The organism is Gordonia sp. CPCC 206044, assembly GCF_048537895.1.
Taxonomy (GTDB): domain Bacteria; phylum Actinomycetota; class Actinomycetes; order Mycobacteriales; family Mycobacteriaceae; genus Gordonia.
In genome coordinates, this window is record NZ_JBCLVL010000011.1 from 1 (window position 1) to 57,671 (window position 57,671).

General features: G+C 66.0%; 52 protein-coding genes. 29 read left to right on the forward strand and 23 right to left on the reverse strand.

Annotated features, from left to right (window positions below):
- Positions 1 to 228: 228 nt before the first annotated feature.
- On the reverse strand, positions 229 to 723 hold the full coding sequence (locus AAFP35_RS17510; RefSeq protein ID WP_419222915.1) for a MarR family winged helix-turn-helix transcriptional regulator: 495 nt from the start codon (positions 721 to 723) through the stop codon (positions 229 to 231).
- Positions 724 to 788: 65 nt separating this feature from the next.
- Between AAFP35_RS17510 and AAFP35_RS17515 the strand changes: the two genes are divergently transcribed.
- Positions 789 to 2,093 (forward strand): MFS transporter, encoded by a 1,305-nt coding sequence (locus AAFP35_RS17515; protein ID WP_419222916.1) that lies wholly within the window; start codon positions 789 to 791, stop codon positions 2,091 to 2,093.
- Positions 2,094 to 2,221: 128 nt separating this feature from the next.
- Here AAFP35_RS17515 and AAFP35_RS17520 read toward each other — a convergent pair whose 3' ends face one another.
- The 5 genes from AAFP35_RS17520 to AAFP35_RS17540 all read right to left on the reverse strand — a co-directional run bounded on the left by AAFP35_RS17520 (position 2,222) and on the right by AAFP35_RS17540 (position 7,799).
- Positions 2,222 to 3,109: a phytanoyl-CoA dioxygenase family protein gene (locus AAFP35_RS17520; RefSeq protein ID WP_419222917.1), complete on the reverse strand. Its 888-nt coding sequence runs from the start codon at positions 3,107 to 3,109 to the stop codon at positions 2,222 to 2,224.
- Positions 3,110 to 3,630: 521 nt separating this feature from the next.
- Positions 3,631 to 4,620, reverse strand: coding sequence for a glycine betaine ABC transporter substrate-binding protein (locus tag AAFP35_RS17525; RefSeq protein ID WP_419222918.1), 990 nt, complete (start codon positions 4,618 to 4,620; stop codon positions 3,631 to 3,633).
- A 52-nt stretch (positions 4,621 to 4,672) separates the two neighbouring features.
- On the reverse strand, positions 4,673 to 5,548 hold the full coding sequence (locus AAFP35_RS17530) for an ABC transporter permease (protein ID WP_419222919.1): 876 nt from the start codon (positions 5,546 to 5,548) through the stop codon (positions 4,673 to 4,675).
- Positions 5,545 to 6,858 carry a quaternary amine ABC transporter ATP-binding protein gene (locus AAFP35_RS17535; protein WP_419222920.1) on the reverse strand — a complete coding sequence of 438 codons (1,314 nt, stop codon included), beginning with the start codon at positions 6,856 to 6,858 and terminating at the stop codon, positions 5,545 to 5,547. The genes AAFP35_RS17530 and AAFP35_RS17535 overlap by 4 nt, the downstream gene beginning before the upstream one ends.
- 362 nt (positions 6,859 to 7,220) lie before the next feature.
- Positions 7,221 to 7,799, reverse strand: a complete 579-nt coding sequence (locus AAFP35_RS17540) for a TetR/AcrR family transcriptional regulator (protein WP_419222921.1) — start codon at positions 7,797 to 7,799, stop codon at positions 7,221 to 7,223.
- Between the two features lie 272 nt (positions 7,800 to 8,071).
- On the opposite strand from AAFP35_RS17540, the gene AAFP35_RS17545 reads away from it, so the two are divergent.
- Positions 8,072 to 9,535 carry an MFS transporter gene (locus AAFP35_RS17545; RefSeq protein WP_419222922.1) on the forward strand — a complete coding sequence of 488 codons (1,464 nt, stop codon included), beginning with the start codon at positions 8,072 to 8,074 and terminating at the stop codon, positions 9,533 to 9,535.
- A gap of 24 nt (positions 9,536 to 9,559) precedes the next feature.
- Here the strand turns inward: AAFP35_RS17545 and AAFP35_RS17550 are convergent, their stop codons facing one another.
- On the reverse strand, positions 9,560 to 13,012 hold the full coding sequence (locus AAFP35_RS17550) for a protein kinase domain-containing protein (RefSeq protein WP_419223085.1): 3,453 nt from the start codon (positions 13,010 to 13,012) through the stop codon (positions 9,560 to 9,562).
- Positions 13,013 to 13,208: 196 nt separating this feature from the next.
- Between AAFP35_RS17550 and AAFP35_RS17555 the strand changes: the two genes are divergently transcribed.
- Entirely contained in the window at positions 13,209 to 14,039 is an 831-nt protein-coding gene (locus tag AAFP35_RS17555; protein ID WP_419222923.1) for an SDR family NAD(P)-dependent oxidoreductase, read from the forward strand.
- Positions 14,040 to 14,120: 81 nt separating this feature from the next.
- Here the strand turns inward: AAFP35_RS17555 and AAFP35_RS17560 are convergent, their stop codons facing one another.
- Entirely contained in the window at positions 14,121 to 15,521 is a 1,401-nt protein-coding gene (locus AAFP35_RS17560) for an amidohydrolase family protein (protein ID WP_419222924.1), read from the reverse strand.
- A gap of 46 nt (positions 15,522 to 15,567) precedes the next feature.
- Between AAFP35_RS17560 and AAFP35_RS17565 the strand changes: the two genes are divergently transcribed.
- Both AAFP35_RS17565 and AAFP35_RS17570 read left to right on the forward strand, forming a co-directional pair.
- A complete protein-coding gene (locus AAFP35_RS17565; RefSeq protein WP_419222925.1) occupies positions 15,568 to 16,632 on the forward strand; it encodes an enoyl-CoA hydratase/isomerase family protein in 1,065 nt (354 codons plus the stop codon).
- A gap of 229 nt (positions 16,633 to 16,861) precedes the next feature.
- Entirely contained in the window at positions 16,862 to 17,938 is a 1,077-nt protein-coding gene (locus AAFP35_RS17570; protein ID WP_419222926.1) for an NADH:flavin oxidoreductase, read from the forward strand.
- A gap of 12 nt (positions 17,939 to 17,950) precedes the next feature.
- Here AAFP35_RS17570 and AAFP35_RS17575 read toward each other — a convergent pair whose 3' ends face one another.
- The gene (locus tag AAFP35_RS17575) at positions 17,951 to 19,309 is read right to left on the reverse strand and encodes a hydroxysqualene dehydroxylase (RefSeq protein ID WP_419222927.1); all 1,359 of its coding nucleotides are present in this window, start codon (positions 19,307 to 19,309) and stop codon (positions 17,951 to 17,953) included.
- Between the two features lie 114 nt (positions 19,310 to 19,423).
- On the opposite strand from AAFP35_RS17575, the gene AAFP35_RS17580 reads away from it, so the two are divergent.
- Positions 19,424 to 19,777 (forward strand): rhodanese-like domain-containing protein, encoded by a 354-nt coding sequence (locus AAFP35_RS17580; protein ID WP_419222928.1) that lies wholly within the window; start codon positions 19,424 to 19,426, stop codon positions 19,775 to 19,777.
- On the opposite strand, the gene AAFP35_RS17585 is transcribed toward AAFP35_RS17580, so the two are convergent.
- The 4 genes from AAFP35_RS17585 to AAFP35_RS17600 all read right to left on the reverse strand — a co-directional run bounded on the left by AAFP35_RS17585 (position 19,762) and on the right by AAFP35_RS17600 (position 23,667).
- Positions 19,762 to 20,208, reverse strand: a complete 447-nt coding sequence (locus tag AAFP35_RS17585; RefSeq protein ID WP_419222929.1) for a MarR family winged helix-turn-helix transcriptional regulator — start codon at positions 20,206 to 20,208, stop codon at positions 19,762 to 19,764. The two genes, AAFP35_RS17580 and AAFP35_RS17585, sit on opposite strands and share 16 nt — an antisense overlap.
- 61 nt (positions 20,209 to 20,269) lie before the next feature.
- Positions 20,270 to 21,556, reverse strand: coding sequence for a benzoate/H(+) symporter BenE family transporter (locus AAFP35_RS17590; protein ID WP_419222930.1), 1,287 nt, complete (start codon positions 21,554 to 21,556; stop codon positions 20,270 to 20,272).
- A gap of 216 nt (positions 21,557 to 21,772) precedes the next feature.
- The gene (locus AAFP35_RS17595; protein WP_419222931.1) at positions 21,773 to 22,726 is read right to left on the reverse strand and encodes a Gfo/Idh/MocA family protein; all 954 of its coding nucleotides are present in this window, start codon (positions 22,724 to 22,726) and stop codon (positions 21,773 to 21,775) included.
- Between the two features lie 5 nt (positions 22,727 to 22,731).
- A complete protein-coding gene (locus AAFP35_RS17600; RefSeq protein ID WP_419222932.1) occupies positions 22,732 to 23,667 on the reverse strand; it encodes an EamA family transporter in 936 nt (311 codons plus the stop codon).
- A 94-nt stretch (positions 23,668 to 23,761) separates the two neighbouring features.
- Between AAFP35_RS17600 and AAFP35_RS17605 the strand changes: the two genes are divergently transcribed.
- Positions 23,762 to 24,694, forward strand: coding sequence for a LysR family transcriptional regulator (locus AAFP35_RS17605; RefSeq protein ID WP_419222933.1), 933 nt, complete (start codon positions 23,762 to 23,764; stop codon positions 24,692 to 24,694).
- 33 nt (positions 24,695 to 24,727) lie between these two features.
- Here the strand turns inward: AAFP35_RS17605 and AAFP35_RS17610 are convergent, their stop codons facing one another.
- The 3 genes from AAFP35_RS17610 to AAFP35_RS17620 all read right to left on the reverse strand — a co-directional run bounded on the left by AAFP35_RS17610 (position 24,728) and on the right by AAFP35_RS17620 (position 27,909).
- A complete protein-coding gene (locus AAFP35_RS17610; RefSeq protein ID WP_419222934.1) occupies positions 24,728 to 25,597 on the reverse strand; it encodes a universal stress protein in 870 nt (289 codons plus the stop codon).
- A 138-nt stretch (positions 25,598 to 25,735) separates the two neighbouring features.
- The gene (locus AAFP35_RS17615; RefSeq protein WP_419222935.1) at positions 25,736 to 26,605 is read right to left on the reverse strand and encodes a hypothetical protein; all 870 of its coding nucleotides are present in this window, start codon (positions 26,603 to 26,605) and stop codon (positions 25,736 to 25,738) included.
- Positions 26,606 to 27,315: 710 nt separating this feature from the next.
- Positions 27,316 to 27,909 carry a TetR/AcrR family transcriptional regulator gene (locus tag AAFP35_RS17620; protein ID WP_419222936.1) on the reverse strand — a complete coding sequence of 198 codons (594 nt, stop codon included), beginning with the start codon at positions 27,907 to 27,909 and terminating at the stop codon, positions 27,316 to 27,318.
- Between the two features lie 206 nt (positions 27,910 to 28,115).
- Here AAFP35_RS17620 and AAFP35_RS17625 point away from each other — a divergent pair, with 206 nt between their 5' ends.
- Positions 28,116 to 29,318: an MFS transporter gene (locus tag AAFP35_RS17625; protein ID WP_419222937.1), complete on the forward strand. Its 1,203-nt coding sequence runs from the start codon at positions 28,116 to 28,118 to the stop codon at positions 29,316 to 29,318.
- A gap of 93 nt (positions 29,319 to 29,411) precedes the next feature.
- Here AAFP35_RS17625 and AAFP35_RS17630 read toward each other — a convergent pair whose 3' ends face one another.
- Entirely contained in the window at positions 29,412 to 30,266 is an 855-nt protein-coding gene (locus AAFP35_RS17630) for an aldo/keto reductase (RefSeq protein WP_419222938.1), read from the reverse strand.
- Positions 30,267 to 30,385: 119 nt separating this feature from the next.
- The gene (locus AAFP35_RS17635; RefSeq protein ID WP_419222939.1) at positions 30,386 to 31,291 is read right to left on the reverse strand and encodes a helix-turn-helix transcriptional regulator; all 906 of its coding nucleotides are present in this window, start codon (positions 31,289 to 31,291) and stop codon (positions 30,386 to 30,388) included.
- 130 nt (positions 31,292 to 31,421) lie between these two features.
- Between AAFP35_RS17635 and AAFP35_RS17640 the strand changes: the two genes are divergently transcribed.
- From AAFP35_RS17640 to AAFP35_RS17650, 3 genes are read left to right on the forward strand one after another with little or no spacing between them, the layout of a single operon-like run.
- Complete coding sequence (locus AAFP35_RS17640) at positions 31,422 to 32,441, forward strand: zinc-dependent alcohol dehydrogenase family protein (RefSeq protein WP_419222940.1); 1,020 nt, start codon at positions 31,422 to 31,424, stop codon at positions 32,439 to 32,441.
- A gap of 39 nt (positions 32,442 to 32,480) precedes the next feature.
- Positions 32,481 to 32,894 (forward strand): cupin domain-containing protein, encoded by a 414-nt coding sequence (locus AAFP35_RS17645; RefSeq protein WP_419222941.1) that lies wholly within the window; start codon positions 32,481 to 32,483, stop codon positions 32,892 to 32,894.
- A 54-nt stretch (positions 32,895 to 32,948) separates the two neighbouring features.
- Positions 32,949 to 33,821, forward strand: coding sequence for an alpha/beta fold hydrolase (locus tag AAFP35_RS17650; RefSeq protein WP_419222942.1), 873 nt, complete (start codon positions 32,949 to 32,951; stop codon positions 33,819 to 33,821).
- Positions 33,822 to 33,856: 35 nt separating this feature from the next.
- Here the strand turns inward: AAFP35_RS17650 and AAFP35_RS17655 are convergent, their stop codons facing one another.
- Both AAFP35_RS17655 and AAFP35_RS17660 read right to left on the reverse strand, forming a co-directional pair.
- Positions 33,857 to 34,303: a globin domain-containing protein gene (locus AAFP35_RS17655; protein ID WP_419222943.1), complete on the reverse strand. Its 447-nt coding sequence runs from the start codon at positions 34,301 to 34,303 to the stop codon at positions 33,857 to 33,859.
- Between the two features lie 99 nt (positions 34,304 to 34,402).
- A complete protein-coding gene (locus tag AAFP35_RS17660) occupies positions 34,403 to 35,029 on the reverse strand; it encodes a TetR/AcrR family transcriptional regulator (protein WP_419222944.1) in 627 nt (208 codons plus the stop codon).
- Between the two features lie 280 nt (positions 35,030 to 35,309).
- On the opposite strand from AAFP35_RS17660, the gene AAFP35_RS17665 reads away from it, so the two are divergent.
- From AAFP35_RS17665 to AAFP35_RS17710, 10 genes are all read left to right on the forward strand, one after another.
- Complete coding sequence (locus tag AAFP35_RS17665) at positions 35,310 to 36,788, forward strand: aldehyde dehydrogenase family protein (RefSeq protein WP_419222945.1); 1,479 nt, start codon at positions 35,310 to 35,312, stop codon at positions 36,786 to 36,788.
- Positions 36,789 to 37,458: 670 nt separating this feature from the next.
- Positions 37,459 to 38,382: an HpcH/HpaI aldolase/citrate lyase family protein gene (locus AAFP35_RS17670; RefSeq protein ID WP_419222946.1), complete on the forward strand. Its 924-nt coding sequence runs from the start codon at positions 37,459 to 37,461 to the stop codon at positions 38,380 to 38,382.
- Positions 38,379 to 39,128 carry an SDR family NAD(P)-dependent oxidoreductase gene (locus AAFP35_RS17675; RefSeq protein ID WP_419222947.1) on the forward strand — a complete coding sequence of 250 codons (750 nt, stop codon included), beginning with the start codon at positions 38,379 to 38,381 and terminating at the stop codon, positions 39,126 to 39,128. The genes AAFP35_RS17670 and AAFP35_RS17675 overlap by 4 nt, the downstream gene beginning before the upstream one ends.
- Positions 39,129 to 39,161: 33 nt before the next feature.
- On the forward strand, positions 39,162 to 40,124 hold the full coding sequence (locus AAFP35_RS17680; RefSeq protein WP_419222948.1) for a TIGR03621 family F420-dependent LLM class oxidoreductase: 963 nt from the start codon (positions 39,162 to 39,164) through the stop codon (positions 40,122 to 40,124).
- A 22-nt stretch (positions 40,125 to 40,146) separates the two neighbouring features.
- Positions 40,147 to 41,043 (forward strand): enoyl-CoA hydratase/isomerase family protein, encoded by an 897-nt coding sequence (locus AAFP35_RS17685; protein ID WP_419222949.1) that lies wholly within the window; start codon positions 40,147 to 40,149, stop codon positions 41,041 to 41,043.
- Positions 41,044 to 41,045: 2 nt separating this feature from the next.
- Complete coding sequence (locus AAFP35_RS17690) at positions 41,046 to 42,236, forward strand: CaiB/BaiF CoA transferase family protein (RefSeq protein ID WP_419222950.1); 1,191 nt, start codon at positions 41,046 to 41,048, stop codon at positions 42,234 to 42,236.
- A gap of 41 nt (positions 42,237 to 42,277) precedes the next feature.
- Positions 42,278 to 43,573, forward strand: a complete 1,296-nt coding sequence (locus AAFP35_RS17695) for an aromatic ring-hydroxylating oxygenase subunit alpha (protein WP_419222951.1) — start codon at positions 42,278 to 42,280, stop codon at positions 43,571 to 43,573.
- A 4-nt stretch (positions 43,574 to 43,577) separates the two neighbouring features.
- On the forward strand, positions 43,578 to 43,916 hold the full coding sequence (locus tag AAFP35_RS17700; protein WP_419222952.1) for a hypothetical protein: 339 nt from the start codon (positions 43,578 to 43,580) through the stop codon (positions 43,914 to 43,916).
- 3 nt (positions 43,917 to 43,919) lie between these two features.
- Positions 43,920 to 44,756: a TauD/TfdA dioxygenase family protein gene (locus tag AAFP35_RS17705; RefSeq protein ID WP_419222953.1), complete on the forward strand. Its 837-nt coding sequence runs from the start codon at positions 43,920 to 43,922 to the stop codon at positions 44,754 to 44,756.
- The gene (locus AAFP35_RS17710; protein WP_419222954.1) at positions 44,753 to 45,505 is read left to right on the forward strand and encodes an SDR family NAD(P)-dependent oxidoreductase; all 753 of its coding nucleotides are present in this window, start codon (positions 44,753 to 44,755) and stop codon (positions 45,503 to 45,505) included. The genes AAFP35_RS17705 and AAFP35_RS17710 overlap by 4 nt, the downstream gene beginning before the upstream one ends.
- Here the strand turns inward: AAFP35_RS17710 and AAFP35_RS17715 are convergent.
- Positions 45,474 to 46,319: a helix-turn-helix transcriptional regulator gene (locus tag AAFP35_RS17715; RefSeq protein ID WP_419222955.1), complete on the reverse strand. Its 846-nt coding sequence runs from the start codon at positions 46,317 to 46,319 to the stop codon at positions 45,474 to 45,476. The two genes, AAFP35_RS17710 and AAFP35_RS17715, sit on opposite strands and share 32 nt — an antisense overlap.
- Before the next feature lie 121 nt (positions 46,320 to 46,440).
- Between AAFP35_RS17715 and AAFP35_RS17720 the strand changes: the two genes are divergently transcribed.
- The gene (locus tag AAFP35_RS17720) at positions 46,441 to 47,379 is read left to right on the forward strand and encodes an SDR family oxidoreductase (protein WP_419222956.1); all 939 of its coding nucleotides are present in this window, start codon (positions 46,441 to 46,443) and stop codon (positions 47,377 to 47,379) included.
- An 85-nt stretch (positions 47,380 to 47,464) separates the two neighbouring features.
- On the opposite strand, the gene AAFP35_RS17725 is transcribed toward AAFP35_RS17720, so the two are convergent.
- Positions 47,465 to 48,106 (reverse strand): isochorismatase family protein, encoded by a 642-nt coding sequence (locus AAFP35_RS17725; RefSeq protein WP_419222957.1) that lies wholly within the window; start codon positions 48,104 to 48,106, stop codon positions 47,465 to 47,467.
- Positions 48,107 to 48,247: 141 nt separating this feature from the next.
- Here AAFP35_RS17725 and AAFP35_RS17730 point away from each other — a divergent pair, with 141 nt between their 5' ends.
- On the forward strand, positions 48,248 to 49,327 hold the full coding sequence (locus AAFP35_RS17730; protein ID WP_419222958.1) for a GlxA family transcriptional regulator: 1,080 nt from the start codon (positions 48,248 to 48,250) through the stop codon (positions 49,325 to 49,327).
- Between the two features lie 129 nt (positions 49,328 to 49,456).
- Here the strand turns inward: AAFP35_RS17730 and AAFP35_RS17735 are convergent, their stop codons facing one another.
- A complete protein-coding gene (locus AAFP35_RS17735) occupies positions 49,457 to 50,287 on the reverse strand; it encodes an SDR family NAD(P)-dependent oxidoreductase (RefSeq protein WP_419222959.1) in 831 nt (276 codons plus the stop codon).
- Positions 50,288 to 50,424: 137 nt separating this feature from the next.
- Here AAFP35_RS17735 and AAFP35_RS17740 point away from each other — a divergent pair, with 137 nt between their 5' ends.
- The 6 genes from AAFP35_RS17740 (at position 50,425) to AAFP35_RS17765 (ending at position 57,544) form a co-directional block, all read left to right on the forward strand.
- A complete protein-coding gene (locus AAFP35_RS17740) occupies positions 50,425 to 51,453 on the forward strand; it encodes a LacI family DNA-binding transcriptional regulator (RefSeq protein WP_419222960.1) in 1,029 nt (342 codons plus the stop codon).
- Between the two features lie 133 nt (positions 51,454 to 51,586).
- Complete coding sequence (gene rutA, locus AAFP35_RS17745) at positions 51,587 to 52,672, forward strand: pyrimidine utilization protein A (RefSeq protein ID WP_419222961.1); 1,086 nt, start codon at positions 51,587 to 51,589, stop codon at positions 52,670 to 52,672.
- 103 nt (positions 52,673 to 52,775) lie between these two features.
- Positions 52,776 to 53,753 carry a carbon-nitrogen hydrolase family protein gene (locus AAFP35_RS17750; protein WP_419222962.1) on the forward strand — a complete coding sequence of 326 codons (978 nt, stop codon included), beginning with the start codon at positions 52,776 to 52,778 and terminating at the stop codon, positions 53,751 to 53,753.
- Positions 53,750 to 55,405, forward strand: a complete 1,656-nt coding sequence (locus tag AAFP35_RS17755; RefSeq protein ID WP_419222963.1) for an amidase — start codon at positions 53,750 to 53,752, stop codon at positions 55,403 to 55,405. Before AAFP35_RS17750 ends, AAFP35_RS17755 begins: the two co-directional genes overlap by 4 nt.
- Positions 55,398 to 56,867 carry an MFS transporter gene (locus AAFP35_RS17760; RefSeq protein ID WP_419222964.1) on the forward strand — a complete coding sequence of 490 codons (1,470 nt, stop codon included), beginning with the start codon at positions 55,398 to 55,400 and terminating at the stop codon, positions 56,865 to 56,867. The genes AAFP35_RS17755 and AAFP35_RS17760 overlap by 8 nt, the downstream gene beginning before the upstream one ends.
- On the forward strand, positions 56,864 to 57,544 hold the full coding sequence (locus tag AAFP35_RS17765; RefSeq protein WP_419222965.1) for an isochorismatase family protein: 681 nt from the start codon (positions 56,864 to 56,866) through the stop codon (positions 57,542 to 57,544). The genes AAFP35_RS17760 and AAFP35_RS17765 overlap by 4 nt, the downstream gene beginning before the upstream one ends.
- Positions 57,545 to 57,671 lie beyond the last annotated feature (127 nt).

The following is a 57,671-nucleotide window of genomic DNA, read 5'->3' on the forward strand; positions in this document are numbered from 1 at the left end:
GACGCCCAGTTCACCATCGTGGCCAACATGTACGAACCCGCCGCCACCCAGGTCAAGGTCGTTTCCGGCCAACGCAACACCGCCGACCTCGGACTCGGATTCGGCAAGAACACTGCCGTGTCCTGATCCGCTGATCAATTGAGAACGGCCCATCCGGATATCCCGGATGGGCCGTTGTCGTTCCGGATGACGGCGACCGGCGGCGTCGACGCCTCGGGCCGCGCGTTCTCAGTCGCGAATACCGCGGACGATGTCCTCCAACGTGCGTAGCGCCGGCACCGCCGCGATGACGGCCTCGCGCTCCTCTGCCGGCAGACGGTCGATGTGACCGCTGATCCGCTCGGTGCCCCCGCGCCGGCGGCCGATGCTGTACTCGAGCCCCTTGGCGGTGAGCTCGATCAGCGAGGCACGGCCGTCGGCAGGATCGTCGCGCCGCTGCACCATTCCGGATTTTTCCAGGGACGCAATCAGATTGGTCATCGACGGTTGCGTCACCCCTTGGGCGAGCGCGAGTGCCGTGATTCGCTGCGCACCCTCTCGACGCAGCGTGGACAGGGTCGACGCCGCAGTCATGCTGATGTCGCGCGGTTGCTGCAGCAAGAACAGTGAGAGCAGCGAATAGAGCGCGTCGGCCGCTTCATCCACCTCGTCCACGACGTCGGCCGACGACACGGCATCCATTTCATCGTGATCGACGACGGCAGGGCCAGAGGAATCGCTCATGGCGCCCAGTGTAAGAGTCGTCCCGATGATTGCATAGTTTATCTATATAGAGTAACTATCTACCCATGTCCTCGACATCCATGACCACGGCTTTCCGGCAGCCCAGAGCGGTGTGGGCGGTGGCCTTCGCCTGCGTGATCTCCTTCATGGGCATCGGCCTCGTCGACCCGATCCTCCCGGCGATCTCCGACGACCTCGACGCGACGCCGTCCCAGGTCACTCTGCTGTTCACCAGCTACCTCGTGGTCACCGCGATCGCCATGCTGGTGACGGGATGGGTGTCGAGCCGGATCGGCGCCAAACGCACGCTGATCGTCGGATTGGTGTTGATCGTCGCGTTCGCGGCGGCTGCCGGCGCCAGCAGCTCGATCAACGAGATCGTCGGATTCCGCGCAGGCTGGGGACTCGGCAACGCCTTGTTCATCGCGACCTCGCTCGCGGTCATCGTCGGCGCCTCGAGTGGTGGCTTCGCCGGCGCGATCGTGCTCTACGAGACCGCGCTCGGTGTGGGCATCGCAACCGGCCCGCTCGTCGGCGGGCTGTTGGGGACCATCAGCTGGCGGGGGCCGTTCTTCGGGGTCGCCGTACTCATGTTGGTCGCACTCGTGGCCACCGTCGTGTTCGTGGAGCCGACCCCCATCCCGGAACAGAAGTCGTCCATCATCGAACCGCTTGCCGCACTACGGCATCGCAGTCTGGCAACGACCAGCGTGACCGGACTGCTGTACAACTGGGCGTTCTTCACGATTCTCGGGTACGCGCCGTTCCTGATGCACCTGTCCGCGATCCAACTGGGATTCGTGTTCTTCGGGTGGGGCGTCCTCGTCGCACTCTTCGCTGTCTTCGGTGCACCACTTCTCAAGTCGCGCTTCGGGACTCCCAAGACCCTGTACGGCGCACTCGGTGTCATGGCGGTGCTGTGCCTGATCATCGGGATCTGGTCGGACAATCGATGGGTGGTCATCGGTGCCGTCATCGCGTCAGGCATCGTGGTCGGCCTCAACAACACGCTGGTCACCACGGCGGTCATGAGCATCGCCCCGGTCCCGCGGCCGGTGGCGTCGGCAACCTACGGTTTCGTGCGCTTCATCGGCGGCGGCTTGGCGCCCTACGCGGCGGGTCGTCTCGTGGAGCACTACGACGCGCGAGTGCCGTTCGTGCTCGCCGCCGTGGTCGCGATGGTCGGCGCACTCGTGCTCACCACGGTGCACACCGCTCTGTCGGATGCGGACATCGAAGAGGAACAACCCGTTTCGCACGAGCGCCGAGACGCCGAAGATGCTGTTCGGCAGGTACCGACCGTCGAAGAGGAGGCCGTTCTCGCTGAGGCGGCCTTGGTCGAGGATCGGCGTTTCACACACGATCGGTGACGTCTGTCGACCAGGTCGGACCCATCATGATCCCATCGGCCCCTGAGGAGCGAGGGTCCCGTGACGCTCGCACGCTCGCTCCTCAGGGACCAGATGGGGCCGGACTCACCGTGCTCGATCAACGCCCGTCAGCGGTGGGCCAGATGATCGGGCCGTGGCGCAGCGGCACCGTACGGGTCCTGCAGCGCATTCGATTTCGCGTTGAACACGACGAACAGATTGCTGCGCGGGTACGGCGTGATGTTCCCCGCCGAAGCGTGCATGCAGTTCGAATCGAAGTAGAGGGCCGACCCCTCACCCCCGACGATCGTGTCGATACCGAGCTCGTCGGAGAGCTCTGTCACGTCTGACTCCTCCGGCGTGCCGAAGGGCGGACGGTAGGACACGAGCGACTCCCGGTGGTACGCCTTCGGCGTCGCACCGACACAGCTCACGAACCGCTTGTGCGAGCCAGGGATGATCATCAGGGACCCGTTGTGAGAATAGTTGGGCGTCAACGCGATCGAGACACTCAACGCGCGCGGCGCAGGCATGCCGTCCTCTGCGTGCCACGTCTCGAAATCGGAGTGCCAATAGAACGGACCACCTGCGAATCCGGGCTTCAGGTTCACGCGGCTCTGGTGCACGTAGACCTCATCGTCGAGGATCTGCTGCGCCACGCCGATGACCTCTGGGCGCGAAACAATCTCCGCCACAACGTCACTGAGCTGGTGGACGGCGAACAGCGAACGGACGTCCCCACTCGTGCTCTCCCGGATCACCCGGTCGTCCTCCCCGAGACGATCGGTGATCGTATGCACGTCGTCGAGGCAGCGGCGGATGTCCGCGCTGTCGAGCACCGACGACACGGTGTGATAGCCACGCTCGTCGTACCTGCGCAGTTCCGGGCCCGAGAGCGGGCCCGAATTGTTCATGCTCCCCCACACCACAGGATGCGGTCGCGGCTCGATCTGGCTGTGCTCCGCCAAACGTGTGCGATAAACGTCGACAGAACCGGTTGCTGTTTGAGTTACCACGATCTACGGTGATCCTTTCCCTCAATCGGCATCACGTGCCCCGGCGAGGGATCGTCTTGGATGTCGCAGGGCACCACGGCCGGATTTTCAATTGTCATGACGCCCGTGGGAGCGTCTACCTGAGGCTGGCACTGATGAGGGTGCCCTGGCAAACCGGCTGCGTATCCACGTGCCGAACCGTCCAGACGACGTCCGCACGGGCGTCTGCGGGCCATCACCCCAGCTCCTCGCCTCGCTCGCGGGACGAGTTGCGTCCCTCGAAAAGCGTTCGCTCGATGGGGATCAGTTCCCATACCGCTACTGCGTGCACCAGCTACACCAGGAGCCGGACTCGCCTGGATTATCCAGCCGACCACTCCCCCGGGTGTAGCTGATGCCCACGTCCCGCTTACGTTGCCGGCCATTCGGCACGATCGACAGCAACTGCACCTCGAGGTCGGGCATTCGTCGACGCGCACCCGTCCCCACAAACGGCCGCCGCCCCCGTCGTCGTGACGACCGGGGCGGCGGGACGCGAATGGTTACTTCAACGAGCCACTGACGAGCTGAGTCGCGAACTCAGGATGGGAGTTCAGCCATTCGTTCACGGCCCCCTCCGGATTGATTCCGCCGTACTTCTGCGTCATCAGATCCTCGAGCTGGGACAGCTCCGCATCCGGGAGGATGAGGTTGTGGAACAGCTGAGCGGCCTTGGGTGACTGTTCGTCGAATCCCTTGGTCGCGAAGTTCCAGATGCCTTCCTTGCCGCCCATGGCGCCCTTCGGATCCTCGAGATCACGAATGTCGAACGCCGAGTACGCCCAGTGGGGCTTCCAGAGTGTCACAGCAACATTCGACCCGTCGGCCTCCGCCTTCTTCAGCGACGCGAGCATGGCCGCCGTCGACGAGGTACGGAAGGTGAGATTCTCCAGACCATACGCGGGGATCATGTCGTTCTTGACCACCGCGGTCTCGCCGGCGCCCGGCTCGATACCGACGAGGGTGTTGCCGTAGTCGCCGCCCATCGTCTTGAGGTCAGCGATCGACTTGGCCGGCGACGAACTGTTCACCGCGATGGTCAGTTTGGCGCTGTCGTACCAGCAGCCCAGCGATGTGAGCTGCGGTCCGTACTTGTCGAGGTAGGTCTTGTGTGTCGTCGGCAACCACACGTCGGTCAAGACGTCGACGTCGCCGTTGGCGGTCGCGGTGAAGGCCGCTGCGGCGTCGAGAGTCTTGACGCTGGCCGTGTAACCGTTGCTTTCGAGAATGTTCTTCATCAGATAGGCGGTGGCCGTCGATTCATCCCAGCCGCTGAACGCCCCGATGACGATGTCCTTGTCACCGACCGACTTCTCGCTCGACGCACCGACCCCGTCGGTCAACGAGCATGTCGCGTACTTGCTCGCCAGATCGTTGCTGCTGCCCGTTTCTTCTCCACCGCCACCGGAGTTGGAGTTGGACGCACCGCATGCACTCAACACCAGCGCACCGGCGGTCAACGCAGCCGCGATGACTCCCAGCTTCCGCTTCATCGTCGATCCTTCTTTCCTCGGGTTACTTCGAATCCACTTGTTTGACACGACATCACCGCTGCATCGCGCCGACTCGGCCACGGTTGCCGATCGCGGAACTGAGACGATCCAGATACACCGCGATGATCACCACGCAGAGCCCGGCCTCGGCCCCCAGGGCCAGGTCGAGCGTCTGCAACGACTGATTCACCTGGCCGCCCAGACCACCCGCGCCTGCGAATCCGGCGATGACGACCATGGACAGTGCCAGCATGATGACCTGGTTGACGCCGGCCATGATGGTCGGCATCGCGAGCGGTATCTGGATCTGCCGCAGGATACGTCCCGGGCTGGACCCGAATGCTTGTCCGGCCTCGACGACTTCGGGATCGACCTGACGGATCGCCAACTCGGTCAATCGGATTCCGGGTGGCATCGCGAAGATGATCGTGGACACCACACCCGGGGTCGGCCCGATACTGAACACGATGATGACCGGGACCAGGTAGACCAGTCCGGGCAGCGTCTGCATCAGGTCGAGGATGGGACGCACGATCATCGACACAACGCGACTCTTCGCAGCCAGGATGCCGATCGGGATCGCGACGACGAGCGCGATGATCACCGAGACCAGCACCAACGCGATGGTGCTCATCGCGTTGTTCCACTGGTCGAATGCGCGGATGAGATAGAAGCCGATGATCGCGAACAGCGCCAGTTTCCATCCGTGTCGCAGACCGCCCGCCAACAGTGCGAGCGCGGCGAACACCAGCATCATCACGTAGTACGGCGGCGACGACAGGACATTGTTCAACGCGTCGTAGAAGCCGGTGATGACGGTCTTGATGAAGTCGAAGAGCCATGCGGCATGGACGGTCAACCAGTCGAAGACGCTCTCGACCCACTCGCCGAAATTGATGCGAGGGTTGAGGAAATCGAAGTCGCTCATCGGGCGGTCTCACCGTCCTCGGCAGTGTTCGGCTGGTCGACCTCGGCGGATTCTTCGCCGCCCGCGTCGTCGTCGCCTGCATGTTTGGGCGCCATCGACGCCAGCAGACCGACGCGCGGGATGACGCCACGCAGCCTGTCGTCATCGCCGACCACCACCAGTGGTACCGGGGATTCGGCGGCCGGAGCGAACAACTCGGCGACCGGGGTCGACGCGGTGACCGACGTCAGGTCATCGGTGCGCACCAGCGCCGACAGGTCGTCGGCGCCGGATTTCACCGCGGCTACGGCGTCGTCGTCGGTGACATATCCACGAAGGCGCCGTTCCCGATCCACCACCAGGACACCGGACACCTGGTTACGACGCATTTCCTCGACGGCAGCGCGCGGCCCGGACGTCACCGTGACGACCGCCGACGGTCGTTCCATCACCGAACCTGCGGTGAGGACGCGGGAACGGTCGACCTCGGCGGTGAACTTGGCGACATAGTCGTTGGCCGGATCGGTGAGAATGTCTGAGGCAGTACCGATCTGGACGATCCGCCCGGATCGCATCACGGCGATCCGGTCGCCGACGTACATCGCTTCGTTGAGATCGTGAGTGATGAAGACGATGGTCTTGCCCAGCGTCGATTGCAGTTCGATGAGTTGATCCTGCATCTCGCGACGAATGAGCGGGTCGAGGGCGGAGAACGCCTCGTCCATCAGGAGGATGTCGGTCTCGGCCGCCAGCGCCCTGGCCAATCCGACGCGCTGCTGCATACCGCCCGACAGCTCACCGGGATACCGATCGCCCCAACCGCGCAGGCCGACGGTGTCGAGCCAGGTGTCGGCGCGCTCGAGGCGGGTCTTCTTGTCGATCCCCTTCTCTTTGAGGGCGTATGCCGCGTTCTCACGCACCGTCCGGTGCGGCAGAAGTGCGAAGTGCTGGAACACCATCGAGACGTGCTCACGGCGCACTTCGCGTAACGCCTTGTCCGACATGGTGGTGATGTCGTCGTCGCCGATGTACACGCTGCCCGCCGACGGCTTCCACAACCCGTTGAGCGTGCGGATCAGTGTCGACTTACCGGACCCGGACAGGCCCATCACGACGAAGATCTCACCTGCGGCGACCTCGAAGCTCGCGTCGATGACGGCGGCGGTGCCGAGCGCCTTGACCTCCTCGGCGTCAGCCCCTGCCTCGAGCCGCCGCACCACCTCCGACTCGCGACGTCCGAACACCTTGTAGACATGTTCGGCGCGGATCGCGGTTGCCCGTGGTGGGGGTTTTTCTGCAGGTTCGATCGTGTTGCCCGGAGAAGAAGTCAAGCTGAGCCTTTCCATCGCGGACGCGCTCCGTCACGCGGAGCAGTTCTCGTCGGCGACTACTGCGCGAATCACACCGGCGCCGGCGGTCGGGGCCTCTGATCCACTTCGAATCACATTAGACAACCCGTCACCGCCCCACGGCCGATGGGCGGAACCCGCAACAATATGCCCACGTCAGAACCCAAATCGTTGCCCATCCCGCCCGTCCGACCTCGATCCGTCACACCATCGGCGACTCACCTGCAGGTCATCGGCGTGACCTGCCCGAACGAATCTCGCGCGTACACCACATGATCGGGCTGCGACGACGCGGGTTCACCGATGTACCAGGCATTGTCGGCACCGGCTCCGGATCGCGGACGTCAGCCCTTCAACAGCGGTTCGGTCATCCGGCCGACATAACCGGCTATCTCGTCGAGATCGGCAGCCGCCAATGCAGGGCTGCCGATCCGCTGGCGCATCAGCGAAATGCCCACGACGAGGGCATTGACCAGTTCGGCGCGCAATTCCGCGTGCGGACCGTCGAGCCGCTCTGCCAACCCCCGCGTGAAAGTCTTCTCGACCGTGTCGCGGACCACTTCGGTGATCGTGTCGTTGTCGACGACCCCGGCCAGCATCGCCACCCCACCACCGCCGGACCCGCCGGCCTCGAGCACCGCGTGCAGTATCCCTTCGGGCAGCGATTCGACGGCACCGTCGGCGATGAGATCGATGACCGGCGACGGCGTGGTTCGGACCGCCTCGACGAAAAGCTGCTCTTTGGACCCGAAATAACGGTTGATGAGTGCTTGGTTGACACCGACTTCGGCCGCGATGTCACGAGTGGTGACCTGCGCGCCGTGTTCGGCGAGAAGCGTGCGGGTCGCCTGCAGGAGCGCCTCGCGGGTGGCGGCCGCATTGCGACGTCGGGGTCCGGACGCATGTTCGGACGCGCTGGCCATGGCCTGCCTTCCACCGAGGTACACGACTGTTGGACAAGCCTAGGCCATCGTGTGCCCGGACTCGGCCGGTCTCGATGCCTCGACGGCCTCACAGTGACGTCCACCACGAACAAGTCATCACTCGTTGACTTACCCCTGGAGCGAGCCTATCGTGGTCAAGTCGTCAGCTGTTTACTTAAGTCCCCGGGTGGCCACACCGTCGTCCACGCCCTCGGACCGAACACCGACGAAACCGCATCTCACCGACCTCCACATCAAGGAGCTGCTCCACCATGGACTCACCCCAGTCGGATTCACCCCAGTCGGACTCGCGGTCGACCGGCGTGATCGCGACCCTGGCACTGGCCGGCACGGTCGCGGCCATCATGCAGACGCTGGTCACACCGCTACTACCCGATCTGCCCAACATCCTCGACACCACCGCGTCCAACTCGAACTGGGTCATCACGGTGACGCTTCTCGTCGCGGCGGTCTGTGTCCCGGTCACCGGCCGTCTCGGCGACCTGATCGGCAAGAAGCGGGTGCTGCTTGCCTGCGCCGTCCCGCTCGCCATCGGTTCGGTCGTCTGCGCATTGTCGTCGACCGTGATACCGATGATCGTCGGCCGAGGTCTTCAGGGCCTGGGCATGGGCATGGTGCCGCTGGGCATCGCCCTGTTGCGCGACGCAGTTCCGCAGCACAAGCTCGCATCGTCCATCGCCCTGGTCAGTGCGTCCATGGGAATCGGTGGCGGCCTTGGCCTTCCGATCGCAGCGGCCATTGCCGAGTACGCCAGCTGGCGTGTGCTGTTCTGGGGTTCCGCGGTGCTCGCCGTGATCATCGGCGGCATGATCTGGGCCCTGGTTCCCGACGTCAAACCGGCCGCCCGGGGTCAACGCTTCGACGCCCCCGGCGCGGTGCTGCTCGGCATCGGCCTGGTGTGTCTGCTGCTCGCCGTCTCCAAGGGCGCCGACTGGGGCTGGACCTCCGGCACCATCATCGGGTTGTTCGTCGGCGCCGTGGCCGCCCTGCTCGTCTGGGGCCTCTGGGAACTCCGTACGCGTGATCCGCTGATCGACCTGCGCACCACGGCCCGACCGCGCGTGGCCACCACCAACATCGCATCGATCTTCGTCGGTGTCGGCATGTACGCGAGCATGCTCGTCTTTCCACAGCTGCTGCAGTTGCCCGAGGCGACCGGCTACGGTCTCGGACAGTCCATGCTGGCGGCGGGCCTGTGGATGCTGCCCGGCGGCCTGATGATGATGGTGGTGTCACCGTTGGGCGGCAAGCTCACCGACGCACGAGGTCCCAAGTTCACTCTCATCTGCGGTGTCATCGTGCTGGTCGCCGGATACGCGCTGGCGCAGGTGCTGTTCGGCAGCGCGTGGGGAGTCATGGTGGCGCTCATGGTGATCAACAGCGGCGTCGGACTGGCCTACGGCGCGATGCCCGCCCTGATCATGGGATCGGTGCCGATCAGCGAGACCGCTGCCGCGAACGGCTTCAACACCCTGATGCGTTCGCTGGGAACCTCCATCGGCGCGGCTGTCATCGGTGCCGTGCTCGCGCAGATGACCATTTCCCTCGGTGGACACGAGATGGCATCGGAAGCAGGCTTCCGCGTCAGCCTCGTCATCGGCGCGGGTGTCTCGCTCGTGGCCCTGCTGGTCGCGACGCTCATCCCGCGCTCGCGCACCCAGGGACCGTCGAAAGTCGAGGCGTCGACACCCGAGCCCGTGGGCGCCGGGGCCTGACCACCGGTGGACAGGGGCTTCGGGTCAGTCCGGAACCCGGAGCACCGTGTTCAGGTAATCGATTGACAGTCCGGCGAACTCGGGCGCCGACGGGTCCGAGCCGAGATCGTCGCGGACCCCGGAGACCACCGACCGGAACATCGCGCCGCCGTCGACGGGATACCGCACCATCCCGGCGGCAGCACACCGGGTGAGGACGGACACGGCGTGCCGTTTGGCGTCGCCGGTCCGCCCCACGGTGGCCAAGCAGGTGGCCAGCAGACGGTCGGCACGCAGCCGAGCTCGTGGACGACGGTTGTCGGCGAGCCTGTCGCTCCATTCTTGCGCCCAGCGGCATGCGGTGTCGCCCACGAGCTCCCGATCCGCGTCGTCGCCACCGGATTCCTTGAGCAGCAATCGGATCGACACCTCCTCGTGGAGTTGCGCGATCCGAGCCGCATTTCCCGACGGTGTCCGCAGACGCTGGATGAACTCGACGCGCCGCTGCAGCGGGCGTCGGGTGGGGAGCCCCAAGGTCGCTTGTTCGACCTCGACGTGGGCGCGCAGGCGCGGGGCGGTGAGGCGTTCGGCGAGGTCTACCGCATCGTCGAGATGAGACGCCGCACCTTCCGGATCACCCCGCATCTGCGCCAATCGCGCGCTGATCAGGAATCGCGCCTTGATCATGTCGGTGATGCCCTCCTCGGCATCGATTTTGAAACTCTCCTCCAGCAGCCGGGTCGCCTCCGCGAGATCTCCACGCTCATAAAGTAATTCGGCGAACAGTGCACTCGCCAGGCGGGCGGGCTGCGTGTGTCCGGAACCGGTTCGCCCAGACACACCGACCGCCATCCGGAAACAACGCTCGGCCCGGTCCAGGTCGAGTTGCTCGAACGAGGCCAGGCCGTCGATCGCGGCACCGTACATCACCGAGTACGAGCCCGAATTCCGTTGGTGATACGGATGTGCCCACTCCTGCCAGTGGTGGGCGGCGTCGAAGTCGAAGCGGGCCGTCGCCGCCAGTGACGCGACATTCGCTGCGGCCGACACGACGAAGGGCGGCAACGCGTCTGGCCGCCACAGGCAGGCCTCGACCAGTTCGTCGACGCCGTCGTACTGGTCGATGATCGCCTGTGTACATGCCTGTGCCACATCGGCTTCGGCTTTGATGTCGATATCGTCGTCTCCCTGCACCGGCGCAGCCGACAAGGCCGCGTCCACCCGCCGCAAGGCGGCGTGAGCCTGATCGATCCGGTGCAGCAGCACATTCGCCCAGGCGAGCCAGAGCTGGATTCGCGGGCTCGACGCGACCGCCGACGGAGGAAGTTTGTCGACCAGCCCCAGCAGCGCGGTCATCTGCGAATGCTCTACGAGCGATCTGCCGTCGGCCTCCACCAGCGCGACGGCGCGATCCGTGTCGTCGGCGGCCAGGGCGTGGGACACGGCGTCGCCGAGCATTTCGTGCGCAGCGAACCAGGTCGATGCCGCGCGATGGAGGCCGGCCACACGGTCGGGGTGGTCGCGTTCGAGTCTGCGGCGCAGGAATTCGACGAAAAGCGGATGGAACCGGAACCAGTCGCCGTCCGGATCGGTCCTGCGCAAGAAGAGATCTCGCGTCTCCACATCCTCGAGGCGCTCTTGTGCACGGGGTTCGCCGCTGAGTGTCTCCGCCAGTCCGGCACAGATCCGTTCGGGCAGTGAGATGGTCAGCAGAAAGTCCAACAGGTCGGGTTGCAGAGCACCGAGTACGTTCTCGGCGAGAAAGTCGCCGATGGCGTGGTGCCGTCCGGAGATGTGACTGATCAGTTCGGCAGGCTTGTCGGACTCCCGCAGCGACAGGCACGCCAATTGCAGTGCGGCCGCCCAGCCATCGGTGGAGTGCCACAGTTCGGTGATCTCACTGCCGCGCAGTTCGAGCCCGGCCACATCGAGCAGAAACGACTTGGCCTCGTCGGCGTCGAAACACAGTCCGGCAACATCGATCTCGACGAGTTCGTCGCTCACCCGCATCCGGCTCACGGGTAGCCCACCTCGTGATCTGCTGGTGATCACGATCTGGAGGTGATGACACCCGTGATCGAGGAGGTACTCCATCGCACCGATGGCGGCGGAATCGGTGACGAGGTGCCAGTCGTCGACGAACAGCACCACTCGCTCGCCACGTTCGTGGATGGCGTCGATGAGGGTGGTCAGTACGTATTGTTCGGCCTTGTCACCATGCTGTTCGAGCACCTCGGCCAGGTCGCCGGTGACCTCGGGGGCGCTGCGGCGGATCGCTTCGACCACATGGCCGAGCAACCAGGCGAGATTGTTGTCGTCGTCGGCGATCGACAGCCAGGCGACCGTCACCCCCGCGTCGGCGAGTTCCTCGCCCCACTGGACGGCGACGGTGGTCTTGCCGTAGCCGGCCGGGGCGTGGATCAGGATCAGCCGTCGCCGCTCGGCCGCCCGTAGAGTTGCCAGGATCTGTTCGCGGGGCACCTGTGCTCGGGGGCGCAGGGGAGGTCGGAATCTCGTTGCCGGGATCGGCGGGGCCGTGATGACAGGGGCCGAGGTCCCGCGTGGAACGCCTCCGGTGAGCGGATCCTTCGTCGATGCGACCGGCAGCGCCATGTCGTCGACACCGCATCCCATCTGCCGTTCGATCTCGCGCAACTCCTCCCCGTAGTCGACAGCACTGCCGGGGCGGGCGTCCGGCTCCCTGGCCATCGCATGTTCGACCGCGCTGGACACGACGGTCGGGACGCCCGCGCCCCGCAGATCCGGGACCGGCTCGCTCGCGATCCGCAGGAACTGTGCGACGACCTGTTCGCCGCTGCGTCGTTCGAACGCCGCGTGGCCGGTGAGTGCGCAGAACAGGGTTGCGCCGAGACCGTAGATGTCGGAGGACACGGTCGGCGCCGAACCCGACAGCAGTTCGGGTGCGGTGAACGCGGGAGATCCGGTGACCATGTCGGCGCCGGTCTCGAATCCGCCGACGATCCGGGCGATGCCGAAGTCGGTGAGCTGCGGTTCGCCGTACTCGGTCAGCAGGATGTTGCCGGGCTTGACATCTCGATGCAGGGTCCCCGACCGGTGGGCGGTCTCCAACGCACCGGACATCTTGATGCCCAGCCGCAACACGTCACGCCAGTCGAGCGGGCCGTGTTTGCGGATACGCACGTCGAGGGAGTCGTGCGGGTGATAGGGCATGACGATGAACGGGCATCCCTCCGGCGTGGCGCCGACCTCGAGGATGTTGACGATGTTCGGATGCCCGGACAGCCGCCCCATCGCACGCTGCTCCCGCATGAATCGTTCGAGACTCTCGTCGTCGAGGTGATCGGTCATGACCTTCACCGCGACAGTCCGATCGAGCGCAGGCTGAAGACAGCGGTAGACGGCGCCGAACCCACCTCGGCCGATGAGGACCGGATCGTCGAAGCCCGCGGCGACGAGTTCTGCCGTGACGTCGGGAGCGACATCACGTTGCGTCGCCTGCGGATCGTAATCGGCCATTCGGCTGCCCTCGATCGCACCGGAGAAACGGTGTCGGTGCACGTCCAGACTATCGCGCGAGACCTGTCACGACGGCAGTTCGTCGGCGATCGACGCGTTGTGGGTCGGGCGGGCGACGACGGCGAAACCGGCCGTGGTCAGATGAACGGACAGGCTCGGTGGTGGGCACCGGCCACAGGGGAGGAGCGCCGCACACGTGCAGATCGCAGGCAATGTCTTCGTGGTGACCGGAGCGGGCAACGGGATCGGCCGACGGGTCGCGCTCGAACTCGTCGCCCGCGGCGGCATCGTCGCGGGCGTGGATCGAGATCCCGACGGCCTGGCAACTACACGGTCGCGATCGGCCGACCCGGAACGATTCTCGCCGCACGTCCTCGACATCGCCGACACCGCGGCGGTGGATGCTTTTCCGGACGAGGTCACCGCCGCGCACGGCCGCGTCGACGGGCTGTTCAACATCGCCGGGATCTCACAGGAGTTCGAAACCGTGGCGGGTGTCACCGACGCCCGCATCGAGCAGATCATGCGGGTGAACTTCTTCGGCACCGTCGCGATGACCCGCGCCTTTCTCCCGCTCCTCGAGGCTCGACCCGAAGCCGTGATCATGAACACCTCGAGTCTGTCGGCGATGGTGCCGTATCCGGGCGCGGCGATCTACGGCGCGTCCAAAGCCGCGGTGGCGCTGTTCAGCTACGGTCTCACACAGGATCTGCGCGGCTCGTCGTCGGTGACGGTGACGACGGTGATACCCGGGACGGTGTGGACCGATCTGGTGCGCAACAGTTCCCAGACGTTGGGCACGCCGGAAGCGCTCGCCAAGGGGTTCGCGATGAAACCGGAGAAGGCAGCCCACCGGATGGTCGAGGCCACGATGAAGGGGCGCTCGCGCGTCGTGATCGGCAAGGACGCCCATTTCTTCGGCGGGGCGCGCCGCATCAGCTCGCGCCTCGCCGATCGACTCTCCTACGTTCAGGTCGGCCGATTCGTCTACGGACGCAACCGAAAACCGGCCCCGACGGTCGATTAGCCGACCCCGCCAACCACCGCCGGTTGAGTAGCCACGAGCGAGCCTGCGAGCCCGAGGCGCATCGAAACCAACACGACACCGTCAGCGATCAAACGCCACGCGACCCCGAATCATCGTGCACCGCACCATGTCCGACGACGGATCGTCGAGCATCTCGGCACGCGGACGATCCAGCAGCACCAGGTCGGCGGGCTCCCCCACCCGAACGGCACGAACAACACCCCCGGGTTGCTGCGGGGTCGTCAGGTAACGGTCCAACGCTCGGGCAGACGAGATGCGCTCGTCGGCCCCGACGATCCGCCCGTCCGGCGCGCGTCGCCACCTCGCCGCCGCTATCACCGCCCACGGGTCGGCCGGCCCGTACGGGGCGTCGCTCGACAGGGCGACGGGAATGTCGTTGTCCATCAACGATCGACACCGATACAGGTACGGCACATCCGATGGGTCGACGCGTTGCAGGTAGTCGTCACCGCGGTGCGCGATGAAGCCGGGCTGGGTCACGACGCAGACACCCAGCCCCCGGATCCGGTCGAGCGATTCGTCGGGGATCACCGCGCCGTGTTCGATCCGGTCACCGGGTATCGAGCCGATGTCGTCGAACACCGCGAGCAGCAGCAACAAACCGATCCTGCTGACACAGTGGACGGCCACCGCTCGGCCCTGTTCGTGGACGGTGTGGACCGTGGCCCGAAGCTGTTGGTAATCGGGGAGATCCGAGTCGGCCAGCACGATCTTGTACGGCCCCACCGTGATGCCGTGCGGACGATCGTCCCGATCGTCGGCGGGTGCGCCGAGCAGGTGAAGACATTGCGGTAACGCGCCGTCGACGTGGGCCTCGACCAACGACCGCAGCGAGGTAGGCGACAGATCCGGGGTCGCATCCGTGACACCGGTGATGCCGAATCGGGCGAGTCGGTCTCCGATCAGCCCCAGATCGGGTGGGCTGCGATCGGGCAGTCTCGTGCGCAACCAGTCGTCGGCACGCCACAGCCGCCCCGTCGGCGCACCCCGGCCGTCGCGTTCGATACCCGGATGGTCGGCGCCGGCCAGGCCGACGAGCTCCGCGGCGCGCGAGTTGAGGAACCACAGGGCACCGCTGCGATGCTGCAGGCGCACCGGACGCTCCCGGACGTATCGATCGATACCGTTCGAATCGAGCAGTCCGGCAACCGTTTCGACGTATCCGACACCTCGGATCCAGCTGTCTCCGACAGCTCCGCGCAGCGCTGATCCCAACTCGTCCGCGGTGTGGACCTCGGGCGGGCCACACGACACCGACCCCGCGGCGGCCGCCATCGCGTGCAGATGCAGATGATGGTCGTGCAGTCCGGGCAGCAGCGCCGCACCCGCCCCGTCGACGACCTCGGCCCCCGCAGCCGGCAGATCAGGCGCCACCGCGGCCACCCGGCCATCGCGGATCTCGACGTCACGGATGCCTTCAGGCAGTTCCGCACGTCGGATGACGATGACCTGGGCCGACATTGGGGTGATGCTACATTGGGCCCGGAATTCCCACGGATTGGCGGAGATGACATCAGCGACGATCACCGTGTCCGACCTGGCGCACGGCGCAGCAAGCACCGTGGTGCGCGATGTCCTGGAGTATTCGGCTGATCCGGTGGTCGTCGTCGATCTCGACGGCGCCGACGACACCGACGTACCCGCTGCCGTCGCCGGGGTACCGGCTCTCGACCGCATCGTGGTCGGACGCGCCGTCCGACCGGTCTCTCCCGCCGTGGCCGAGCTGATGACCGCGTTGGATCTGACGTACGTCCCGAGCCACACGACCGCTCCGCGCGTCGCGGTCCCGGTCGCCGACGTCACGTCGGCGCTCGACGCTTTCCGGACCGCCGTTGCCGCCTGCCCCCAGTCCTCTCTGGTTGCGGCACAGGTGGTTCGGGTGGCCGAACCGCTGGATGTCCCGTCGGCGATCGACGTCGAGTCACTGGCCTACTCCACGTTGCAGGGTGGCGCGGAGTTCCAGCACTGGCTCGCCGACCGTCGTGCACTGGGGCGTCCGCTGCCGCCTCCGCCTGCGGCCGAGCCGGTACTGTCCCGGCGCGACGGCGACACCCTGACCGTCACGCTCAACCGACCAGAACGGCGTAACGCCTACGGCACCGCACTACGTGACGGGCTGGTCGAGGCGCTGCGGCTCCCGATGCTCGACGACACGGTCGCCCGGATCGTTCTCGACGGTGCGGGTACGTCGTTCTGCGCGGGCGGAGACCTCGACGAGTTCGGTCACGCCCCCGACACCACCACCGCGCACCTGATCCGCACCCGCGGCGGCGCCGGGCGCCTCGTCGCGGCCCTGTCCGGACGGATGGAGGTGCACCTGCACGGTCATTGTGTCGGCGCGGGTATCGAGATCCCGGCCTTCGCCGGTCGGGTCGTCGCCGCCCCGGACACCGCGCTGCGATTGCCCGAGGTGTCGATGGGGTTGATCCCCGGAGCGGGCGGAACGGTCAGCGTTCCTCGGCGCATCGGACGGTGGCGTGCGCTGCACCTGTTCGTCACCGGCACCACCCTCGACGCGCAGCAGGCGCTCGCCTGGGGTCTCGTCGACGAGGTCGCCACCGCAGCAGGTTGACGACCGCCGCACGTTCACCTCGGCCACCGCAATCCACCCTTGGACGCAACGAAGGTGGATTGACAGAACCGAGGTGTTCCGCGCACTGCGAACCAGACCGGCGCCCTTCGTGCCGGATCCCGCGCCCGGCGCCGGCAACGGCCCTCGCTCGACGCCGCCGACCCCCGGGGTGATAGACACGAGGTGAGCCGGTGACACACCGGAGAACGTCACAGAGGTGAATTCGGACATGCCCGATCTGTCGTCATCGTTGTCGCTCACGCACGGCCCCACCTGGGCCAACCGAGTCGCCCTCGCACCGATGACCAACCTGCAGAGCAACCCCGACGGCACCCTGCACGACGACGAGTACGAATGGCTCGTACGCCGTGCCGAGGGCGACTTCGCGATGGTCATGACCTGCGCGGCGCACGTCAGTCAGGCCGGCCAGGCGTTCCCCGGCCAGCTCGGCATCTTCGACGACGCGCACTTGCCGGGCCTGACCAAACTGGCCGATGGCCTGCGGGCGGGCGGCAGCGTCTCGTCGATTCAGCTCCAGCATGGTGGACGACGTGCCGACACGAGCCTGTCCGGGCGGCCGGTCGTGGCCCCGTGGGACGACCCGGCCAAGGGCGCCACCGCATTGACCACCGACGAGGTCGAGAGTGTCGTGCGCGATTTCGTCGCGGCCGCGGTGCGCGCCGAACAGGCCGGTTTCGACGGTGCCGAGATCCACGGAGCGCACGGTTACCTGGTCGCGCAGTTCCTCGATGCCCGTCACAATCACCGCACCGACCGCTACGGCGGCTCCGCGGACAACCGGTTCCGCATCGTCCACGAGATCGTGTCGGGCATCCGCGCCGCCACCGGGCCCGAGTTCCAGCTCGGCTTGCGACTGTCCCCGGAGCGGTACGGCATCGTCCTCGACGAGGCGCGCGCGCTCGCCGGCCAGGTGCTCGCCGCGGGCGACCTCGACTATCTCGACCTCTCGCTGTGGGATGCGTTCAAGGAACCCTACGAGGAGGTCCACCGCGGACGCAGGCTCATCGACCACTTCATGGATCTGCCGCGAGGTACCACTCGGGTGGGTGTGGCCGGCAAGATCCTCGACGCCGCCGGTGCACGTGACTGTCTCGACCGTGGCGCCGATTTCGTCCTCATCGGCACCGCAGGCATCCTGCATCACGACTTCGCCCGCCGGGTGATCGCAGACGCCGACTACCGAGCTGTGCCACAACCGGTTTCGGCCGACCACCTGCGTTCGGAATCGGTCGGACCGAAGTTCATCGACTACCTCGCCACCAACTGGGACGACTTCGTCGCCTGACCCGGCCCACCATCAGTCCGGCGCGCCGGCCCGGGCGTGCTCCAGGACCACCTCGACTGCCCGCGCCGCACTCTGGCACGCGCCCTCCATCGTGGTGGTCCAATCGGTGCGCGTCCAGTCGCCCGCGAGGGCCAGCCCGCGGACAGCGGTGCGCTGGTCCGGTCGGATACCTGCCGTACCGGGTCGTTGCGCGAACGTGGATTTCGGCATCCGCACCACGTGACTGTGGATCACCTCGGCGTCGCGTGCCGCGGGAAAGTACTTGCCCAACATCGCCATCTGGATGTCGGTGATCTCCACGTTGGACTTGTGGGTGAGCTCGTAGGCAGCCGACACCGTCGTCGAGTACAGGTGGTGGCGGGACGCGTCACGGCCGTGCATCCGCTGCCGATCCCAGACCTGTTCCAGCACACCTTCACCGCCGTAGAGGATTTCGCCCCAGTCGGCCATGCCGATGTCCCGATCGAGATAGAGGTTGACGCTGACGATCGGCACCGGGGTGAGCGCCTCGACGGCGGCATAGATCTGCTCGTGCCCCGGCACCTGATCCAGGAGCCCCTGCACACTCCACACCGGGACAGCGCAGACGACCGCGTCGGCCGCGACTCGTTCGCCATCGGCGAGGGTGACGCCGACGACCCGGCCTTCGGTCACGTCCACCGACGAGACGACCGCGCGATGACGCACCTGAACCCCGTTGTCCGCGAACATCTTCTCCGCGCCCTCGATGAACAGCGTGTCCAGGTCGACGGTGGGATAGCCGATCGAGATCGGCGTGCGTGTCTCGCGGGCCCGGCGCACTCCGGTGACGAGCAGGTCCGCGGGCACCTTGGCCGATGAGATCTCCGGTTTGTCGCCGGTCAATCCGATGACGATGCCGTCCCACAACGCATCCCGGGCCGACTGCGGCATGCCGATGCGCCGGAACCATTCGTCTGCGGTGATGTCGTCGAGCCATGCCGGCTGACGCAGCGCCTGTCGGATGAGCGTCGCCTGCGCTCGCGCGGTGCGGAATCTGTCGAGACCATGCACACCGGGCAGGTCTCCGAGCGCCGCCCGCACCCCGGTGAGGCCGCCGAACGCCGACCGTCGAGTGGCGCCGCCGGGCATGCGCACCGTCATATGTCCCGGGAAGCAGACCTGTTCGCGCGTGCCAACACTCTCCAGATACCGCATCAGGTGCTGATACCCGCTGGCGAAGACGTGTTGACCGTTGTCGGGGACGTCGTCGACGGCCGCCACCGGCATCGCGATCGTCCGCCCACCGAGTGATCCCCGACGTTCCAAGATCGTCACCTGATGTCCCGCTTCGGCCAGCCACACCGCCGACGCCAGACCGGCCAGTCCCCCACCCACGACCACGCAATGCATGCGGCACAGCCTAACGGTCAGCGATGACCGGTGCGGTGTTTCGGCCCACCCACTCATCCGCGCCGACCGGCACCAGTTACAGTGTGACTGAAACTCTCGGAGAGGGGCCTCGGCATGGGCATCCGGCACTATTTACGTCACGCCCCCGCGGTCGGCGCCGACGAGGCAATGCGCCTGGTTCGCGACGACGACGCTCTGGTCGTGGATGTGCGACGCGACTTCGAATGGAAGCGCAATCGCATTCCCGGAGCCGTGCACATCCCACTCGAACAACTGCCCGATCGGTGCACCGAGTTGCCCGACGACAGGTTGCTGATCACGTTCTGCACCGGCGGACTACGGTCGGCCGGAGCCGCCAACCTGCTCATCGAGTTCGGGTTCGACGCCCGCAACATGACCAAGGGGCTCATTGACTGGCGTGCGGCAGGCGGCCCGTTGGAGGGCACCAAGAATCAGGAGTCGTCGTGATCGAGGCGACGGAGCACCTCCAACAGCGACAATCCCGGTCGGGCGCCGAGCCTGCCGTCGAGCGCTGCCTCGACATGCTCGTCGGCCGCGGAGATGGCGGCCGTGCCGAGCGCGAGTAGTCGACGTCCCTCGGCGGTGACCGACAGCCGCGCCGTTCGCCCCCGGCCCGACTCGCCGTCGTGTTCGATCGCACCGCGAGCCTCGAGCTTCCGCAGAGTCGCCTGCATACTCTGGGGCGTCACCGACGCGCGGCGGGCCAGTTCGCTGTAGGACATGCCGGGATTGCGCGACAAGTGCCCCAACGCCGAGACATGGCGCAGCGCAATCCCTTCCGATGCGAGGTCACGCTCGATTCGCTCGCGCACTTGCCTGCCGACCGCCATCAGCAGGAAGGCTGTGCTCAGCGGCGGCGGCTCGGTCGACTCACCCACGCACCCTCCCTCCGGCACCCCCAACCTAACCGACCGGGAGGTCACCGTGAGCGTCGGAGAGTCACTCCTGGCGTGCCGCGCGGAAATCGTCGCGTTCCAGCAGCCAGGACACCGCGAGCCCGGCGATCAGACCCCAGAAGGCCGCCCCGATGTTCAGGAAGGTCAGTCCGGAGATCGACACCAGGAACGTGACGAGGGCACCCATGGTGAAACCCGACCCGAACGCCGACCGGAAGGAGTTCTGCAGTGCCCCGAGCAAGGCCAACCCGCCGACGGTGGCGATGAATGCGGCCGGCATCGCGAGCATCAGGTCGACGAAGAGCGGTGCGAACAGACCGACACCGATGGCGAGCACACCGAAGGTGAGCGCGGCGGTGTACTGACGCCTGCGCTCCCCACCCGCGACCAGCAACGCGTTGGTGGGGCCGGCCAGGCAACTCGAGATGGCACCGACCGCCGACGCCGCCATCGACCACACGCCGCACACCATGGTCACCACATTCACCGGAGGCCGATGCCCGGCGGCGTTCAGCACGGCGGTGCCCTGCCCGTTCTGCACCACGATCACCGTCACCGCGAGTGGGATGACCAGTTCCAGCAGCGCCCGCGTGCTGAACTCGGGGGCCTGCATCACCGGCGTCGCGACCCAACCCGAGCCGTCGTCACCGAGATGGAAGCCGCCGGTGATCGCCACCGCGACGGCCCCGGCGAGAACCGCCCCGATGATCGGCGGCATCCACCGCGCCACCGCGGTGTGCCCCTGCAGGAGGAAGAACACCACCACGATCGGCACCGCCACCGCGGGATCGGTGCCGACCGACTTCACCACGTCCACGCCGAATTGCAGGAACACCCCGGCCACCATCGCCATGACGATCGGTGTCGGCAAGGCGGCCATGACATTTCGGACCCGCCCCGTGGCCCCGACGAGCAGGATGAGCGCACCGGTGACCAAGAAGGCACCGACCACCTCCGCCCACGACAGGTGCTTCAGTGAGGCACCGACGAGCACGGTGCCCGGGATCGTCCATGCGAAGGCCAGCGGCATGCGATACGCCCAGCTGGTGACGATCGTGAGGATGCCGTTGAGGACGAACACCCCGAAGATCCACGACGACAGCTGGGCGGCGCTGAGGTGGCCCGCCGATCCGGCCGCCAGGATCACTGCGACCGGCCCGGACGCGGAGAAGATCAACCCGACGATGCCGTTGACGACGTAGGTCCCGCCGAAGTCGCGCATGACCTCGCGCGGTCGCAGCAACGGGGTGTGCGGTCGCTCGACGATCGGGTTCCGGCCTTGCGGGGACGAGTCCTCGTCGGCGTCTGCCACGGATTCGGGCGTGGACATGGAACTCCTCGTCCCGTCGGGTACACGTGTGCGGCGCTGGGGCGCCGACCGGATTCCGATGGTAGGACCCGGATTGATTCACGTTAAGGACAGGATTTCCGTCGTTTGATCGTGATCGTCGATCAATCGCGGTGACCTGGTGGTCGAGCACCCGCACAGCTCGTCGCAATGCGCGCCGACATCGGCGACGTGGAGCGAGAGCCGGTCGGCGCGAGATCAGCCGGCGGTTCTCAGCTGCTCGACGACCCGCAGCGTCGCGACGGTTTCCGCGTGATCGGTCGCCACGTCGGCAGTGCCCTCGACCAGACTCGCGAATCGTCGGATCTCGTGCACCATGTTGTTGCGCGGTCCGGCGAACGAGTGGTCGGTGACGCTGCCGTCGAGCAGGCGCAGCCGGGCCAATCCGGGTTCAGCGACATGATCGAACGTCAACGTGCCCGACTCACCCTGGATCTCGTCGACACGGTCGGACGCGGTGATCTTGGAGTACGACAGGTCGACGACCATGCCGTCGTAGACGGCCAGCGCGGCCCCGGCGCCGTCGGCACCGCCGGTGATCGGGATACCCGCCCCGACGACACGGTCGGGTTCGCCGAACAGATGGATCATGGCCGCGATCGGGTACACGCCGAGGTCCAGCAGCGATCCGCCGGCCAGTGCGGGATCGAAGATGTTCACGCGCTCACCGGCCAGCACCTTGTCGTAGCGCGCCGACCGTTGGCAGTAGGACAGCGAAGCACGGCGCAGTACTCCCAGCTCGGGCAGGAGATCGGCGATCGCCGTCAGTGCCGGGTCGTAGCGGTTGCGCATCGCCTCCAGCACGACGACACCGGCGTTCGTCGCCGCCGAGATCAGATCGACGAACTCACCGACGGTCGGTACCGCCGGTTTCTCGATCAACACGTGCTTGCCTGCGTCGATCACCTGCCGCGCCTGCCGGGCGTGGACTCCATTCGGGGACGCGATGTACACCGCGTCGATCTCCGCCGACGACAGCAGCCGATCGAGATCACACGTCGACGACGACAGCCCGGTCTCGCCGGCGAACTGCGCGGCGCGCTCGGCGTCGCGTGAATAGGCCGTGGTCACCGCCACCGTCGGGACATCCACTGCGGCCTCGATGAACAGGCGGGTGATGGTGCTCGTCCCGAGGGTGGCGATGCGGATCATGGAAGTCATTGTGCCCGTGCGGGCTCGCGTCGCTCGGGAATCCGGTCAACCGGTTCGGGAGTCGGCTCCCGATTGTCGGATGCGGTCATGATGGTCCCGATGCTCGCCATGATCACCAACGCGATGGCCGCCAACCGCAGCGGTCCCGTCGACTGGTGCAGGAGTATCCATCCGGCCAGCGCCGCGACCATGGGTTCCAGGCTGAGCAAGATCCCGAACACGTTGCGCGGCAGGCGTCGCAGCGCAGCCAGTTCGAGTGTGTACGGGATGACCGACGACAACACCGCGGTGCCCAGCGCCAGCCCCAGCATCAGCGGATCGTCCAATCCCCGCAGCACCCCCGGAACGCCCATCGGCATCACGAGCAGCGCCGAGATCACCAGCGCCATGGCGAGTCCGCCGGCCCCGGGAACCGATTGGCCGACCCGGGCGCTGGCGAGGATGTACAGGATCCAGAACGACCCGGCGATGAGCGCGAAAACGACCCCGAGCGGATCCAGCGACGACTCTGCCTGCGCGACGCTCTCGATGCCGAGGAGCCCGATGCCGCCCAGCGCGAGGGCAACCCACCCGAGGTCGATCACCCGCCGCGACCCGACCGCCGCCAGCAACAACGGTCCGAGGAACTCGATCGCGACGGCCGCTCCCAGCGGCAGTCGCTCGATCGCGCAGTAGAACGAGCCGTTCATGCCGGCGAGGGCGACGGCGAAGACCAGGACGGCACGCCACTGCCGCCACGTCCAGCGCAGCACACGTGGCCGTACCGCGACGACCATGATCAGCGCGGCGAAGCCGAGACGAAGGGAGGTCACGCCCCAGGCGCCCATCGTCGGGAAGAGATGTACTGCCAGCGCCGCGCCGAACTGCAGGGACACGCACGAACCCAGGATCATCATGACCGCGGGTCCCGTGGCAGTTGCAGAGCGGACGGGCAGACGCATCCATCCAGGATCGAGCGACTGATGCCATCAGTCCAGTGAATCTTTTTTCCGATATATGATCAGTCCTACTAACTGATCTGTGCCTGGGAGATCCGTGCTGAACGTGACCCGACTGCGCATCCTGCGTGAACTGCATCTACGCGGGACGCTCGCGCAGGTGGCCGAGGCCTTGTCGTACACGCCGTCGGCGATCTCGCAGCAGTTGTCACAACTCGAACGCGAGACCGGAGTGCGACTGCTCGAACACGTGGGACGGCGCGTACGTCTCACCGATGAGGCGCAGACCTTGGTCGCACACACCGAACTCGTGCTCACCCAGCTCGAGAAGGCCGAGGCCGACCTGGCGGCCGCACAACCGAGCGTGCGGGGCACCCTCCGGGTCGCGTCGTTCCAGACCGTGGTGCTGGAGATCGCGCCTGCCGTGCTCACCGTGCTGGAGACGGAACATTCGGCTCTGCAGGTCGAGATCACCCAACGCGACGTCGACAGCGCATTCCGCGGACTCCTGTCCCAACAGTTCGACCTGATCCTCGGCGAGGAGTATCCGGGTCTTCCCGATCCGGTACGCCACGGCGCCGATCGAGCCGATCTGGTTCCCGACCCCCTGCATCTGGCCGTTCCGTCACACGGCCCGTGGGCCCGACGCCCATCGAGTGTCGCCGAACTGGCCTCCGCGCCGTGGGCGCTGGACCCTCCCGGGAGCGCCAGCGGCGACTGGGCACGCGCGGTCTGCCGCAACGCCGGGTTCGAGCCGCAGGTGCGATTCGAGGGGCCGGACCCCCTGCTGCACGCGCATCTGGTGCTGACCGGACATGCCGTCGCGTTCATTCCTGCGCTCATCGCGGGCGACCATCTGCATGATGCGCAGCTGATCGGATTACCCGCCGATCCACATCGCACCCTCTACGCGGCCGTGCGCGCCGGTCGTTCCGGGCACCCCGCGGTCCGGGCATTTCGCGATGCGCTGGCGCAGGCCGTCACCGAACGTCAGCCACGTCCACCTCGATGGACGGCAACGTTGTCGTGACGGGCGACGCGAACCGACGCCCGGGACAAGCGATCAGGAACTGTGCACGACCATGACCGGGCAGGTTGCCACGTGCAGGACGGCCTGGCTGGTGGAGCCCAACATCAGGCCGCGGAATCCGCCCCGACCGCGACTGCCGAGCACGATCAACTGCGCGTCTGCCGACAACGCGGAGAGCTTCTCCGACGGGGACTCGGCGGTCACGACGGCATCCACGGTCACATCGGGATAGTCGGTGCGATGGCCTGCCAGTTGCGACCCGAGCGATGCGACCGCACCGTCATGGATCTCGCGCAGCACCTTCTCGCCCTCACCGAAGAAGGCCGTGCTGGAGAATCCGCCGTATGCATGCACCGCGGTGATCGTCGTGCCGAGCAGGGATGCCTGCTCGAATGCTGCGGCAATGGCCGCGGTGGAGACCGGTGATCCGTCGACGCCCACCACGACCGGACCGCGGCTCGGCGTCTCGCCGGAGACCACCACGACCGGGCAATCCGCATTCGCGGTGATGTCGGTGCTCACCGAGCCCAGCAACAGTCCGCTGACCCCGCCGAGACCACGACGTCCGACCACGACGGTGCGTGCGCGACTGGACAGCTCGCGCAGCGCCAACGACGGTTTGCCGACGACCACCTGTCGCGTGACCGTGACACCCGGAGCCGTCTCCTCGGCGATTGCCGCGGCATTGTCGAGCGCGGCTTCGGCGAACGCATGGTCGGCGTCGACTATCGACTGCTCCAACGAAACCGCAGCCAGACTGAACGAGGGATGCAGGGGCGAAACGGCACTCATGACGAGCAGCGGACACTTCTCCCGTGCCGCGGCGCTCGCTGCCCACCGTACCGCCGCCAGCGCATGCTCCGACCCGTCCACCGCGGCCACGATCGGTGTGTCGACCGGCATGATCATCACTTCCCTTCACTCGGCTCACTTCTACAGTGACAGATCCGCGAGCTTCGGGGAGATGATCGGATGATCCTCTGCGGGACATCGCGCCTGTCACCTGGTACGCAGTCGGAAGATCTTGCGTGCGTTGCCACTTCATGAGGTGGTGCGAGAACGCCTATTCCGGACGCTGTTGTCGGAATCCGAACGGCAGGGCCACGCGATCGGATCGCGGCCGGGACACCTGCGCAGACGGGCGATGAGTTCATCGGCCCCGGTCAGCACAGTGGCGTAGGTTCGGTACGTATCGCGATATGCAGCAGCACTTTCCGCGCGGTCACGCACCGCGGTCATCGCGTCGTCGAAGGCGTCGACGACACGTGCCCCGACGCTTGACAGGTGCCGTTGCGCCAGCATCGCATCGAGGTCTTCGGCATCCAGGGTGGACGTCACGGACTCGGATCGGCCCGACGTGGCGGGAGCGCCGGACACGCTCACGCGGCGCCGTAGCGAGTCAGGAAGCCCCGCCGCGAAATCGCTGCTCGGCAAGGGTATCGACTGAATCGTCTCGATCGCCGACGACACGATCGACAACGCGACACTGCCCGGCGCATCGTAGGTCGTGACATAGCGGAGCGCCTGACACTCCCCGTGGTGCAGCCTGTCGTAACCGGCCTCGTGAACGCCGTCGGCCGCCTCGTTGCACACACCCGAAGCAATCTCGGACGGGAGCAACGCCACCGTGACGCGGTGCAGGTAATACTGGCGTGAGCAGAGTCGGCCGATGCGCATCTGCCGCAGGAGACGCTCGATCGCCCACTCATAGGTGCCCACCGACACGACCGGCACGACGGCGGGCCCCGATGGCGTGGATTGCTCCGACGAGCGGCCCCTGGCCCCGCGACGCTGCCGGGCACCAGACAACGTCGGCCAGGCAGCACTCGAACTGACCTGGTACCAAGCGAATCCGGCGACATCACCGGCCGCCGCCGAGTCGTCGTCGGGGATGATGTCGCGTTCGGTCAACTCATATCCACCGCACGGCCGACAGCGCACCATCTCGCCGTCGTCGACACATCCGACGAACTCGTCCTGCGTGAGGACCGTGAGATGCCCACTCGGACATCGCCATCGGTGGTTGCGAGAGAAATCGACCGGCCGATCCCAGACGATCCCCCGCCCAGAGACCGGTTTCGACGCCGTGTCCATCCGAGATGCCGCCGGGTTCACCGTGCCGCGAGGCCGAACGTCGGGTCGTACGCGCCCCCGATGGGCCAACGGCCGCACACATCAATCGTCTTCAGATGCATAAGTTCTCACACTTCCCGTCATGTGATCGGTCACGGGTCCGCGGTCGAGCGCAGCGCATCAGGAGCGCTACATGGTCAAACCGAGCCCCGATCCCGGCAATAAGCATGGGTCACAACGCAATTCCGACATCGACCAAGACGCGCATGCCGCGCTGGAGCTCCTCCGGACGAACCCACATGCGCCACCCGTCAGGACGAGCACACGCGATACACCGGCAGGCTTTCTTCAGTCGGCGCATCGTCCACCCCTCCACTCGGGACGGCGAGCACATCGAGCCGTCACAGTGTTCTGGATCACTCCCCGCGGAATCTTGACACATCTCTGGTCAAGTGTCCAGTTTTCTGATCGACGTCGAGATGGTGAACGATGGGCGCCGACAACGCGCTGCCGTAGGGACGCGGGTCAGGGGTGGCGGGACGCCCTGGTCACTCGCCGTGCACGCCATCAAGGACGACGCGCGTGGCGGCGTCCGCGGTGAACGCCGACATCGCAGGGCGAATCCAATGGTCGAGGACGACCCGCAGCTCGGCGTCGGTCCTCCCGCTGTCGCCGAACACGATCAACGACATCCCGACGAACGCGGCAACCTCGACGATCTCGTCGAGGTGTGGCGCGAGACGGGGGTCGAGTTCGACGATCGGCGCCAACAGCTCCCGCGCGACCACCATCGTTCGCTCGCTCGCCCCGGTGTCGAACAGCGGGTGATGCTCCTGGGCCGTCATCAATGCCGAGAGAAACGGGTTGTCGCGCATCATCGATCGCGCGATCACGATGAATTCGACCAGATAGTCCGACGCTTCGGTGATCGGGTTCAGGCGTTCGTGGATCATGTCGGTCACCGTCACCATGACACTCGTCAGCGACTCCGCCACCATGTCCTCGCGAGTGCCGAAGTTCGAATAGACCGTCTGCCGGGAGACCCCGGCGCGGTCGGCAACGGCAGCGATGTTGACCGCGGAGAATCCGGCATCCGCGATCAACCCCAGAGTGGCTTCAACAATCTTGTCGCGCGAGCGCATGACCCCCATTATGGCGCGAGAGGGGTGTTCTCCCGAGCGAGAACGGTGATTCGGACGGCTCTGGGAACTGTGGATACACGGACCCGAGTGACCGCAGGGCAGGGAGTCCCCGCGCGTACCCCTCTCCACCGGGACTCCCTCCGACACGTCGAATCTGGTTGCGTGGCATCGAAGCGTTGCAGGTCCGAGCACTGGAGGGGCACCACATGTCGGTCACGAGCACCCGTTCGAGCCGGTCCGTCGATCACACCGGCTTCCCACCCCTGATTCATGTGCTCGCGCTGGGCACATTCCTGATGGGAACGACCGAATTCATCGTCGCGGGTCTGTTGCCGCAGATCGCCGACGACCTGCGCATCACGGTTGCCCGCGCCGGATTGATGATCACGGTGTTCGCAGTGGGGATGATCGTCGGCACACCTCTGATGGCTCTCGCCACGGTGCGGGTCTCACCCCGGACGACCTTGGTCGCCTCACTCGGAGTCTTCGCGGTCGGCCATGTCGTGCTCGCAACAGCAACTCGGATCGATATGGTCTTGGCCGCCCGATTCATCACCGCCCTGGCGACCGGAGGCTTCTGGGCAGTTGCGGCCGTGGTTGCCAGCCGCACTGTGGGCCCCTCTGCAACGCCGCGCGCACTGGGCATCGTGTTGGGCGGAGGAATGCTGGCCAATGTGCTCGGAGTACCTCTCGGCGCGTTCGCCGGTCAGATCATCGGCTGGCGTGGCCCGTTCTGGATCCTGGCGGCGTCTGCGGGCATCGCCGCATTGGCCGTCGCACGCCTCGTCCCCGGCGATCCTGGCGACAGGGCCCAATCGACCGTGCGCAAAGAAGTTGCGTCACTGCGTGACCCACGGATCTGGTACGTACTCGCGGGATGTGCGGTGGTCTGCGGGTCGTCGTTGTCGGTCTACAGCTACATCGCCCCGTTGCTGATGAACAATTCAGGCTTGCGCGAGTCCGCCGTTCCACTGGTACTCGTCGCGTACGGCGCGGGCGCGTGCGTCGGCTCTTATGTCGGCGGACGGGTCGGAAGCGTCTACCCGTTACGAGTTCTGTCCGTGGCCGCTGCGATGACCACTCTGGTACTCGTCGCGCTCGGCCTACTCTCACATCTGCCGCTGATCACCGTCGTCCTCGTCACTCTGTTGGGACTCTTCGGGATGTCGACGAATCCGGTTCTGGTGGCGATGGCGGTGCGGTTCGCCGGTGACACACCGACGTTGGCGTCGGCGCTGACGACGTCATCGTTCAACTTGGGAACCGCAATCGGATCGGGTATGGCCGGGATGGCCATCCAATCCCGCTTGGGCGCAACCGGTCCTGTCGTCATCGGCGCTGTGATCGCAGTGCTCTATTGCGTTCCGATCGGCTTTCTGTGGACCCGACTCGATCACAGTCGCCGATGACGCCGGCCAGGTCCCCGTGTCGTCGCCGTCCGAAGATCGTCACCGTCCGAAGAGAGGTCGGCAGACGATACTCGTTGTTACCAGGGAGACTTGTCATCTCCCGCTGTAAACGGGAAAGGCGCTGCTGCCACCGTAATCTCGATCTTGCAGGTTCCTGAGCGCAGCCATGTCCTCGTCGGTGATGGCGAAGTCGACGGCGGCATTGCCACGCATGTGATCCGGGTTGGCCGTCTTCGGCAGCGACACCGTCCCGAGTTGCAGGGTGTAGCGAATGCACAGCTGCGGGACGGAGACGCCGTATCGATCGGCCATCGCTGCGATGTCCGGGTTGGCAAGTATCTCACCGTGTGCGATCGGCGAGTACGCCTCCACGAGGATGTCTTTGCCGCGGCAGTAGTCGAGCAGTTCGGTCGGGGTGTTGCCCGCATGCACCAGCAACTGGTTCACCTGCGGCGCGACCGTGCACGATCCGAGGATGTTCTCCACATCCTGCTGCTGGAAATTGGAGACCCCGATCGATCGCAGCTTGCCCGCTGCGTACGCCTCTTCCAGCGCCTGCCACGCCGCGCGATTGCCGTCGGCATAGTCACCGCCGCGAAAGTCGTTCCAGGGCTGCGGACTGTGGATCAACATCAGGTCGATGTGGTCGAGTCCCAGCGCGTCGAGTGAGCCGTCGATCGCGGCCACCGCGCCGTCGTAGGTCTTGATCTCGGCGGCGAGCTTGCTGGACACGAACAACTCGTCGCGCGACACACCACCGGCCCGCACACCCTCGCCGACACCGCGTTCGTTGCCGTACGCCTGCGCCGTGTCGATGTTGCGATAGCCGATCGCGACGGCGTCCCCAACCGCCTGCGCCACCTTGTCGTCGTCGATGAACCAGGTTCCCAGGCCCAGCTTCGGTATCTGCACCCCGTTCGACAATGTGTACGTTTCGTCGAGAATCATGTCGTCTCTCCCTTTCCGTATCTGCCTTGTCCGTATCTGCGTGTCCATCCGCGGCGAACAGTTGTCCGCCTGTCCTCGCCCGGATCGACGAACGGCCTGGGTCACGAGATCGCCGGACGTCAGCGGGGTTTCGACTCGTGGTCGGCCTGTGTCGTCGTTGCCGGAGCGAGTTCGTTCTCGTGCGAGGCCGCCCACGAGGCCAACAATCTCAGGCGCTCCTCCGACGGCGAACCCGGTTCTGCGGCATACAAGGTGAGCGTCAGTCCCGGCTCGGCCGCCATCTCCAACCCTTCGAATGCGAGGGTCAGCTCTCCGACGACCGAGTGACGGAAGGTCTTGAACCCGGTGCCATGGTGTCGCACGTCGTGTGCACCCCACCGCCTCCGGAAATCCTCACTACGCGTGGACAGCTCGCCGATCAGATCGTGCAGGTCCTTGTTGTGCGGGTCGCGGCCGGCCTCGGTCCGCAGGATCGACACGGTCACATCGGCGAACATGTCCCAGTCAGGGAAGAAGTCATACGCGCGTTCGTCGAGGAACGTGAACCGCGCGATGTTCGGCGGCCGACACGGCATGTCGTAGACGTCCATGTAGAAGGCGCGCGCGAGCGCGTTCGCAGCCAGGATGTCCATCCGTCCGTTCCGGACGAACGCCGGACCGGCGACCACCGCGTCGAGCACCCACTGCAGACTCTGGTGCGGGGTCCAACTCTTGGGATTGCGCCGTCGGGGTGGGCGGCCGACCGGGCTTGCGGCGTGGGCGAGATCGAAGAGGTGTGCTCGCTCTGCATCATCGAGAAGCAAGGCGCGCGCGAGACTGTCGAGCACCTCCGGCGACGCCCCGCTGATCGCACCTCGTTCCAGCCGGGTGTAGTACTCCACACTCACCCCGGCAAGCGCGGCGACCTCGGAGCGGCGCAGACCGCTGACTCGCCGATTGGTCCCCGCGGGCAGGCCGACCTGATCGGGCGTGATCCGAGCGCGCCGCGATGTGAGGAACTCACGCACATCTGCCCGGTTGTCCATGCTCACCACGGTAACCACGCCGACGGCCCACAGGGAGGCACTGCGGATACCCCTTTTGACAGAACCTCCCAAAGACATCGCAACAGTGGTGTGCTGGATCCATCCAACCCAACCAACGAGGAGGCAGCCGATGCGTGGCGTCGTCTTGCATGCACCCGGGGACGTCCGGGTCGTCGACCGTGAAGACCCGACCATCGTCGAACCGACCGATGCGGTCATCCGGGTCACCGCCGCGTGCATCTGCGGGTCCGACCTGTGGCCCTATCGGGGCGATGACGAGGTCAAGGACGCCCCGATGGGCCACGAATACGTGGGCGTCGTCGAGCAGGTCGGCGACGCCGTCACGACGGTCGCGCCCGGCGACTTCGTGGTCGGGTCGTTCTTCGCCTCCGACAACACGTGCGAGATCTGCCAGGCCGGATACCAATCTCGCTGCGTGCATGCGGTCCCGATGGGCGGCATCGGCACCCAGGCCGAGCGCGCCCGAGTCCCGCACGCCGACGGCACCTTGGTGGCGGTCCCGGGCGAACCCGCGCCCGAGCTCGTCCCGTCGTTGCTCGCCGCGTCGGACGTTCTCGGCACCGGGTGGTTCGCGGCCGTGGCCGCCGAGGTCGGGCCCGGCAAGACGGTCGCCGTGGTCGGCGACGGGGCGGTCGGCCTGTTGGGGGTTCTCGCCGCCAAGCAGCTCGGAGCCGAACGGATCATCGCGATGAGCCGTCACGCCGACCGGCAGGCGCTGGCCCGCGAGTTCGGCGCCACCGACATCGTTGAGGAACGTGGCGATGCGGGCGTGGCCCGGATCAAGGAGCTGACCGATGGGCTGGGTGCACATTCGGTCATCGAGGCCGTCGGCACCCAGCAGTCGATGATGCAGGCCATCGGCTCGACCCGCCCCGGCGGGCATGTCGGATACGTGGGCGTCTCCCACGACGTCGAACTGCCGGGCGATGAATTGTTCTTCTCGGCCGTACACCTCCACGGTGGACCGGCGCCTGTTCGCCGTTTCCTTCCGGAGCTCATCCGACTCATCACCGACCGTGTGATCGATCCGGGGCAGGTCTTCGACCTCACCCTCCCCCTCGAAGACGCTGCCGAAGGTTATCGAGCGATGGACGAGCGCCGGGCCGTGAAGGTCTTGCTCACCACCTGATTCGACACTCGACCCACCCGATCTGATCGAGGAGGCATCATGCAGATCACCCGCAGTTCCATCGACACAGCCAAGGGGCCTGCCGACTGGTTCACCGGCGACGTGTACATCGACTCGGTCGCGGCGTCACCGCCACCGTCACGGATGCAGGCCAGCCTGGTGCATTTCATGCCCGGTGCTCGGACCCATTGGCATCGTCACCCGTTGAGCCAGACCGTGTTCGTGACCGAAGGTGTCGGTCTGTGCCAGCGGCGCGGCGGTCCCGTCGAGGTGATCCGTCCCGGTGATCGGGTGCTGTTCGAGGCCGACGAAGAGCACTGGCATGGCGCCGCCCCGAATCGATTGATGGTGCACCTGGCCATCAACGAGGGCGACGACGAGCACGCCGTGGTGCACTGGCTCGCGCCGGTCACCGACGAGGAGTACCACGCGGGACCGGAATCGACCGCCTGAGCAACGCGTTCGGCGCGGTGGTCACGACAATCGCCTGCCGATAGGCTGACGCGCATGGACGAGTTCGCCCTCCTGGAGGAGAACGCCGCGGAGTTGGGGCAGGCGATCGCAGTTCCCGCTGTGCGCCGTGTGGACACGACAGTCGGCGATCAGGTGGTCAGCGCCCTAGCGTGGGGAACGCAGCCCCCACGAGCGGTGTTCCTGCACGGCGGCGGACAGAACGCCCACACCTGGGACAGTGTTCTGCTCGCGCTCGGGGTGCCCGCACTGGCGATCGACCTTCCCGGACATGGTCATTCGTCGTGGCGTGCCGACCGCGACTACGGCCCGATCACCAACGCCGAGACCATCGCGCCGGTGATCGTCGAACTCGCCCCGGATGCCGAGCTCGTGGTCGGTATGTCGCTCGGCGGCCTCACCACGATTCGTCTGGCCGCCGCCTTCCCCGACCTCGTCCCGGCCGCTGTCCTGGTGGACGTGACTCCCGAATCTCCTCGCCTCGCAGCCGAACTCGAACGCCAGGCTCGGGGCACCGTGGCGTTGATGAGCGGACCGCAGGAGTTCGCGACGCTCGACGAGGTCGTCGAACTGACCCAGCAGGCCGCGCCGCACCGCTCGCCCGCATCGATCCGGCGGGGTGTCATCCACAACACCAGGCAGCGCGACGACGGCAAGTGGGTGTGGCGCTATGACCGCCTCCGCGAGGCGCCGTTGCAGCACCCGCTCTGGGAGGATCTCGAGAACTCCACCGCTCCGATGACCCTGGTGCGCGGTGCCCGGTCTCCGTTCACCACCGACGACGATATCGCGCGGTTCCGAAATCGTTCAGCAGCAACCGAACTCGTCTCGGTGGCCGACGCGGGGCACTCGGTGCAGAGTGACGCACCGCTCCGATTGGCAGAGGTGATCGGCCGAGTGCTGGGGTAGTCCTCGGGGTCGGCGAGCCGGGCGGAATGCCCGACTCAGGCCTTCACATCCTCCGGATATCCGGCCAGCATGAGCTGCGCCACCGCACCGAGCGCCTCTTCCCATGCCTCGGTCATCTCGGCGGTCCACTGATCGCCGCCACGTTCGGTCATGGTGGCCACCAGTGTCGATGCCACCCATCCGTACATCTGCGGCGTCACACCGTAGTCGGCGTGCCGGGCGCCCAGGGTTCCGAGATGCGACGTCAGCCAGCCGGGGTCGTCGAGGTGCTCGAGGACGGCGATGATCGCTTCCTGCAACATCGTTGCCTGCGAACGGATATCCGGACCGAACAGCGGACGGACCTCGGGGTGGTCGGCGAACAGCCGACCATAGAACGACGTGGTCAGCCCGTTGTCGTCGTCCGCCGACAACTCCAGGCCCTGATACAGCAATTCCTTGTTCACCCGTCCTCCGATCACGGCGATTGCGTGGGGCTGCACGCGCCGACCGGACACGACGTCGGCCGACCATGCGATGGATCAATGTTACAATTGTTGTTTCTTTGTATCAGGCGAATGAGGCGATTCAGTCGGCCGCCGTCACCCCTTGTCCGAACCGCCCAGCCCTAAGTCCCGCGACCACGGCTGCCCCTCGAAGATCTGCACGAAGTCCTCGGCGAGATCGACCAGTTCCGGGTGCCCGAGTGAGATACCCAGGGTCGACTCGTTGGCCAACGTCGCACCCAGGCTGGTGATCATGAGTGACATCAGCGTCGGCGGCAGCGCGTCGAGGTTGATACCGCGACCACGCAGGATCACACTGAGCGCCGCCAGCTGACTCTCCCGGTACCGCTGCGCATACTCCGCGAGCTCGGCGCGGATCTCCTTGCGATGGTTCGCCAGCGCCATGAACTCCATCAGCAGCCCGGCCCCGCGCGGCTCGGTGGCCACCTCCCACAGGGCCCGCATCGGCGTCTCCGACGTCAGGGCCTTGCGCTGTCGTTCGAGGTTGGCCTCCGCACCTCGCCGGAGGACCGCGATGAACAGGTCGTCGAGGGTCGGGAAGTAGTAGTAGACCAGAGCCGCGTTGACCCCCGCCTTCGCGGCGACGCGACGTGTGGTCGCGGCCGCGTAGCCCTCGTCGAGCATGATGTCGCCGGTCGCCTCGATCAGCAGGTCTCGCGTCTCGGTGTCGCCGGAGCGTCGCCGCTTGCGAGGCGCAGTCACACCGCCCCCCGGAGCCAACGAGCCCTTGACGCCCAGATCATTCCGGTGCTAGTCATGGATGCAGCCTATCATTAGGCGATCGTTTAAAACCGGGAGTCGGTCGGTAGTTCTCGACAACCCACCAGTTGCCGTCCCGACATCCGGGAGATCCGAACCCTTCGCCGCCGATGCGCGAATCATCCAGCAGCACTGCCCAATTCATCGCACGAGAAACGCGGCCGACGACGCTCCCTCTACCCCGTCGTCGAGTCGCCCCGTTGTCCACACAAGGAGAAAGCCAATGTCATCTGCTGAACAAACGGCAGCGCCCGGCAAGATCGTCGACCAGCACCTGCTCATCGGCGGGCACTTGGTCGGGGCCGAGGACACATATCCATCCCTGAACCCGGCCACCGGCGAGGTCTTCGGCTACGCCCCGGACGCTTCGGTCCACGACGCCGAAGCCGCCATCGCGGCGGCACGTCATGCGTTCGAGACCACAAGCTGGGCAACAGATGTCTCGCTGCGCCGACGGTGTCTGGACCAACTGCACCAGGTCTTGCTCGACCATCTGGAGGAACTTCGTGAACTGACGATCTCGGAGGTCGGCGCCACGGTCGCGTTGACCAAGGAAGGGCAGCTCGAAGGACCGCTCGGGATCGTGCGGTACTACGCCGACCTGCTGAAGACCTACGACTTCACCGAGGAACTCGGGGCGGTCGACTACCTCGGTCAACAGCACCGACGCTGGGTCGAGAAGGAACCGGCCGGCGTGGTGTCGGCGATCGTCGCCTACAACTTCCCCAATCAGCTTGCCCTGGCAAAGCTGGCGCCGGCCTTGGCAGCAGGATGCACGGTGGTCCTCAAGGCCGCACCGGAAGCTCCGCTGGTGACACTGGCCATCGCCGAGTTGATCGCCGAGCACACCGACATCCCAGCGGGCGTTGTCAATGTCCTGTCATCGTCGAACACCGCTGTCGGCGAGGTGATGACGACCCATCCGGACGTCGATGTCGTCACCTTCACCGGCTCGAGCGTGGTGGGCCGCAAGATCATGACGGCCGCCGGGGACACGCTCAAGCGGGTCTTCCTCGAGTTGGGTGGCAAGTCGGCCGCGATCGTGCTCGACGACGCCGACTACGCGACGATCGGCCCGTATGCGGCCTTCGGCATCACGATGCACGCGGGCCAGGCCTGTGCGCTGAACTCTCGACTCCTCGTGCCCCGCGCCGACCACGACGCCATCGTGGAAGTGGTGGCCGCGAGCATGGCGCGCGTTCGTCTCGGCGATCCCCGCGAGCGAAAGACCTATATGGGGCCGTTGATCAGCGAGAAGCAACGCGACAAGGTCCACGGGATGGTCCAACGCGCGGTCGCCGCAGGCGCCACCCTGGTGACCGGAGGCGAGAAGGTCGACCCCGGCTTCTTCTATCGGCCGACTCTGCTCGCCGGGGTGCATCCCGACAGCGAGATCGCCCAGGACGAGGTGTTCGGCCCTGTGCTAGCCGTAATCCCCTACGACGACGTGGACGACGCGGTGCACATCGCCAACAACTCCGCATACGGCCTGTCCGGGGCGGTGTTCGGCGCAGACGAGGAACGGGCCACCGCGGTGGCCCGCAGAATCCGTACCGGCACGTTCAGCATCAACGGCGGCAACTACTTTCATCCCGACGTCCCGTTCGGCGGCTACAAGCAGTCCGGAATCGGCCGAGAGATGGGCGAGGCCGGGCTCGAGGAGTTCCTGGAACGCAAGGCGCTCGCGTCCGTCATCGCCTGACCGGCGGCCATACAATCGCTGTCACCTCGTCGTGGGCTCGTACCTCCCCGGCAGGCCCCCACACCGGCCAAGCACGCCCCCATCCCTGCCGAGCAGGCCCCACGCCGCCAAGCAGGCCCCCATTCCAGCCGAGCAGCCCCCTTGCCGGCCAAGCACGCACCATGCGAGCCGAGTCGGCCCCATGCCAGCCGAGCAGCCCTCCTTGCCGGCCAAGCAGGCCCCCTTGCCGGCCGAGTAGCCCGCGAGGCGCAAGCCGAGCGTGCGTATCGAGGCCAAACCCCGCGCACGGAGGTACGAACCCACCACACGAAGCGAAAAGCTCGACTGATTTGATCGATCGCCTAACACCGCGTCTCGTCACGCCCGGCATTTCTCCATACTCCCAGTTCACAGCGACTAGAGCGATGCGGACACTCGGCCGGATCTTGACCACAAGTTGCAACCGGTGTTAAACATATGACTAACACTCTCCTGTTGACGGTCTGCCCACCGCCACCGCCCCAAGCGCGAGATCTCGTGCGAAAGATCGCACTGTCCTTGCATCTCAGCATGATTCATCCCTTACGAGAGGACCGGCTCGGATGACCGCACCGCGTTACCGCACCGTCGACGCCACCGCTGCGTCAGGCAGTCGCACAACACCAGTCGCAGCGACGGACCGGGGCAGCCGATGACTCGAGCGCGACGCTCCGAACTGGCCACTCCGGCCAGCAACGCATCGATGTGCGCCGCCGCGGCGCGCTCCGACGCGGATCTCGTGTTCCTGGACCTCGAGGACGCGTGCGCCCCCTCGATGAAGGAGACCGCTCGCGGTATCGCGGTACATGCCTTCACCGAGCTGGACTGGGGCCGGACCACACGCGCCATCCGGATCAACGGCCTGGACACCCCCTGGTGTCACGACGATCTGATCGAGGTGATCAGCGGTGCCGGCGATGCCCTGGACGTGATCATCGTGCCGAAAGCCCGTTCCGCACAGGACGTGTGGTGGGTTGATGTCCTGGTCACCCAGGTGGAGAGAAAGATCGGCCGCTCTCGACCGATCGGGCTCGAAGTCCTCATCGAAGAGGCCGAGGGGCTGCTCAACGCAGCCGAGATCGCCAAGTCTAGTCCACGGGTCGAAGCGGTGATCTTCGGTGTCGGTGACCTGTCGGCCTCGCTGCACGCACGCGTGGGAGGCAACTTTCGACCTGCGCCGGGCAGCTACCCGGGTGACTTCTGGCATCACGCCCGTGCACAAGTGCTGGCAGCGGCTCGTGCCGCCGGAGTCGACGCCATCGACGCCCCGTACCCCGACTATGCCGACGCCGAAGGGTATCGCCGCGACGCCGACCATGCCGCAATGCTCGGATTCGACGGCAAGTGGGCGATCCACCCCAGCCAGGTGCCGATCGCCAACGCCGTCTTCACGCCGACGCCCGCCGAGGTCGATCATGCCCGCAGCCTCGTGGAGGGATACCGGTCGGCCCAGACCGACGGCGTCGGCGCGCTGGGACACGACGGTCAGCTCGTCGATGCCGGGCATCTCCGCCTGGCAGAGAACATCCTGGCCAAGGCCGTTCTGATGCAACCCGAGGGGGAGGTCGTGCGATGACCGGCCGTCTGGATCAGAAGGTGGCGATCGTCACCGGTGCGGGTTCCGGGATCGGCCGGGCGAGTGCACTGGGTTTCGCACGCGAAGGCGCGTGCGTGGTCTGTGCCGACATCAGCGGTCAAGAGAAGGCGACCGCCGACGAGATCGGCGAGAACGCCGTCGCGGTCCACGTCGACGTGGCGCGCTCGAGTGATGTGCAGGGCATGGTCGACGCGGCCGTCGACACGTTCGGCCGCCTCGACGTGCTGTTCAGCAATGCCGGTCTCAGCGGGCCGCGTGGGCCGCTCGCGGAGCTCGACGAGGAGTCGTTCGACACGGTGATCGCGGTCAATCTCAAGGGCGCGTACCTCGGAATGAAATACGCCATCCCGGCCATGCTCGACTCCGGTGGCGGTTCGATCATCAACACCGCATCCGCATCGGCGCTGGTCGGATGGAAGGACATCGCAGCCTACTCGGCAGCGAAAGGTGGCGTTGTCCAGCTGACAAAGTCCGTCGCCCTCGACTACGCCACCCGCGGAATCCGAGTCAACGCGATCTGCCCCGGCATGACCTGGACCGGGCTCGCCGGTGCCCCGGCCGACGGGCGGACCGCGCCACCGACCGACCGCGTACCACCGCAACCGATGAAGCGCTGGGGCGACCCTCGCGAACTCGCCGCTGCCGCACTGTTTCTCGCCAGTGACGAATCGTCGTTCATCACCGGAACCGCCATCCCGGTCGACGGCGGATACGTCGCCCGCTGACCTGCCGACCACTCCGAACGGGAATCCCCTGCCATGACACGTCCATTCCGCTTCGCCGTCCAGGCGAGCACCGCGACCACCGCCGCACAGTGGCGCGACACCGCGCAGCGAGTCGAAGACCTCGGCTTCGCCACGCTGTTCCTGTCCGACCACTACCTCGGCGCCGGCGCCGCGCAGCAGCGCGGCGGATGGCCGCCCCAATACCTGGCGCCGATCGCGGCGATGGCGACCGCGGCGGCGGTCACCACCACCTTGCGAATCGGATGCCGCGTGTTCTGCACCGACTATCACGTTCCCGGCGTCCTGATCAAGGAGGCGGCGACACTGGACGTGTTGTCGGACGGGCGTCTCGAGTTCGGGATCGGTTGCGGGTGGAGCGAATCGGAATATCGGGCGATGGGCGTGCCCTTCGCACCACCACCCGAGCGGGTGTCCAAACTCGAAGAAGTCGTTGCATTGTTCAAGGCCCACTGCACCGGTGAGCCCCTCGATGTCGACGGCACCTACGTCACAGCACGCGACTACGCGGGCCTTCCTGTTCCGGTTCAGCGGCCGCACCCACCGATCATCGTGGGTGGCAGCCGCAAGCGAGTGTTGTCGTTGGCCGGGCGTGAGGCCGACATCGCCAGCATCAGCACCGTGCCGTTCGCGGCCGTCAACAACGCCGGCCGCACGCCACAGGAGGAGGCGATCACCCGGCTGCAGTACATCCAAGATGCCGCCGGTGATCGCTTCTCCGACATCGACATCGAGAGTTCTCCCTTCTTCGTGCGGATCATCGACGACGTCGACGGTGTTCTCGACCGGATCGCCCGCCGCCTGCGCGTCGACGTCGACGGACTCGCCGATCACCCCAACGTGTTGGTCGGCGACGCCGATGCTGTCGCCGACGAGTTGCTCAAGCGTCGGGAGATCTTCGGCGCGAACTACATCTCCGTGCAGCAGAGCGATTTCGAGTCGTTCGCCCCTGTTGCCGAACGGCTCACCGGACTCTAGACCCGACCATCGGAGGACACTCATGGCCAAACGGTCACGTTTCAGCGAATACAAGGATCGGTATGCGAACTACAAGTTCGAACTCACCGACGACGGCATCCTGTTCATGCAGTGCCACACCAACGGCGGATCGTTGGTGTGGGACTGGAAATCACACGACGACATGGCAGACGCATTCGCCGACGTAGCGGGCGACCGCGAGATCAAGGTCTTGATCCATACCGGCACTGGGGAGAACTACAACGCCGACTGGGGATTCATGCCCGATGGCTCCCCGATCGATCCACCGATCTACCAGGCCATGCCCGGTGAGCGCGGGCTGTGGAAGCTCGACGAGAAAGCCTGGTACAACCGCAATCTCATGTTCAACGTCCTCGACGTGGACGTACCGATGATCAGCGCGGTCAACGGCCCGTGCAACATCCACTCCGAGGTTCCGCTGATGGGCGACATCGTCCTCGCCTCCGACGATGCCTGGTTCCAGGATGTGTCGCACTTCCCACGAGGCCAGGTACCCGGCGACGGCCAGCACGTCATCTGGAACTTCCTCGCCGGACACAATCGGGGCCGCTACCTGCTGTTGACCGGCAAGAAGCTGTCCGCGCAGGAGGCGCAGGAATGGGGTGTGGTCGCCGAGGTCCATCGCAAGGACGAATTGCTCGATCGCGCATGGGAGTTGGCACGCGAACTGGTCAAGCGGCCACCTCTGACGCTGCGCTACACCCGGCAGTTGTTCACCCACCAACTCAAGCGCGCCTTCCTCGACCAGATGAATCAGGGTATCGGCTACGAAACCTATGCGCAGCGCGCCTTCTTCCCCGCGGGTGGACGAATGGAACCGCTCGACCGTGCCTGGGACGACAAACCGTGGTCCGGATCGGACGAGGCGGTCGGCAGCCACCGGGCCACCGGGGGCTGACAGTGCATGCCCTCGACGGATTGAAAGTCCTGGACCTCGGTACGTTCATCGCCGGTCCGTTCTGCGCGACGGTTCTCGGTGAGTTCGGCGCCGAGGTCATCAAGGTGGAGCGCCCCGGGACCGGAGATCACCTGCGCCGGTTCGGCACCGAAACCGACTGCGGAGACACACTCGTCTGGCTCAGCGAGGCCCGCAACAAGAAGTCGTTGACCTTGGATCTGACCGACACCAGGGGTCAACAGATCCTCCGCGAACTGATCGCGGAGACTGACATCGTGATCGAGAACTTCCGGCCCGGTGTGCTGGAACGTTTCGGGTTCGCCTTCGAGGAGATCGAGCAGATCAATCCCAGGGCCATCTTGCTTCGGGTCTCGGCGTACGGACAGTCCGGGCCCAATCGCGATCTACCCGGATTCGCTCGGATCGCCCACGCGTTCTCCGGTCTTGCCTACCTGGCAGGCGAACCCGACGGACCACCGGTGACTCCGGGGTCGACGTCATTGGCCGACTACATGACCGGGCTGTACGGAGTGATCGGCGTGTTGTTGGCGGTGCAGGCACGAGAGCGTAGCGGGCGCGGACAGTGTATCGATCTGGCGTTGTACGAGACGATCTTCCGCGCGCTCGACGAGCTGGCACCCGCATTCCAACAGTTCGGGTTCGTGCGCGAACGGATGGGTGCGGATACCGTCAACGTGACCCCGCACAGCCACTACCAGGCGGCCGATGGCGGATGGGTCGCGATTGCCTGTTCCCACGACGACATGTTCGCGCGGCTTGCCAAGGCGATGGGTGACCCAGGCCTGGCGAGTCCGGATCGGTTCGGTCCCAAGCACGCACGGTTGGATGCACGGGACGAGGTGAACACGATCGTCGCGCAGTGGGTGGGGGCGCTACCCCGCAGTGAGGTGCTGCAGCGCTGTGTGGAGGCGGACGTGCCGGCCGGGCCGCTCTACTCGATCGCCGACATCGTCGAGGACCCTCAGTACCGGCATCGCGGCACCATCACGACGGTCGATTCCCGTATCGGGCCGCTGGCCGTCCCCGGCGTGATTCCCGCGATGTCCGACACCCCTGGCGAGATCCGCTGGCTGGGAAACGAACTCGGCTCCGACACGGAGTCGATCCTGACCACCCTGCTGGCACGAACCCCCGACGAGATAGCAGAACTGCGCGCCGACGGTGTGATCTGACGGATCGTCGAACCGCACTACTTCGAGAAAGGTTCTACATCATGGCAATTCAAGAGAAATTGGCCACCGGCCAAGGCAAGTTCACCCCCAGATACCCTGAGCTCGGCACCGGACCGGTCAGCTACGACGACTGCGTGTCCGAGGACTTCTTCCGCGCAGAGCGCGAGGCTGTGTTCAAGAGGTCCTGGCTGAAGGTCGGCCGGATGGAGCAGTTGACCCGCACCGGAAGCTATTTCACCCGTGAGTTGGTCGGCCTCGGCTCGATCATGATCGTCCGGCAGGCCGACGGCACCGTGAAGGCATTGCACAACGTGTGCGCTCATCGCGGCAACAAGGTGGTGTGGCAGGAGCATCCGGCGGAGGAGTCGGCCGGCTCCTGCAAGGTGTTCACCTGCAAGTACCACGGCTGGCGGTATGGGCTCGACGGCAAGGTCGAGCACGTGACCAACGAGGACCAGTTCTTCGACCTCGACAAGGGTGCGCTCGGGATGCCGGAGTTGCATTGCGACACATGGGCAGGCTTCATCTTCGTCAACTTCGATCCGCATGCGCAGCCGTTGCGCTCGTTCCTGGGCGAGAAGTTCACCGCGGTGGAGAGTTACCCGTTCGAGAAGATGACCGAACGCTACGGCTACAAGACCAAGGTCAAAGGGAACTGGAAGCTGTCGATCGACACGATCCTCGAGTGGTATCACCCGCCGTACGTGCACGGCCGGTTCATCGACCGTGACGTCTCCAAGGCCGAGAAACTCGTCCCGCCGCCGGATTCGTACTTCTACGATCTGTTCACCTCACACATGCTGAACTCGGTGCCCGGTCCTCCTCAGCTACCACCACGCAAGCCGGGCGAACTCGGGCCTGCCGAACGCAACCAGCGGTGGATCTACAAGCTGCTGCGCGCCGGGCTGTTCGGCCCGGACGACATTCAGGACATCGGCCCGCTGCCCGATGTCCTGAACCCGGGCAACATCCGCTCCTGGGGTAACGACGCCTACTGGTTGTTCCCCAACTTCTCCGTACAGATCTGGGCACGCAACTTCTACATCACCTACCAGTACTGGCCCGAGGCCGTCGACGAACACAGCTACGAACTCGACATCTACTTCCCGCCACCGCGCAATGCCGCCGAGCGTCTCGCACAGGAGATGACCGCCCAGACGACCATCGAGTTCGCGATGCAGGACTCGAACACCGTCGAGGCCACCCACTCCGCGCTGGCGACCGGGGCGAACCGGGAGTTCCACCTGTCTGATCAAGAGCTGATGATCCGCAATTTCCACAAGGTCGTCCGCGACACCGTATCCAACCACCAGAACCTCAATTCGACGGAGGACTGATCCGATGACCACGACTTCGACACTGCCGCAAGGATTCCACGATCTCGAGCCCTTCGTCGACGCATGGGCTTCGGAAACGAGACAGGAACGCTACGACACCCGCATGGCCCTGTCGATCGATGCACTCGACGCCTTCTACGACGTCGTCGCGCCGCGTGCCGAGGAGGCGATAGAACATCTCAACGGTTTCGATCTCGCCGAGCTTCCCGAGGCCGAGACCCGACTGTTGCGGTTGATGTACTCGCTGATCATGGTGTCCTATCCGGTCAACGTGTTCCGGCAACCGCGCATCCCCGATTCGGGCGCGGCGTTCTTCGACACCGTCGTGGAACCAGGGGTGTGAGCCATGGCCTATGACCTCACCGAACTCGGGCCGACGACCGGAGTCGAGATCCGCGGCCTGTCCGGGAAACAGATCGTCGATCCCGACGTCGCCGACGTCGCATTGGACGCGTTGGATCGCCGCGGAGTGGTGGTGTTCCGGGAGGCCGACGTGTCCGACGATGATCTGGTCGCCTTCAGCCGACTCCTCGGCAAGGTCGCGCAGTTGCCGCTGGGAGGCGACGGCGAGCATCCGGAGATCCAGAAGGTCACCCGCGACGCATCGCAGAGCAAACTGGCCGCCTACCGGGAGGGGACGTTCTTCTGGCACATCGACGGAACCACCGCCGAGGTGCCGGACAAGGCGACCGTGCTGACCGCCCGCCAGGTCTCCGACGACGACAGTGGCGACACCGAGTTCGCCAACACCTACGCCGCGTATGCGGAGTTGTCGCCGGGGCAGAAGGCGGAGATCGACGGGCTGCGCGTGGTGCACAGCTTCGCCGCGTCACAGTTACTGGTGTATCCGGACCCCGATCCCGTGGAGCGGGAGGCCTGGGACCGCAATCCATCACGCGAGCACCCGTTGGTGTGGACACGCGGATCCGGAAAGAAGTCCATGGTTCTGGGGTCGACGGCCGAGCGTATCGTCGGCAAGCCCGACGAGCAGAGCAAGGCGCTGCTGGAGCGGCTGCTGGAATGGTCGACGCAGGATCGTTTCGTGCTCCGGCACCGTTGGCGCGTGGGCGATCTCGTCATCTGGGACAACACCGGCATGCTCCACCGGGCCCGGCCCTATGGGGCACAGTCGGCTCGCCTCATGTTGCGAACCTCGCTGGTGGGCGAGGAGGTCGTACGATGACCGGGACGACAGCGATCGTGACCGGCGGTGGGTCGGGGATCGGGCGCGCGATATGCCACCGGCTGGCGGCCGCAGGGTTCGCGACCGCCGTCGTCGACCTCAACGCCGACTCGGCGAAGAAGGTCGTCGAGGAGATCACCGGAAAAGGTCATACCGCAGCAGCATTCGGGGATGTCGACGTCTCGGACCGCTTCCTCGTCGAGGCCGCCGTGGAACGCGTCCGCGACACCCTCGGTCCGCCACTCGTGCTGGTCAACAACGCCGGCATCACCGGCTTCAAGAAGTTCCTGCACATCACCGACGACGTGTGGGACCGCACCCTGGCGATCAATCTGTCCGGACCGTTCTTCACCTGTCAGGCGGTGGTGCCCGACATGATCGATGCGGGGTGGGGCCGGATCGTCAACATCTCGTCGTCCAGCGCGCAGAGTGGCCAGCAATACATGGCGCACTATGTCGCGTCGAAGGCCGGACTCATCGGGTTTACCAAATCCCTTGCGCTCGAGTTGGGGCCGCAGGGAATCACGGTGAACACGATCCCTCCGGGGTTCGTGGACACCCCGATGTTGCGCGCCTCGGAAGAACACGGACTCCTCGGTGGCAGCGTCGACGAGCATGCGGACCGGACTCCGGTCCGTCGTCCGGGGCGTCCCGACGACATCGCCGCGGCGTGCGCCTTCTTGTGTTCGGAGGACGCCGGTTACATCACCGGGCAGGTCATCGGAGTGAATGGGGGACGGAACACGTGACCGACAGCAGCTGCATCCGTTCGTAACTCTCGCTGCCCGGCACCGCCGTGTAGACCAACAACGAGTGCGACTGCTGCGGATCGAGCAGGATCTGGCAGTTCACCTCGAGCCGCCCGACCTCTGGATGCACGAAGCGCTTGACCTCGCGCGGCACGATGCCCACTTCGTGTCGCTCCCAGAATTCCCGGAACTCGGCGCTCTCATCGGTGAGGAGTTCCGCGAAGCGGGCCGCCTTTGACGCCGGACCGCGCAGACCGAGCACTCGTCGCAATCCGGAAACGTACATGCGCGAATAGAACTCGTGGTCTTCGGGCGGATAGAGCAGCCGTACCGACGGTTCGGTGAACCATCGGTATCCGATGCTTCGTGACGGTCCGGAGTAGCCGCACAGGTCCCCGACGAGTGCCACCCCGAGATCGTTCTGTCGCAACGTCTCCCCCAGTTCGGTGACGATCTCGGCGGGGGTGTCGGTGAGACGGTCGAAGATCCGCATCATGCCCGGGCCGATGTGGTCGGTGTCGGCGCCGTGCGGTGGCGGTTGATGCCCGGCCAGTCGGAACAGGTGGTCGCGCTCGTCACGGGACAGATGTAGTCCCTGCGCGATCGAGGCCACCATCTGTTCGGACGGCTGTGGGCCTCGCTCGCGTTCCAGGCGGGCGTAGTAGTCGGCGGACATATGACACAGCGCGGCAACCTCTTCGCGTCGCAGTCCGCTGGTGCGGCGTCGCGCGCCCCGCGGCAGCCCGACGTCCTCGGGCTGTAGCGCCGTGCGACGGACACGGAGAAAATCGGCCATGCCGGAACGATCGATCATGTCTGCATTCTTCCCCCGAGGCGACCGCGGCAGCCACGGATCATCAGGCCGTGGATAACGCTGCTCTCGCGCGCGACGCTCGTATCAACACGCCACATCCGCGATCGAAGGAGCAGCCGCCATGCCACCCAGGCCGTACGACATCACCATCCCGGACCTGACCAGGCGCCGCGCAGTGGTGACCGGAGCCAGTGACGGCGTCGGGCTCGCCATCGCGACGGCCCTCGCCGGTGCCGGCGCCGACGTGATCATGCCGGTGCGCAATCCCGGCAAGGGTGAGGCGGCGATGAGCAGGATTCGCACCCGGCACCCCCGCGCGAAGCTGTCACTCGAGGCACTCGACCTCTCGTCGTCGGCGTCGATCGCCGCCCTCGGCGACAAGCTGCGCGCCGAGGGCGCACCGGTGCACATCCTGGTCAACAACGCCGGCGTCATGACACCGCCGGACCGGATGACCACCGCAGACGGTTTCGAACTGCAGTTCGGGACCAACCATCTCGGGCACTTCGCGCTGACCGCGCACCTGATGCCGTTGTTGAAGGCCGGTCGGGCACGTGTCACCTCGCAGACGAGTGTCGCGGCGCGACGAGGTTCCATCAACTGGGACGACCTGAACTGGGAACACACCTACGACGGCATGGCCGCCTATCGCCAGTCGAAGATCGCCTGTGCCCTCTTCGGCCTCGAACTCCACCGCCGCAGCCGGGAATCAGACTGGGGCATCACCAGCACCATCTCCCACCCCGGCGTTGCACCCACCAATCTGCTCGCCGCGCGGCCGGAGGTGGCGCGCAGCTCCGCGACGCCGGGCAGACGAATGATCAGCATGCTGTCGAGGCGAGGCATCCTCGTGGGGACCGTGGACAGCGCCAAGCTCCCGGCAGTGCTCGCCTGCACCGCGCCGAACACGAAGTCCGGCAGCTTCTTCGGCCCTCGATGGCCCGGCAGTATGGGAGGCCCGCCCGGAGAACAGAAGCTGTGGTCACCGCTGCGAGACGAATCGGCCGCATCTCGACTGTGGACCGTGTCCGAACACCTCACCGACACGAACTTCCACTGACCACAACGAGATGACGGGTCTCCCGACGCCGACAGGGTCGCGGCCGTGGGTCTGTCGGCGGGACACGGCCGGGATGGACCGAGACTCACCCCACGGCCGCAGCCGCGTCACGGCCCTGCAGGGCGGAGGTGACCAGGTTGTTCTTCTCCACGGCGTCACCGGATGCCACCGACCGGATCCACTCGTCGGTGGTGGTGACCGCAGCGAAGTTCGACTGCAGCAACACCATCAGCGTCTGATGGAGAACCTCGGCCGACACCGCACCGGCCTCGTTCGCGAGGTTGATCGCTCCGGTCGCGTCGGAGAGGATCTCGGCCGAGAAGCCGAGCCCCTCGGCTTCGACCGCGGTGGCGAGGTCGCAGTTGTTCGCCATGTAGCCGACGATCGTGATGGTGTCGGCGCCTTGCTCACGTAGCCAAGCGGCGACGTCGGTGCCGGCGAAGACACTGCCGAACTCCTTGTGCACCCGCTTCGTCGTCGGTCCGACACGGGTCTCGATCTCGGGGTGCAACGCCCATCCGTCGGACCCCTCCACGAAGACCGGGGCGCCCTGCGGCATCCGGTGCTGGATGATCGCGACCGGCAGCCCGCTGTCGGCCGCGGTGTCGATGGCTCGAGCGATGTTGGCGAGGGATTGCGCACGGGGCGGAAACTGGATCTGCAGCGGTCCGTCGAAGTACTCCTGCTGCACGTCGACGACGATGAGGGCGCGGCGTGGTGTGACCATCGGGCGGTTCTCCTTGTGTCGCGGCGACTGTGACATCACCGGTGTTGGACATTCCGGAACCGATTCTTCGGCTCGGACCATTGCGATACCAGTGGCACGAATGCATACTTTCGATGAGTTCACGCCATCGAGGGAGCCCGCATGAAAATCGCGATCTATGCCTTCGACGGGATGACGATGTTTCATCTGGCCGCACCGTTGATGGTGTTCGGCGAGGTCGGTCGCCTCGGACTCGCCGACGACTGGACCACGCACCTCTGGTCGGATCGCGAGGGATCGATCCGCACCGCGGAGGGGTACCCGATCGGTGACGTCGCCGGACCCGCGTGCGCCGACGACGCCGACATCGTGGTGATCCCGTCCTGGCCGGTCGATCTGCCCGTGATCGACGACGCGCTCCGGCAGACCGTCACCGCCGCGAATCGTCGTGGGGCCATGTTGGTCGGACTGTGTCTCGGCGCCTTTCCGATCGCGGACACCGGGCTGCTCGACGGGCGCGACGCCGTGACCCACTGGAATGCCATGGACAGTCTCGCCCAGCGCCGGGCCGGCCCACGGGTCGACGCGTCGGTCCTCTACATCGATCACGGCGACGTGCTCACCTCCGCGGGAACCGCCTCGTCGATCGACGCGTGCCTGCATCTGGTGCGCACGCATCTCGGCTCTGCCGCAGGCGCCCGCGTCGCCCGATCCCTCGTCGTCGCGCCGCACCGCGAAGGAGGGCAGGCCCAGTACATCGAACGCCCCCACCCGCGACCGACACACGACGCAACGATCGGGGATGTCCTCGACTGGGCGCTGGCGCGGCTCGATCATCCGCTGTCGGTGGATGTGCTGGCCGCCCGCGCGAAGATGAGCAAACGTAGTTTCATCCGCCATTTCCGCGATGCCACCGGCACCACACCGGCCGCGTGGATCACGCAGCGCCGCATGGACGAAGCCCGTTCCCTCCTCGAGACCACGGACTGGGGCATGGACACCATCGCCACCGCGTGCGGTCTCGGCAGCGCAGTCACACTCCGACAGAGATTTGTCGCCGCGTATGCGATCTCGCCATCGGCCTATCGAAAGCAGTTCGCGGGTCGCGACCGTCGAGGATCGTCTGCACACAGCGAGCACCCGAGCCGTCCCGGAGCACGCACAGATGAAGCCGCCGACCGATGTCGGTCGGCGGCTTCTTCCGTGATGGACGGGCCGGTCAGTGCGCCTCTCGGCAAATAGTCCGCTCGAAGCGGTGAAGGGTGGGACCCGGGGCATTGGGCCCGGCACCGTCACCCTCCTCAACCACGGCCTGCTCGCTGCTATTCCCTCCGCCCTGCCGGGACCTCGGACGGTCCGGCAGGACTCCGATCATCCGAGCCCGACCAACCGTTCCGACCGATCCCAGAGCCCGTCGACGAGCTTCTGGTCGTGCGCCTGACGGTTTTGCGGACCGTTCGCCTTGTGGCGGTTGAAGTACACACCGTTGAGTGCGGAGTCGGCGCCGCGGTTCGCCAGCGCGATCAGCGGTTCGGCACCCTTCTCGGGCGTGATGAGCCCGATTTTCTTCAGCGGGGTGCGATACCACAGGCCGACGAAGAACGAATCCCGCCCGAAGCTGGTCGCGACCGGGCCGGGATGGACGGCGGCGGACACGATTCCGTCGTCGGCCCATCGATCGGCGATGCCGCGGGTGAACAGGATGTTCTCCAGCTTGCTCGTTCCATAACAGCGCATCTGCGCGGCCCGTCGACGCTCGAAGTCGAGGTCGTCGAGGTCGACCTTGCCTGCCAGGTTGCCGATACTCGAGGTGTTCACCACCAGTGCGCCCCCATCCGCGGCCAGCCGATCGCGCAGCAGGTTGGTGAGCAGGAATCCACCGAGATGGTTGATCTGGAAATTCGGTTCATGACCGTCCGGGGTCCGCTGCTTCGGATCGAAGGTACCGCCCGCATTGTTGAGCAGCACGTCGATGCTGCCGACCCGTTCACGGATCTCGTCGGCGAGACGCCGGACGTCGTCGAGCTTCGCGTAGTCGGCAAGCAGCGCGGTGGCGCCGGTCTCGCCGGCGACTGCCTTGGTCTTCTCCGCGGAGCGCCCCACGATGAGGAGATCGACGCCGGGGCCCGCGAGCTCGCGCGCGGCGACCGCGCCGATCCCGTCACTGGCCCCGGTGATCACGATGGTCCGCTGGTTGGTCACATGAAACCCTTCTGTCGGTCGTCTGCGGCCTCGTCGTCGACCATACGGGGCGCAGGTGAGTCCGGTACCGCCGACGCACGACGAGTCATGTTGGCCGGGCGAACGGAGAACGCCGCCGAGATCCCTACAATCTGATCGTGCGCAACAAGCCGGTCACCGGCTACGACGTGGCTCGTCGTGCCGGGGTGTCCCAGTCGACGGTCTCACGGGCGCTTCGCGGCGACCCGAGGGTCATCCAGAAGACGCGCGACGAGATCCAGGCGCTGGCCAAAGAAATGGGTTACGTACCGCACGTCACCGCGCGCAGCCTGATCACCCGACGCTCGTCGTCGATCGCGGTGGTCAGCGGCGACCTCCGCAACCCGTCGTACCCGACGCTCGTCAACACACTCCAGGACAGATTCGCCCGCGACGACTACCGCGTGCTGCTGATGAGCGACCGAACCGAAGGAACCCTCGAGGCAGACATCCGAGCTCTGCGAGGAGGTCTGGTCGACGGCGTGGTCTTCATCTCCGCACGGCTCGACTCACCGATCGTGTCGGAGATGATCGACTGGAACATCCCACTGGTGATACTCAATCGCGACGTCGACGGCGGCGAGGCCGGGCGCGTCGATCGCGTGACCTCCGACAACCTGGGTGGCGGTCGACTCGTCGCCGAGCACCTACTCGACATGGGTCACACGCGAATAGGTTTCATCACGGGTCCGCTCGCGAACTCGAGCGTCAAGCTACGCGAGCAAGGCTTTCGCGATGCCCTCACGCGGGAGGGCGTTCCACTCGACGAAGAGCTCGTGTATCGCGCCGCCGTGGACGCAAAGACCGGCCTCGAGGGTGGAATCCATCTTCTCGGGCTCCCCGATCGGCCGAGCGCCATCTTCTGCATCACCGACTACGTCGCCTTCGGAACACTGGATGCGACAAAGCGTCTCGGTCTCGGTGTGCCCGACGACGTCTCCGTGGTCGGCTACAACGACCTGGACATCTCGGGTTGGTCGATCCTGGATCTGACGACCGTGCGGCAGCCATTGGAGGACATGGCCCTGGCCGCAGCCGAACTCCTGCTGGCCCGCATCGACGGTGCCGCAGGCACGCCGGTACACCGGCAGTTCGGCGTCGAGTGGGTGCAGCGGGGCACCGCTGCACCACATGTCGCAGATCACTGAGGCGAGCAACAAAGCCGTTACACCGCAGCCACAGACCCGCAAAGACTCCTGAATACATTCGAAGTCATGGCTGATGGCCGGTCGACGACCACGGCTACTCCGAATCGACGAATCACCCAGCACCAGGAGCGATATGGAAATCGGCGTCTTCATCCCCATCGGCAACAACGGCTGGCTCATCTCCAAGAGCGCTCCGCAGTACATGCCGTCCTTCGAACTCAACAAAGAGATCGTGCAGAAGGCCGAGCACCACGGCCTCGATTTCGCCCTGTCGATGATCAAGCTCCGCGGTTTCGGCGGTGAGACCGAGTTCTGGGACCACAACCTCGAATCGTTCACCCTGATGGCCGGGCTCGCTGCGGTGACCGAACGTATCAAGCTGTTCGCCTCTACCCCGATCCTCACCCTGCCGCCGGCGATCGTGGCCCGCATGGCGTCTACGGTCGACTCCATCGCGCCCGGACGTTTCGGTGTCAACATCGTGACCGGCTGGGCACCAAACGAATACACACAGATGGGGCTCTGGCCCGGCGAAGAGTATTTCGGCTACCGCTATGAGCAGGCGACCGAGTACGTATCGGTGATGCGCGAGCTGTGGGCAAACGGCGTCAGCGATTTCAAGGGCAAGCACTACACGATGGAAGACTGCGTGTTGTCGCCGCAGCCGGCGGCCGGAGCCGTCCCCATCGTCGCGGCCGGCCAGTCCAAGAACGGCATGAAGTTCGCCTCCGAGATGGCCGACTTCAACTTCATCATGGGCAGTGGGATCAACACCCCCACGGCGATCTCGGAGGCGACCGACACTCTCGTCGCCGCCGCGAACACCGCTGGTCGTGATGTCGGCGCGATGGCTTTGTTCATGATCATCGCGGACGAGACAGACGAAGCGGCACAGGCGAAGTGGAAGGACTATCACGATCACGCCGACCTCGCTGCACTCGGTTACATGGCCGACCAATCGGCGACCGACTCCTCCGCCGACGACAGCTCGACCGCGAAGACCATCTCGTTGCCCGAAGGTGCGGTGAACTTCAACATGGGCACCCTGGTCGGTTCGTACGAGACGGTCGCCGGGATGCTCGATGAGATCGCGGCCCTCGACGGGATCAAGGGCATCATGCTCACGTTCGACGACTTCGTCGAAGGCATCGAGAAGTTCGGCACCCGGATTCAGCCGTTGATGAAGAGCCGCGAATCCGTCCAGACCGAAGCCGCCTGAACGGCACCAGTTCCCGGGTGATGGGCGACGCTCGGCGTCGCCCATCATCCGCTCCACGGAGGTTCCAGTGCACTCGACCCCCTCGTCATCGCATACGCTCGATGTGGCGATCGTCCAGACCGGTCAGATGACCGAGGACATCGCCGCCAACCTGTCCGGGCTCTGCTCCCAGGTCCGCGCGGCCGCCACCCCCGACGAGTTCGGGCAGACACCCGATCTCGTCGTCCTGCCCGAACTGATCACCACACCGTACTTCTGCACCAGCCACGACACCGACCGCAGCGGCTGGGCGCAGACGATTCCTGGCACCGCGACCGAAATGTTCGGAGAACTCGCCCGAGAACTCCAGTGCGCCATCGCTTTCGGAACATACGAACGCACCCCTCACGACGTCCCGTACAACTCCGTGGTCATGATCGACTCGACCGGCGAGCTCGTGTTCTGGAACACCCCCGCCGGCGATGCCGTACCCGCCTACCGAAAGTTGTCGATCCCCGCCAACATGGTCAGCGGTATCGATATCGACGAGAAGTACCATTTCTCGCCGGGACCGACACCCGCCACCGCCGACGTGTCCGGAACTCGTTTGGGATGTGTCATCTGTTACGACCGCAGCTTTCCCGAATATTGGGCCGTGGCACGAGGTCTCGGCGCCGAGGTGATGCTCGCCATCGTGTCCTCGCTCGGCAGCAGGGAGGATCTGTTCCTCGCCGAACTCCAGACACGCGCCCTGGAATCCCAGATGTGGATCGTGGCGGCCAACCGCGCCGGACCGGAAACCCTCAACGGCGCCACCGTCGACTATTTCGGCCTGTCCTGCGTCGTCGCACCCGACGGCGAGATCGTCGCGCAGGCTCCCGCCCACATGCCAGGGGCGACACTTCGTTTCGTCCTCGATCTCGACCGCGTCGCCGCGACACGGGCCGCCTTTCCACTCGGGCGTGACCACAGGGCCGATGTCATCGGCCTCCTCGCCCGCCTCACGGACGGCACGCTGCGGCCGGTGCCGCGCAAGACCGGCCGCAAGCCCCTCGAGTCGTCCGATCCGCATCCGTTCGTCACCGCCGAGGCCGCCCGGTGACGACGACCGACTATCCCGACCTGACCGCAGCGGCGGCGGCGAGTGCCGACGAACTCCTCCCGCAGGCCCGCGACGACATGGCCGGTCCCCTGGCGTCGTCGCGGTTGCATCCGCTCGACGCAGCACCGGACACCTTCGGCACCGAACCCACCGACTTCTCCGCGTTCCTCGCGGCGAGTGTTCCCACCGCCCTTCCGCTCCCGAGCCCGGCGCGATCTCCACGATCCGAGCGTCCTCTCCACGAGCTCGGCATCGTGGATCTCCTGGCGGCGTATGCCGACGGACGCACGCGTCCGACGCAGGTCCTGGCTGCCCTTCGTACGCGGTGGACCGATCCGGAGATCGTCGGTGGTTCGATTCTGGCCATCGTCGAATCGGTCGACGAGGCTGCGCGCGAATCCGATCGGCGATGGCGCGAAGGTTCGGCGCGCCCGCTGGAGGGCATTTACGTCGGAGTGAAGGACATCGTCGATGTGGCGGGCGCCGCAGTCACGGCCGGTTCACTCACCACCGGCGACCGCGTCGCCGCCAAGGATGCGACCGTGGTCGCTCGGCTACGCGCTGCCGGCGCGATCCCGTCGCTGATCACCGCCACCACCGAATTCGCGTGCGGCGCACCACACAATGCGCGCTACGGAGCGGTCACCAATCCGTGGGATCGGAGCCGCTGGACGGGCGGCTCCTCCACCGGATCTGCGGGTGCTCTCGCCGCAGGACTCGTCCCGATGGCGATCGGCACCGACACGGGCGGCTCGATCCGAGTGCCCAGCGCGTTCTGCAACCTCACCGGGATCAAGCCCACTTACGGGTTGGTCCCGCGTACCGGGGTTTCATCCCTGTCGTGGTCCCTCGACCACGTCGGTCCGATGGCTCGTTGCGCCGCCGACCTGGCAGCGATCCTGCGGGTCATCGCCGGACCCGATGGAGTCGATTCCGCCGCAGCGATTGACGATCACGCCTCGACATTCTTCGAACGACCGATCCGGCCGGATTCGTCCGGGTCGGTCACTCCGCTACGCGGGCTCCGCATCGGGGTTCCGACGGCCTGGTTCACCGAGTTCTGTGACGCCGAGGTCCTCCGCGCCTGGCGCACCGCCGTCGACGATCTATGTCGGCTCGGGGCTCAACCGGTCACCGTCGACATCCCCGACGTCGGCCTGCTGCACGACGAGTTCGGTCTGCTGCTGACGAGTGAGCTCGCCTCGAATCAAGAAGGTGCCGCGGCCGTGTTCGATCGGTTCGACATCGGTACACAAGTGCGCATCTCCCGAGGACGGGTACCCACCGCGGTCGATTATCTACGTGCCCTTCGTCGCCGCCCGCACGCGCTGCGCACCACCCTGGATGCCTTTGATCGCGCCGGCGTCGATGTGCTGGTGACCCCCGGACCGGGCGGCACGGCACCGCGCCTCGATGACCTGACCCTCGAAGTCGACGATGCACGTCATCCGATGCAGCCCCTGGTCGGGCGCAACACAGGCATCTTCGATCATCTCGGCCTGCCCGCTCTGATGGCGCCGGCAGGCTTCTCGGGCGGCTTGCCACTCGGCGTGCAGTTGGTCGGCAGACCATGGTCCGACGCCACGATCGTCAATATCGCGCAGCACCTGCAGAACCTGACTGAGCATCACGAGCAACGGGCTCATGGATAGCGCGGTCCTGCCGCACCACTCCCGAGTCCACCCGCATCCCTGGCGGCTCTTCACAGCGACCAGTGTCGGCGTCATCGCGGTCTTCGTGAGCATGAGCGGCCTCACCGTCGCCCTGCCCACGCTGTCCCGCGACCTCGGCGCCTCGGCCGCGCAGTCCACGTGGATTCTCGTCGGGTACATGGTGGTCACCACGGCTCTGATCCTGGTGTTCGGTCGGCTCTCCGACATCATCGGGCGCCGTCCGCTGTATATCGGCGGCCTCATGGTGTTCACCGCCGCGACCGCGTTCTGTGCCGTGTGCCCATCCGCGGAGTTGCTCATCGCCGCCCGCCTCCTCCAGGGCGTCGGCGCCGCAGCGATCGTCACCAACAACACGTCGCTGCTCACCGACGCCTTTCCTGCCCGATCGTTGGGCCGAGCGCTGGGGTGGAACGCCACCGTCGCCGCCGTCGCCCAGATCATCGGCCCCGTGATCGGTGGTGCCACAACCGCTCTGATGGGATGGCGCGGTCTGTTCATGGCGGTGTTCGTCCTGGCCGCCGTCGCCACGGTCACGTCGCTGTGGGTGATTCCTCGAACACCCCGATCGATCGGCAGGCGCGAGCCTTTCGACATCGTCGGCGCGACGCTTTCCACAGCACTGCTCACCGTGACAGTCCTGGCTCTGACCCCAGGACTGATGCCGAGCACCTGGCAGTATTGGGGCTGCGGAGGATTGGCCGTGGTGATCGCGACGATCTTCGTCACTGTGCAGGTGCGCCGCGCGCATCCGTTGGTCGACGTGTCGCTGTTCCGAAACCGAGGAATCGGACTCATCCTCGTCGCGGCATTGATCAACGCGGTCGCCACCTACGCAGTCGCATTGATCATCTCGCTGTTCGGCCAGGCCGTGACCGGCGCATCGCCGTTCACGGCGGGACTCCTGGTCACCCCCGTCGCGGTGGGCACCGTCGTGGCCGCGTCCACGGCCGGGATCCTGGTCGCGCGCCGGACACCACGGACGCTGTCGGCAATCGGGATGGCACTCAACGTGATCGGACTCTTGGGCGTTACCCTCACCCTGTCGGTCGACGATCATCGCCTCCTCGCAACCTCGGTGTTCCTGTTCGTGACCGGATGCGGCATCGGCTTGTTCATGACACCGAGTACCAGCGCCCTGATGCTCGCCGTACCCACCGAACGGCGAGGCATCGCCAACGGAATGAGATCCACGCTGCAGAATGTCGGCAACCTTTTCAGCACGGCACTCGTCTTGGCCATCGTGCCCACGACTGTGTCGGCCGCGTCCCCGCACTCCGAGCTGAGCCCCTTCGTCGACGACCTCCGCATCGCGGGATTCGCGCTGACCGGCATCGCCGCCCTGGGAATAGCTGTGTGCCTGGCATTTCCACGCCAACGACCGGTGCTGTCACCGTTCGAGATCCCCACCGAATCCCTGACCAAGATGAAGGAATCCGCATGACACCCGACCCCACCACCTTCGTGGAGCGCGCCGCCCAGGCAGCCGATTACGCGCGCGCAGGCTTCGGACAGGAGCTCCGCCCCGGCGATCGGCCGGCGGTGGTCTTGGTGGACCCGGCACGGGCCTACATCGATCCGGGCTGCCCCCTCTACGCCGGAGTCGAGGACCGCGTCGATGCGATGCGAGACCTGTTGGCCACAGCGAGATCCGCCGGAGTCCCGGTCGTCGTCACCGAGGTCCGGCTCCGAGCCGACGGCGCAGACGCCGGGGTGTTCTTCAAGAAGTCCGGGACACTGGCCGCGTTCTGCGAAGGAAGTCCCCATGGCGAACTCATCGAGGGACTGACGCCGAACGAGGACGAGATGCTGATCACGAAAAAGTACCCCAGCGCATTCTTCGGGACCTCGTTGAGCTCACACCTGACCTCACTTCGCGCGGACACCCTGTTGATCGGCGGCCTGTCGACCAGCGGGTGTGTGCGTGCGACAACGCTGGACGCGATGCAGCACGGATTCATCCCAATTGTCGTCGAAGATGCAGTGGGAGACCGTGATTCGTCCATTCATCAGTCGAATCTGTTCGACATGCAACAGAAGATGGCGGAAGTGTGGCCACTTGACCGGGTGCGTTCCTACCTTGCAGACCTCACCAGCAGATCACACCGGGACGGTAGTTAACACAAACGACCCACCAACGGCTCCGTTCGCAATACACGACCGATACATTCGAAGTCACAGCTCTTCGGCCATCGCGCAGTCACGGCACATGGTCACCCGACCCGGCAGCGTCGCCTTGGTCCCCACC

Coding starts and splice junctions, on each gene's coding strand:
- AAFP35_RS17545 (WP_419222922.1), top strand. CDS start 8,072: ATGGACTCACCCCAGTCGGATTCACCCCAGTCGGACTCGCGGTCGACC.
- AAFP35_RS17760 (WP_419222964.1), top strand. CDS start 55,398: ATGGATAGCGCGGTCCTGCCGCACCACTCCCGAGTCCACCCGCATCCC.
- AAFP35_RS17725 (WP_419222957.1), bottom strand. CDS start 48,106: ATGGTCACACCACGCCGCGCCCTCATCGTCGTCGACGTGCAGCAGGAG.
- AAFP35_RS17560 (WP_419222924.1), bottom strand. CDS start 15,521: ATGTCGGCCCAGGTCATCGTCATCCGACGTGCGGAACTGCCTGAAGGC.
- AAFP35_RS17550 (WP_419223085.1), bottom strand. CDS start 13,012: ATGGCCGATTACGATCCGCAGGCGACGCAACGTGATGTCGCTCCCGAC.
- AAFP35_RS17630 (WP_419222938.1), bottom strand. CDS start 30,266: ATGATTCTCGACGAAACGTACACATTGTCGAACGGGGTGCAGATACCG.
- AAFP35_RS17540 (WP_419222921.1), bottom strand. CDS start 7,799: ATGGCCAGCGCGTCCGAACATGCGTCCGGACCCCGACGTCGCAATGCG.
- AAFP35_RS17530 (WP_419222919.1), bottom strand. CDS start 5,548: ATGAGCGACTTCGATTTCCTCAACCCTCGCATCAATTTCGGCGAGTGG.
- AAFP35_RS17640 (WP_419222940.1), top strand. CDS start 31,422: ATGCGTGGCGTCGTCTTGCATGCACCCGGGGACGTCCGGGTCGTCGAC.
- AAFP35_RS17765 (WP_419222965.1), top strand. CDS start 56,864: ATGACACCCGACCCCACCACCTTCGTGGAGCGCGCCGCCCAGGCAGCC.
- AAFP35_RS17685 (WP_419222949.1), top strand. CDS start 40,147: ATGGCCAAACGGTCACGTTTCAGCGAATACAAGGATCGGTATGCGAAC.
- AAFP35_RS17705 (WP_419222953.1), top strand. CDS start 43,920: ATGGCCTATGACCTCACCGAACTCGGGCCGACGACCGGAGTCGAGATC.
- AAFP35_RS17610 (WP_419222934.1), bottom strand. CDS start 25,597: ATGCCGGTCGACACACCGATCGTGGCCGCGGTGGACGGGTCGGAGCAT.
- AAFP35_RS17565 (WP_419222925.1), top strand. CDS start 15,568: ATGACATCAGCGACGATCACCGTGTCCGACCTGGCGCACGGCGCAGCA.
- rutA (WP_419222961.1), top strand. CDS start 51,587: ATGGAAATCGGCGTCTTCATCCCCATCGGCAACAACGGCTGGCTCATC.
- AAFP35_RS17575 (WP_419222927.1), bottom strand. CDS start 19,309: ATGCATTGCGTGGTCGTGGGTGGGGGACTGGCCGGTCTGGCGTCGGCG.
- AAFP35_RS17510 (WP_419222915.1), bottom strand. CDS start 723: ATGAGCGATTCCTCTGGCCCTGCCGTCGTCGATCACGATGAAATGGAT.
- AAFP35_RS17635 (WP_419222939.1), bottom strand. CDS start 31,291: ATGGACAACCGGGCAGATGTGCGTGAGTTCCTCACATCGCGGCGCGCT.
- AAFP35_RS17645 (WP_419222941.1), top strand. CDS start 32,481: ATGCAGATCACCCGCAGTTCCATCGACACAGCCAAGGGGCCTGCCGAC.
- AAFP35_RS17715 (WP_419222955.1), bottom strand. CDS start 46,319: ATGATCGATCGTTCCGGCATGGCCGATTTTCTCCGTGTCCGTCGCACG.
- AAFP35_RS17700 (WP_419222952.1), top strand. CDS start 43,578: ATGACCACGACTTCGACACTGCCGCAAGGATTCCACGATCTCGAGCCC.
- AAFP35_RS17620 (WP_419222936.1), bottom strand. CDS start 27,909: ATGCGCTCGCGCGACAAGATTGTTGAAGCCACTCTGGGGTTGATCGCG.
- AAFP35_RS17695 (WP_419222951.1), top strand. CDS start 42,278: ATGGCAATTCAAGAGAAATTGGCCACCGGCCAAGGCAAGTTCACCCCC.
- AAFP35_RS17675 (WP_419222947.1), top strand. CDS start 38,379: ATGACCGGCCGTCTGGATCAGAAGGTGGCGATCGTCACCGGTGCGGGT.
- AAFP35_RS17590 (WP_419222930.1), bottom strand. CDS start 21,556: ATGTCCACGCCCGAATCCGTGGCAGACGCCGACGAGGACTCGTCCCCG.
- AAFP35_RS17580 (WP_419222928.1), top strand. CDS start 19,424: ATGGGCATCCGGCACTATTTACGTCACGCCCCCGCGGTCGGCGCCGAC.
- AAFP35_RS17625 (WP_419222937.1), top strand. CDS start 28,116: ATGTCGGTCACGAGCACCCGTTCGAGCCGGTCCGTCGATCACACCGGC.
- AAFP35_RS17600 (WP_419222932.1), bottom strand. CDS start 23,667: ATGCGTCTGCCCGTCCGCTCTGCAACTGCCACGGGACCCGCGGTCATG.
- AAFP35_RS17515 (WP_419222916.1), top strand. CDS start 789: ATGTCCTCGACATCCATGACCACGGCTTTCCGGCAGCCCAGAGCGGTG.
- AAFP35_RS17730 (WP_419222958.1), top strand. CDS start 48,248: ATGAAAATCGCGATCTATGCCTTCGACGGGATGACGATGTTTCATCTG.
- AAFP35_RS17525 (WP_419222918.1), bottom strand. CDS start 4,620: ATGAAGCGGAAGCTGGGAGTCATCGCGGCTGCGTTGACCGCCGGTGCG.
- AAFP35_RS17665 (WP_419222945.1), top strand. CDS start 35,310: ATGTCATCTGCTGAACAAACGGCAGCGCCCGGCAAGATCGTCGACCAG.
- AAFP35_RS17680 (WP_419222948.1), top strand. CDS start 39,162: ATGACACGTCCATTCCGCTTCGCCGTCCAGGCGAGCACCGCGACCACC.
- AAFP35_RS17570 (WP_419222926.1), top strand. CDS start 16,862: ATGCCCGATCTGTCGTCATCGTTGTCGCTCACGCACGGCCCCACCTGG.
- AAFP35_RS17710 (WP_419222954.1), top strand. CDS start 44,753: ATGACCGGGACGACAGCGATCGTGACCGGCGGTGGGTCGGGGATCGGG.
- AAFP35_RS17650 (WP_419222942.1), top strand. CDS start 32,949: ATGGACGAGTTCGCCCTCCTGGAGGAGAACGCCGCGGAGTTGGGGCAG.
- AAFP35_RS17595 (WP_419222931.1), bottom strand. CDS start 22,726: ATGATCCGCATCGCCACCCTCGGGACGAGCACCATCACCCGCCTGTTC.
- AAFP35_RS17720 (WP_419222956.1), top strand. CDS start 46,441: ATGCCACCCAGGCCGTACGACATCACCATCCCGGACCTGACCAGGCGC.
- AAFP35_RS17670 (WP_419222946.1), top strand. CDS start 37,459: ATGACTCGAGCGCGACGCTCCGAACTGGCCACTCCGGCCAGCAACGCA.